Origin of the sequence: Streptomyces sp. NPDC058663 (assembly GCF_042716745.1) — a bacterium.
Classification (GTDB): Bacteria; Actinomycetota; Actinomycetes; order Streptomycetales; family Streptomycetaceae; genus Streptomyces.
This window is the reverse complement of record NZ_JBHXRV010000029.1, coordinates 1-57,367: the sequence shown is the minus strand read 5'-3', so window position 1 is coordinate 57,367 and position 57,367 is coordinate 1. Positions and strand designations below refer to the sequence as shown.

Genomic DNA, 57,367 nt, shown 5'->3' with positions numbered 1-57,367 from the left:
GACCGTTCGGAGACGGTTCACAAGACCCCCAGGAGTACGAAGGTCGCACAAGTTACCGACGTTTTCGTGCCCGTGGACAGACGACATCCGGCCGAAAACGGCCCCTTCCTTCGCGGGTCAGGAGCTGAGGGCGCAGGAAATAGTCAGGGGCTGAGGCGCAGGAAATCAGGAGCTGAGGGCGCAGGAGAGCTGGGTGCGCGAACGGATGCCCATCTTGCGGTAGATGCGGCTGAGCATGGTCTCCACCGTCTTCACCGAGACGAACAACTGCTGCGCCGCCTCCCGGTTGGTGGCTCCCCGGGCCACGAGCCCCGCCAGCCGGAATTCGTGCTCGGTGAGCGCGCGGACTCCCTCGGTCCCTCCCGCGGCAGCTCGCGCAGGGGCGGACCGGGACGACGGGGGAGAGGTCAGCCGGGCGAGGTGTTCCCCGGTGAGTGCCACCCAGGGCCGCGCCTGCGCTTGTTCGAAAACGCCCAACGCCGTCTCCCAGGACACCCGGGCCGAGGCCCGCCGGCGACGCCGACGTTCCACACGCCCGCGGGTGAGGTGCGTGCGGCCCTCCTCCACCCGCAGCCCGAGCCCGGCGAATCCGTGTGCCGCGTCGGCCAGCAGTTCAGCCGCCTCCTCGGGCCGCCCCTCGGCATCCACGCACACAGCCCGGGCACGGGTCAGCGCTGCCCGCAGCCCCGCGTGCCCGGGGTGGCTGCCGACGGTGTCCTGCATCGCGTCCAGCAGGGCACGGGCCCGTTCATGGCGGCCGGATGCCGCGAAGGCCTCCACCGTGTCGGCCTGCCAGCGCAGCATCCCGGGGTCCACGGACCCGGCCAGCGACTCCAGCTCCGCCACCTCCGCCAGAGCCGCTGCCGCTCCCTCCGTCTCTCCGATGTGCAGCCGTACCGCGCCGAGCATCCACAGACCGCGTGAGGTGTACAGGGCGTCGTGCTCCTCGCGGGAGGCTCGTACACCCTGCTCGGCATGGCGCAGGGCCCGGGCGAAGCTCCCGCCGCAGCTGTGGGCGAGCGCGGCCGTGTACCAGGCGGGGCCGGGGGACAAGCCGGCGGCCTCGGTGAGCTCGACCGCCCGTGCCGACCACTCCAGGGCCCGCTGGCAGGACCCCAGCCAGGCATCCACCTCCGCGAGGCTGCGCCACACCTCGACCAGGTCCTCGGCCTCACCGGCCGCCTGAGCGGCGGGCAGCAGGGCGAGCAGCGACTGCCGGGCCTCGGTCAGCCTTCCGTCGAACACGGCGTGCCGGGCGAAGAGGTACTCGGGACTGTTGCGGATTCCGAGCCGGAGCGGGGGCACGGCCAGGGCGAGTGCCCGGGCCAGGGTGACCGGGGCGCGGTCCAGGTGGCCCAGGACCCGTTCCATGCGCGCCCGCATGGTGAGCGAGGCGGCCTCCAGAGCAACGTCCCCGCCCTGCCGTGCCAGTTCGGTGGCGGCCTCGGCGTGGTGGAGGGCATGGATCGCCGCTCCACCCCGGATGTTCGCCTGCACCGCCTCCCGCAGTTCGACGGCGGCGAGCAGTGCCGGGTCCGTACCCGCCAGTCGGCGCGCCGAGGCGAACAGCGGCTCCGCCGCGGTCAGGTCCTGTCCGTGCGCGTCGGCCACGGCCATCAACGCGTGCAGCTGCTGGGCCGGGCTCCCGCGGCCGACGGCGATCCTGGCGGCCGCATCCCGGGCCAGCTCGGTGCAGCCCGCAGCGGCCGCGTCGGCCGCGGCCGCTGCCAGCCTGTCCAGACGCGGTCCGGAGAGGCCGGCCGGGGTCAACCGGGCGGACAGCAGCATCAGTTCGGCAGCCAGAGCACGCTCGCCGCTCTCCCTGGCGGCCGCTGCCGCCCGCGCGGTGTCCTCGGCGACAGCCTGATGGGTGCTCTCCTGCGCCAGTCCCCGGTGCCGGGCCCGCTGTACAGGGTCGGGCTCGGCCTCGGCCAGCGCCCGGTGGATCTTCAGCCGCTGCGCGGAGGTGCCGGTGGCGGCGGCCGCCTCGGCCAGTGCCTCGGCGGCGAAGCGGGCACGGGGCGGGACGACCGCACCCGGGCCGGCCACTTCGCCGGTCGTCAGCAGGCCGGCGCGTGCCGCCTCGGCGAGGTGTTCCTCGGCGGCCGTCCGGCCCGCCTGCCGCAGCAGGTCCGCGTCCGGGTGCCGGGCCAGGGCGGCCACCCTCAGGGTGTCCCGCACCTCGACCGGCACGCCGAGCAGCCAGGATGCGGCCAGTTCACGGACCTGCGGAGGCCAGAGGGGGCGGCTGTGACCGTCGTGGGTGCGCTCCGCGGCAGCCAGCGCGCGGCAGCAGACGTCCAGCAGACCCCGGTGCCCGCCGCAGTAGCGCCGCACGGGCGACGCCCAGCGGGCCGGCAGACCGACCGAGCCGAGGAGGGCTGCCGTCTCGGTGAGGTCGGCCGGGGGCACGGCGAGGACCGGGGGGTGGCCGCCGAGCAGGGCCGAGGCCGCCGTGGGATGCCCCGCCGTCCGCTCGGTGGCCACCACGGCGAGCACGTCTTCCGGGAGTGTCCGCAGGGCGTAACCGAGAACGTCCGCACTGGGTTCGTCCAGCCACTGGGCGCCGTCCACCAGGAGCAGCACCGGCCCACCGCCCCTCAACAGCGCGGTGACCGCCACCCGCAGCTTCAGCCGATCCATCCCGCTCTCCATCAGTACGGCAAGGGGCCGGCCGAGAACAGGCGTCATGCGCGGTGACGGCCGGGCGGCGCCGTGGCGTACGGGAACCGGCTCTCGCGGGGCGTACGGAGCGGGGGGTCCGGGTGCCGGTGCGACGGTGGGCCAGGAAGGCGGAAGCTGCCCGTGTTCCATGGGCTCCAGGAGTTGCGTCAGGGCCGCCCAGGGCAGGTCGCGGTCGGCCTCCTGGGTGCGGATGCGCACACAGCGCCGACCGGATGTCGGCAGGTCCGCGAGAGCCTTGAGCAGCACGCTCTTGCCTGCACCCCATGGCCCGCTCACGGCGAGCCGGCCATGCCGCCCCAGGAGCGCGGCGGCGTTCTGGAGCAGCCCGGCCCAGCCCTCGTCCACCCTGTCCCCGACCCCGTCCAACCCTGTGCGCCCTTTCACCCCCCGCACGCTAGGGACCCGTCTGCCACCGGGCAATGCCTTTGCCCCGGGCGGCCCTTGCGCAAGGGATTTCCCCCAGACCCCGGCAACTCCGCACACCTCGCAGGCCGCTCCGCCCGCCGTGGCAGTCCGGCGCCGCGACTGGTCCATACCGCTGCTCGTCCGTCCACCGGGTCCGAAGGGGGCACCGCCCGTCCACCGGGTCCGAAGGGGGGCCACCGTCCGTCCGACGGGCCGAGGGAGGGGCCGACGTCCGGCCACCCGGTCCGAGGGAGGGGCACCGCCCGTCCGCCGGGTCCGACGGAGGGGCAACGCCCGTCCGATAACCGGTGTGCGGGGAACGGGGGATGCTCCCGATACCGCCGGGGCCCTACGGCCCGTGACTCTGTGGACCGTCCCGGGCAGTGCCCCGGCAGACGCCTGGGGTCGCTCTCCCCACGCCACGTCCCGGGACGCCGCAGTGACATCCCGTCACCGTGCCCCCACCGGGAAGGACCATCCCCCACCATGCGAGTTCCCCTCCGCCGGTCCCTGGCGACCGGCATCGCCGCCGCCGCGGCCCTGGCCGGCCTTGCCGCGTTCCCCTCCCCAGCGGGAGCCGCTGCCGCGACGGGCGCCCCCGCGGTCACCGGCGACCTGCCGCCCGAGGTACGTGAAGCCCTCCAGCGCGACCTGGGCCTCTCCGGTCCCGCCGCCGACCGCAGGCTCGCCGAAGAGGCCGACGCCGCCCGCGCCGCCACCGCGGTCCGCGCCACGGTCGGCGACCGCGTCGCGGGCCTCTGGTTCGACTCCGCCGACGGACGCCTGCACGCGGCGGTCACCGGCACCGACACCGCCGCCGTCCGTGCCACCGGTGCGATACCGCACCAAGCCCGGTACACCGCACGGCAGTTGGCCGATACGGCCCTGTCCGTGGCCGGCTGGGCCGCCGGGGTGCCCGGCGTCCTCTCCTGGGGCCCCGACGTACGCGACAACCGGGTGGAGGTCGTCATCGACCCGGCCCGGGCGACCGCGGCGACCACCGCGCTGCGCACCCGGCTCGCCTCCCTGGGCGACCTGGTCGGTGTCACCGAATCCCAGGACTCGCCCCGCCAGCAGGGCGGCAACGTGGTCGGCGGTGAGAAGTGGGTTCCGGGCAGTGAGAGCCCCTGCTCGATCGGCTTCTCCGTCACCCGCACCAGTGGCGGCGGCAAGGCATTCCTGACCGCCGGGCACTGCACCAACGACGTCAACCAGGCTGCCTACGGCAAGGACGGCACCCGCGTCGGCACCTCCAACAAGAACGGCACCGGCAGCGTCAACGCCCGCGAGGGCGACATGGGCATCGTGGACGTCGACCAGACGGGCTGGAACCTGGCGCCCACCGTCCGGGGCAGCGGGACCGGCGCGGACGTGACGGTCACCGGGGCCGCCGAAGCCGTCGTGGGCACCGCGGTCTGCCGCTCGGGCCAGACCACCGGCTACCGCTGTGGGGAGGTCACCAAGGTCAACCAGTCCGTGGACTACGGCAACGTCGTGATCGACGGCCTCGCCTACTCCAACGCCTGCTCCGCCGGCGGGGACTCAGGAGGCGCCTACGTCACCGCGACAGGCAAGGGCGTCGGCCTGCACTCCGGCGGCGGCAGCGCCACCTGCAGCAGCGGCAGCGGCGAGAAATTCACCATCTTCCAGCCCGTCGGCGAAGCGCTCACCAGGTTCGGCGCCTCCCTGGTCACCTCGACCCCGCAGCCCGGCAACGTCACCGTGGCCGCAGTCTCCGCCCAGCACAGCGTCATCGGCACCGCCGTCGAACTGAAGAACACCGCCGAAGGAGGCACCGCCCCCTACACCTGGTCCGCCACAGGCCTGCCCGCCGGCCTGTCCCTCTCCGCCGCGACCGGCACGGTGTCCGGCAGCCCCACCACCGGCGGAAGTTCCTCCGTCACCCTCACCGCCACCGACGCCGCCGGCAAAAAGGGCACCGCCTCCTTCACCTGGACCGTCACCCCCGCCGGCACCGGCACACCGACTCTGACCCACCCCGGCAGCCAGACCCTCTACACAACCAGCCCCTACCGCCTCCAGCTCCAGGCGAGCGGCGGCACCAAGCCCTACACCTTCAGCGCGGCCAACCTCCCCGCCGGACTCGGCGTCAACGCCTCCACCGGCGTCATCTCCGGCACCGCCACCCAATGGGGCTTCCGCAACGTCACGCTGACCGTCACCGACGCCGCGGGCAAGAAGTCCACCGTCACCACCTCCTTCACCGTCTGGTCCTGAGACCGGACGCGGCACGGTCCTGATCCGGGCGACCTCGTCCTCACGGACACCTCGGTACGCGCGGGGCGACCGGGTACGCGGCACCGGTCCTGGGCGAGCCGCGCGCCCAGCGGCCCCCACCGCCCCCAGAGGGGCTGCTCCGCGGAGACCCTCCCCGGAGCAGCCCCTCACACGCGCTCTACTCCCCCACAGGAACTGAGCCGACGGCGCGGCTCACGTACGCGGCCACCGCATCCCGGTCCTGCCGCCCGTCCACCACCACCGTCACGATGCGCCTGCGCACCGTCCCCCCGGGCTCCAGCGGCAGCCGCCGTGACCAGGCCAACGACGAGCCGACCCCCGGGTACTCCGACGTCCGTACGAACCACGGGTCACGCCGGGTGGCTTCCGTCGCGCCGGCGAAGGCCAGTGTCCAGCCGTGGCCCGCGGCCTCGTCGCCGCCCACGACCGCCACCCAGTCGGCCGTGCTGCCGTGCACTGCCTCCTCGCCGCTTTCGCGAGCCGTGAACGCCTGCGGCGCCGCGGTCTCCTTCGGTGCCCGCCAGAAGAAGCCGCCGTAACCCGCACCGGGGCGGCCGTTGGTGGCCGGGCTGCCGATCGACAGGGCCCGGCCGGCGGCATTGGTCAATGCGTACGTGAAGTCCAGCGCCCAGGCCCGGGAGTCGAGTGCGAACGCGGCGACGGTGCGGAGTTCGTGGATCAGCTCCTCGGCGCCCGGCTCGCCCCCCGCCCGCCAGCTCAGTTCCTCCGTGAAGCCTCCCGGATCCCGGCGCTGCCAGTTCCGGTGCACCTGCACCCCGTGGTTGTCCAGGTAGCGGGGGCCCTGGTCGCGCACGTAGGTGCTGCCGCCCCAGAAGCTGATGCCGCTCACGTCGGGCACGGCCACGCCCACCCCGAGGTGGTGCGGGTGGTCCTCGGGCAGTTCCTCGGTCACCCGCCGGCCGCCGAACGTGCACACCGGGTGGAGATACGGGCGTGGTGAGAGGCCGGAAGCCACGTCCGGCCGGTGGACGTAGTGCGCCACCGTGCGGCCGGCACTGCGCAGTACCGGCGATGAGTCGGCGGTCGGCGCAGGGCTCCCGCCCCGGGCCCCGAGCTCGCTCTCTTCGTGTGCTGCCCCGGGGCGGGCCGACGGCTCGTAGGCACTTCCGTGCGGGGCCCACGGCGCGCCCAGCTCGGAGTACAGGGACAGCGTGTCCGCACTCGCCGCCACCAGGGCCTCCACCCCGTCGACGACGCGGCGCGAAGCCGTCCCGTCCTGGACCGTCCGCCATGCCGAGGGCGGCAGTGGCGAGGGGGCGGGGGCCGTGCGTACCGCCTCGACCACCCGCATGAACGCCCCCGTGCTCTCCGGCGGGACCAGCAGCGGGGTGTCACGGGTGAGGTGGCCGACCAGGTTCTCCAGCAGGTCGGTGCGGTCGAAGGTGGTCTCGTACCGGGGGTGGCCCTCGCGTTCCACCCGGATCCGGTCCTCCGTGTACCAAAAAATAATCCGGCCCCGGGAGCCGTGCACCACGACGTACGGGGCCGAGGGCGCTCCGGCGCAGAGCGTCGCGGCCACCGTGACGGGGATGCCGTGCGTGGTGGAGATCCTGACGCAGGAGGTGTCGTCGGACTCGATGTCGTGCGCGCGGAAGAGTTCCGTCTCGATGGCCGTGACGTCCTCGGCGCGCGAACTCCCCGCCAGCGCAAGGGAGGTGGCCACCGCGTGGGCGAGCGGGTTGGTGAGGGCGCCGTCCACGACGTCCACCCCGTCGAGCCTGCGGCGGCCCGACCACGGGGCGCGGGCGAAGTACGCGCTGTCGCGGGCCCAGGCACCCGCCGCGCCGACCCCGCGCAGCTCGCCCACCTCGCCGTCGGCGATCAACTGCCGCACGGCGGGCAACGCGAGCGAGCCGAGTGACTGGAAACCGATCTGGCAGACGACACCCGCCGCCCGCACCCCGTCCGCCATCCGCGTGAACTCCTCGTACGAGGGAGCAGGAGGCTTTTCCAGGAGTACGTGGACTCCGCGCGCGGCGGCGGTCAGCGCCAGGTCGGTGTGGGTGTGGAGCGGGGTGCACAGGACCGCGACCCGCGCACCGGTGGTGTCGAGGAGCCGGTCGAAGTCGGCGGACTGGGCCGGAGGCCGGGCGGGGTCGCAGAGACCGTCGAGCTCGGCCTCGTCGAGCGGCTTCAGTTCACAGATTCCGGCCAGGCGCACCAGTCCGAGCGCTTCGAGGCGGTGGATGTTCTCCAGGTGCCAGTGGCCGTGGCCACGGGCACCTGCGAGGACGACCGGCAGGGGGGCGGGGCGGGTCACGAGCCCTCCACGGGTAGGAAGTCGAAGGTGCAATCAGCGGTTTCGGGGTGGAGCTGGTGGTCCGGGCGGCCCGGTACCTCCACGCGGTCCCAGCCGGCGGCGTCGCACCCCGGGGCGGAGAACGACTCGTCGTACGCGGGGCCCGTCCGGCCCGGCCGGGAGTGCCAACTGCCGTTCAGCGAAAGGTGGGCGGCGTCCGAGGACGCGCACCAGGTGCGCGGGGGGAGCGTCCCGCGCGCGGGGCCGGGGCCTTCGACGGATGAGGGAGGCGGCTGGGCGGACATCGGTCTCCTAGATCATGGGCCGGGGAACAGGGTGTCCCTCGGGCGGAGACTTCGGCAAGGGTTTGGCTACGTTCCGTTCGAAGTGCGGTTGGCCGTCCGGTATTTCGGACAGTCGAGCCGGGTATCGGAGCTTCGCGGGGCCGGGGCCGCCCATTCCCTCCCCCTACCTCCGCCGCCCCCGGCTCGACCGTCCCCGTACCGCCGCCCCACGGCGCCCCGGGCCATTGTCAGTGCCTCCGTCTACGGTTCGATCATTGGAATTCGCCGTACGGACGGCGGATGCGCAGGGGAGGGGTCTGTCATGTCCCACGGTTCCGCCACGGTGTCGGCGACGTATCTGGAGCTGTCCCAGGAGGACGGCGCGGCGCACAAGTTCTACGAAGTGACGGTCGCCGGCCTGACCGTGAGCGTGCGGTACGGGCGGATCGGCGCCGAGGGGCAGATGCAGACGACGACGTTCGCCACGGCGGACAAGGCGCGCGCTGCCGCCGCGAAGAAGATCGGTGAGAAGGTCCGTAAGGGATATGCCCCGGCGGTCCCGGGGCAGCGCGCACCGCGCGCGGTCACCCGACGCCAGGTCTCCTCCGCCCCTTCCACCGCGCGTTCGGCTGCGCCCGTGCTGTGGCGGTTCCGCACCGGTTCGGCCGCGTTCGGGATCCATGTCGACGACGACCGCTGCTGGGTCGGAAATCAGCGTGGCGACGTGTACACCCTGGATCACGAGGGCGGCGTACTGGCCCGCTTCCGCCTGCCGGACGGGGTGAAGTGCCTGGTGGCCGACGACTTCTGGATCTACGCGGGCTGTGACGACGGCAAGGTGTACGACCTGTCGTCGAAGCTGCCGTTCGCGGCCTACGACATCGCGGCGGACGTCGACATCTTCTGGCTGGACATCCACGAGGGCGAGCTGAACGTCTCCGACCGCGACGGGCGGCTCACCGTCATCGACCACGAGGACGAGCACCAGTGGGCCCGCCGCAGCCAGGGCGAGCACGCCTGGATGGTCCGCGCCGACGACCGGGCCGTCTACCACGGCCACAGCAAGGGCGTCACTGCCTACGCCCCCGACGGCAGCGGGGAACTGTGGCACACGCGCACCAAGGGCGGGGTGCTGTTCGGCTGGCAGGACGGCGACGTGGTGTACGCGGGTACCGCGCACAAGGCCGTCCAGCGGCTGTCGAAGGCGACCGGCGCGATCGAGGCGACGTACACCTGCGACAGCGCCGTGTACTCGTGCGCGACCTCGCCCGGCGGGCGGTACGTGTTCGCCGGTGACGCGTCCTCGTCCGTCTACTGCTTCGACCAGGACGGCACCCGGCTGTGGAAGCTGGGCACGGGCGACGGCTCCGCGCTGTCCATGCAGTACCACGACGAACGGCTCTATCTGGTGACCACCGACGGCTCGCTGCTCTGCGTGGACGCGAGCGAGGCGGCGGTGGCGGCGGCCCAGCAGGGCACGGTGCCGGTGGCGCGGGACGTCAAGCTGGCGGCGGCCATGCCTGCCAGCGCGCCGGCCACGAACGCGGGCGCAGTGGCGACCGTGGCCCAGGCGCCCAGCGGGGCGATCGTCGTGGAGTGCGTCCAGGAGGCGGGCCGGGTGCGGGTGCACGTCGTGTCCGGGGGCTACGACCCTTCGCTGAACGTGCAGTTCCCGCGGGCGATCCGGGAGCCCGGAGCCCGCTATGTGGTGGACGCGCTGCACACGGCGGCCGGGGGTTTCTACCGGGTACGCGGAGACATCCAGCGACTGCTCTGACAGAGGCCGCCGCGAGGGCGGATGCGGGGGAGGGCCCCGGGTCCCGGCGCGGGCCGGCCCGAAGCAAGCAGGACGCCCGCAGAACTGAACTCCCTTTCCCCGCAGAAGAGTCGACGCGCATGGCCCCGCCCGGTGAGGGCATCCGGCCCTCACACGGAAAGGGGGCCTTGGATGAGCCCGGAGCTGGAGTTCTCACTGGCGCGCGGAGGGACGGACGACCCGTCCGACTGGGCGTGGATCGCCGCGATCTTCGTGCTCTATCTCCTGATCGGGTACGGGCTGGAGTACCGGTCGAAGAAGCGCAGGGGCGCCGCGCGCCCGGCGAAGGCGGCAGCGGAAGGCCTGTTCTCGGAACGCGAGGGCATGGACCCGGGGCAGCACTTCGTCAGCCGCATGGTGATGCTGTGCGGCGGGCTGGCGGCGGGACTCGCCGGGTTCCTCACCCGGAGCGCACCGACGGTGGTGCAGTTCCTGACCGTGGGCGTGGTGGCGGTACTCGGAATCTTCGCGTGGGCGTACTTCGACCACCGCACGGAGCCGCGCAAGGATCCCGGGGCCCAGCAGCCGGACCTGTACGCCTGAGCCGCTGCGGGGGTCTGCCGGATCCGGGGCAGGGGCGGGACGGCGTGCGACCTGGACACTCGGCGGCCTGTGGTGGGGCGCTTGTCCGGGTGCACCCGGCGTCCGCTCAAGTAGGTTGGGCTCTGCCCGACTTGGGCGCAGACCGGAGGACCGACATGACGCTTCCGCCAGGGCAACGTGCCCTCAAGGGATTTCCCAGGTTCGGCAAGGACCTGAAGAATCCGCCGCCGCCCGTCCCCGCCGACCCGGTGATCAAGCTGGTAGGTGCTCTGACGGAGGACGTCACGCTGTCGGTGGCGGACCTGGCGAAGCTGCCCCGGCGCGAGGTGCGGGCCGACTTCCACTGTGTGGCCGGGTGGTCGGCGACCGGACTGGTGTGGGAGGGAGTCGGGTTCCATGACTTCTACCGGGATGTGGTGCAACCGGCCCTGCGACCGGGGGCTGTGGTGAGCCACCTGGTGTTCGCGGGTGCTGACGGGGTACGGGCGATGGTGCTGCTGGAGGACGCGTTGGGTGAGGACGTGCTCCTCGCCGAGCGGCTCGGCGGGGAGCCGCTCACCGGTGAGCACGGCGCCCCGGTACGGCTCGTCAGTCCCTGGCAGTACGGGTACGTGAACATCAAGCACCTCTGCCGCATCGAGTTCCACGTCACCGCGCCTCCGCTCACCGACCGCTGGTCACCCCTGGCGGCGCACTCCCGGGCCCGGGTGTGGAAGGAGGAGCGGCACCGCCGGCTCCCCGGCCGGGTGGTGCGGCCGCTGTACCGGGTACTGGTCGCCGGGATCCGGGCAGCGAGTGCGCGGCAGGGGCGCAAACAGGGGTGAGGGCAATCGAAAGCATGCGTGCCAGGACGCACAGCCCTTGCCCAACAGGCCTCGAATCCCTGACCGGCGGTCACCACCCGCCCGCGTCCGGTCGCCGCTGACCCGATCATCGGCCTCCTGCGGTAACCGGTACCGGTAATCGCTAATCGGTAACAAGTAACAGGTCGGAACGTACCCCGCTGACCTGCGATTCTCCCGCGTTTGCGACGATGTGTGCTTCGCGCAATGTGCGCGAGGATCATGTGTGCATTGTGCATGCGGACGCAGGTGGGGGTTTTGTCCATGAGTCATCAGCAGCCGGACACCTACCGGGTGTACGACCAGCCCCCCGGTCCGCACGGGCTGCCACAGGACCAGGGTTCCCGCACACTCGGCCGACGCCGTGCACCGAGGAAGAGGCGGCGCCCGGTGTGGGTGGCGGCGGTCGCGGGGGCCGCTGTTGTGGCGGCGGGCTGCGGTGCGTGGCTGGTGCTGGGTGACGAGACGTACCGATTGGAGCGTCCGGCGCACGTGGACGGATTCAAGCGGGCGACCGGTGAGAAGTCCGCCTCCGCGCCCCTGGAGAACACCGAGAAGCTGATCGCGGCAGGTGTGAAGGGCGCGGTGAGCGGACCGCTGTCCACCTACTCCACGGCATCCGACCCCGACTCGGAAACCCCGGAGAAGGGCAGCGAGACGGTGACCATCAGCGGGTCCTGGGGAGAAGTGAAGGACCCCCGAGCCACTCTCGACGCGCTGATCGCGCAACACGAGACAGCGCAGCGCAACAGCGAGAAGGAGAGTGCCAAGAACTTCGAGGGCCCCTTCCGCATCGAGTTGACACCCGTGCGTGAGATGACGCCCGCCGGGCTCGAGGACGCTGTCATGAAGTGCCGGTTCGTCATCATGCACATCCCCCGGACTCCTGGGCTCCCCGAGGAGATGGGCGCCCCTCGCACCTACCGGATACCGCGCTGCGAGTGGGCCGACACAAGTACCGTGGGCAGTGCCGTCACGGGCAAGAACGACCGGGCGGCGGACGGCAACGCACACACCTTGGAGGAAACCGCGGCGCTCACCGCGAAGTTCCGCAAGGCGATGCGCACTCCGGTCAGCTAGCGGGAGTTACGTCGACGGGTGCGGACGTGCCCCCACTGCCGCCGCACCCACGGCACCTCCCGGCACAGCCCGCTGAACAAACCTGTGGGAGCGGGCAGCGGCCTTCTGCGATTCTGCTTGCCACATCCGCCGGAAACCGAAGCCTGCCCCGCCACCGTGAGTGGCCTCCGCTGCGTCCGGGGCCTCCGTGCGGCCGTTGGCCGTCGCGCATACGGGCGCACAGCGGGGTTGGGCCGTACGCCTTGCCGGGCTTCGACGACTTCTGGCGAAGCTCCACCGCTGAGCTGCCGGCGTCGGCCGGCCCGTTCCCCGGCGACTTCGGGGCACTGCGCTCGGACCCGCGGCTTTTCCCCCTGCCGGCACCGTCGGGCAGGATCGAGATCTTTTCCGGGGAGATCGACTCGTTCGGCTACGACGACTGCGCCGGGCATCCGAAGTGGTACGCGCCCGTCGAGTGGCTTCGTGCCGATCTGGCCGTCCGATTCCCGCTGCATCTGCTCTCGAATCAGCCCGCCTCACGCCTGCACAGCCAGTACGACAACGGCGGACACAGCCTGAGCTCAAAGATCCGCGGTCGCGAACCGGCAGCTGTCTCGCGGGTGCGGTCCTGGCGGACGACGTCATGCCAGGCGTCGTACAACTGTCCACGGGAGCGTGGTGGGATCCGGTCCAGCCGGGCCTGAGCGGAACAATGGACCGACACGGCAACCCGAACGTCCTCACGGCGGACCGGCCCTGCTCGCGCCTGTCCCAAGGACCGAGTGCTCTCAGCACACTGATCGACGTCGAGCGGTACGACGACCCCCTTCCTGACGTACTCGCCTTTACTCCGCCCCCTCTCGAACAGTGACACGCAGACCTCCCGCCCCGGCGAGCAGCTTTCTTGCACGCCATCGCCGAGCACGTCACAGGCCGACGCCGGAAGCCGAAAGGCTCCCCTCTCGCGATGTGCGCTTGCGTAATCACATGAATACTGTCCGCGTTCGTGACTGCACTTCAAGAACGCAAGTACGGCGTGGTTCCGGGGCGCCGACGTCGACGGCGACGGGTTCATCACCCAGGGGGACGTCCGGATGATGAGCGAGCGTTACATCGCAGCCCGTGGCGCGGCGCCGGACTCCGCGACAGCCCGCATGCTCGCCGAGGGGATGGACGGGTTCTGGACGAACGTGATCGCCCCGATGGATCAGGACGGTGACGGGAAGATCGATCTGGGCGAGATGACCGAAGGGTTCAGGCGGGCCGTGACCGACCGCGCCCAGTACCCGGAGCAGATCGAGCCGGTGACCAACTGCTTCTTCGACCTGGCCGATCTCAACGGAGACGGCAGGATCGACCAGGCGGAGTTCCAGCAGATGTACGACTCGGTCGCCGGGGTTCCCAGTGAGGACTGCGCCGCGGTCTTCGCCGCCCTGGACCGGGACGGCTCCGGTGCGCTGGACCGCGCCGAATTCCACCAGGCGGTTGCGGAGTTCTTCTACGGCGACGACCCGGACGCTCCTGCCAACCACCTGTTCGGCAAGTTCGCCGACTGACGCCCCCGGATACGGACACCGCATGCCCACGCCACCACTGGTGTGGGCATGCGCCGTGCGATCTCAACGGCCCTCAGGGCGCCGGGGTGAGGACGCTGCTTGCTCCGCCCCGGCCGGACGCGGGGGCGGAGCGGGGTCGTGGGGGGAACTCAGGCGGTGTGGGTGCGTCGGCGTCGCAGGAGCACGGCGGCGCCGCCCGTGACGGCGAGTGCCGCGCCGGAACCGCCGACGAGGAGCAGGGTGGAGGACGGGGCGTCGTCCGTGCTCATGGGCAGGGAGTAGCCGCTGGAGTAGCCCATGGTGTCGTACTCCGAGCCGGGCAGCTTGTCGGCATAACGGCTCTTGAGCAGTTTCTGGTAGTCGCTGAGCGACGCCGACGCCCGGCCGCCCAAGCCTTGCCGGGCCTGGTCGTTGAGCGGTGTGACGGTAGTGAGTTGGAGCTGGTACCAGCCGCGGATCTGCGGTTCGGCGAAGACCACGGTGCCGGGGGCGGCCTTGCCCGCGAACGCGGCGTCGCTGTCACCGTCGCGCACGGCCGCCAGGTGCCAGCCGCCGCCCTGGGTGGGGGCGAGCATGACGGTGGCGGTGCGGCCGTTGACGGTGGTGCTCAGCGAAGAGACCAGCTGCGTCAGCTTGACGGCGTGCGTGGGCAGCGGCGCCGCGGTGCCCGCGACGAAGGCGGGGGTGATCTCGTTCAGGGCCACGGGGTCCTTGATCGTGAAGGCCGGGAGGCCCTGGCACGGCTCGGCGGTATCGGGGATCGTCTGCGCCGCACCGCTTGGTCCGGTGGGCAGCGGAGTGCGCAGGAAGCGGCAGACGGTGTTGCGGACGTCGGCGGACTTCACCGCGTCGAGGGCGGCCCGGTAGTCCGGGATGTCCACGGGCAGAGGGTCCTTGACCGGGGCCGCGTGCCCCGGGCCGGCGGCGGACAGCAGTGCGGACGCGCTCAGGGCGATGACGGCGGAGAGGAGGGAGAAGCGGGACGTGGCCCGCTTGCCGAATGCGCGGGTACCGCGAGTGTCGGGCATGTCGCCTGCCTTAGCGGGAGATACCGATGCGGGAATGGGTCCACTTGGAGGAGCTGTTGCTCACGTAGTCGTTGTAGTTCCACCACGTGTACGTGGTGGTGTCCGGCCACGGGTCGGCCACGGCGATCGTGGTCTTCGCCGTGTCGAAGCCGTAGACCACGTTCATGTGGCCGCCGCCGGAGGCCCACCCGATGCGGGCGCCGATCGGACGGGCCGCCTTGACGTCGGAGTACACCTGGTTGAACGTGGCCGCGGCGTTCAGGCCGGAGCCGGTGTGGGCCATCCCGAGGCTGTGCCAGCCCTTGGCCATGTCGTCGAGGGTGGCGGGCTGGTTGTTGCAGCCGTAGTAGGGCTGCGCCCGGCTGCAGAAGTCCGTCTGGGTGGAGCCCAATCCGTGGAACTTGGCGATGGTCAGCCCGGAGGCGACCCAGCACCACTGGGTCTTCTCCTGCTTCAGCATGGTGATGTTGTCCTGGCCCGCTTCCGCGTGAGCGGTGCCGGTCGCAGCTGCGAGAGAACCCAAGGCGGCCAGCGCGAAAGCCGCTTTCGCTCTCCCGTACCTGAATCTGCCCATGTTCCTGCCTTCCCTGAAGGGTGCAACGCAACGAATGGGGTGATCAGGGAGGAATATGCCAGCATGTTACTCCTCGGCACACCCGACCTGCGGAGACGTACCCGTGCGGCCTAGTTGCGGGCATACCGGGCAGCAGTGGGTCCGCCCTGCCGGCCGTACCCGCTGACGCCCGCGGGGGTACGGCGGGCGGGGATGGTGGACGAGGAGGTGTTCCACGGGCCGTACCGGTCCGGCGTTCCCGGTGGGCTCCGGATCCGGCCCTCGCCCCACCGGTTCAGGCGTTGAACGACTACGACTTCGACTTCGACTTCGACTTCGACTACGACTACGACTACGACATCGGTCCGGACGCGGCGCGCTCCGTGGTGGTCGCCGAGCCGCCCCCGGCGGCGGGGAACCGGGCTGCGGTCTGCTGCAGGGCGAGCTCGCGCGCGACAGCCATGTCGCTGAACGGGATCAGTTCCTCCCGCACGGTCTGGTGCGGTTCGCTGCCCTTGCCCGCGAGGAGGACGATGTCGTCCGGCCCCGCAGCCGACAGCGCGAAAGCGATCGCCTCGCGCCGGTCCGCCAGCCGCTCGAACGGCGTGCCCGTCGAGGCGAGCCCGGGAGCGATCTCGTCCAGGATCGCCTCCGGGACCTCGTTACGAGGGTTGTCCGAGGTCAGGACGCACAGGTCCGAGTAGGTCCCGGCGATCCTTCCCATGTCGGCCCGCTTCGTGGTGTCCCGGTCGCCGCCGCAGCCGAACACGGTGATCACCCGGCCGCGCGAGTAGCCGCCGATGGTGGTCAGCACCTTCTCCAGGGAGTCGGGGGAGTGCGCGTAGTCCACGATCACCGAGGTGCCGTCCGGGGTCTCGAAGCGCTCGAACCGGCCGGGAACCGGCGGCATCTGGGCGAGCGCGGCGACCAGGGAGTCCAGGTCGTGGCCCAGGACATGGCAGGTGGCCAGGGCCGCGAGCGCGTTGGCGACGGAGTACCGGCCCGGGAACGGAATGGCGGCCGGGCGGGCGCGCCCGGCGTGGTGGAGGGTGAACCGCGTGCCGGATGCACTCACCACCAGGTCGGTGGCCCGGTAGTCCGCCGGATTGTCGAGGGCGTACGTGGTCACGGCGCCCGGCATCATCGCGGGGATCCCCGCCCCGACCGGATCGTCGGCGTTAACCACTGCGCGCCGGCACAGCCCCTGGAAGAGCCGGAGCTTGGCGTCCCGGTAGTTGGCCATCGTGCCGTGGTCGTCCAGGTGGTCCTGGGTCAGGTTGGTGAACACCCCGACGTCGATGAACGTACGGTCCACCCGGTGGGTCAGCAGTGCCATCGAGGTGGCTTCGAGCACCACGCTGGTGGCCGCGCGGTCGCGCATGTACCCCAGGAGGTACTGGAGATCGGGCGACTCGGGGGTGGTGAGCACCGAGGGCGGCATCGGGATCACCTCGTCGCCGATCCGGCTGCCCGACGTCCCGATGACTCCCACCTCGGCCGCTGCGGAGATCCGCAGCACGGACTCGACCATGTACGACACCGAGGTCTTGCCGTTGGTCCCGGTGATGGCCACCATGTCCATCTGCCGCCCCGGCTCGCCGTAGTACCGGGAGGCCACCACGGCGGCGGCCCGCCGGGCGTCCGGCACCCGCACGGTGCACCTGCTCGCGGGCCAGAGCGTCTCCGGGAGCGCGGGGTCGGCGCCCTCGACGAGGACGGCCGCCGCTCCGCGGGCGAACGCCGCCGGGATGGAGGCGGTCCCACCCTCCCGGTGACCGGGCACGGCGACGAAGACGGAACCGGGAGTGACCCGGTCGACGTCGAAGGTCGCACCCGCGGTGATCGACGTCGTACCCGGGTCGCCCTGGAGCACCTGGTGTTCCTGTCCGGCCAACAACTCGCTCAACTGCACAATGATCCCTTCGAAGTGGCACGGCCCGTTGAACGCGGTCGCAGCCGGGCGGCAGCACCGGCGGTGGCCGGACGCTGCTGTGGTGAGGCGGAGCCGGGCGCGGTGCTCGCCCGGGTCGGACCGGGCAGCTCACGACCCGGCAGAAAGGCCCGGCGACCGGGCGTGGTGGCGCGGCGCACCGCCACGGGCGCGCTCACGTGCTGATACAGGGCGAATCCGTCATCGGGCGCACGCAGTGGGACGTGCTGCCGGAGGGCCGTGGAAACCGGCCGGATCGTTCGCCGCTCCTTGAAGCTACAGCGAGTTCCGTGCAGTGGCCAACCGCCCTCGGTGCGGGGCGGCCATGAAACCCGCCAAGGAGGCCAGTTCGCTCGATGCCGGCGGGCGCGCCGCTACTGGGCTGACGCGGCCGGGCCCGACCGGGCCGTCTCCCAGCCTGCCGCGCACAGCGACTCGGCGACAGCGGCCGTGTAACAGGCGGAGGCGAGCCAATGCGTGGCAAAGCCGTCGCTGTCGACGGGCAGGAGGCGGCCGAAGTGGTCACGGTCGCGTGGGGCCGCCGCGCCGCACAGTGCGGTGAGGAGCCCCGCGGCCGTGGGAAGCCCCGAGCGGCGGATGCGACGGGATTCGGCGGTGACGTCGCCGAGCATGCCGAGGGCGGCGCGGCCCGCCAGAAGCGCCTGTTCCACGCGTCGCTCCAGCAGGTACAGCGGCGCATGCCCAGCGGCGTCCCCGGGCAGAGCCGGGGCCAGGTGCGCGGAGCCGGCCTGGTCCGGGAGGTCGGCCCGGCGCAGGCGGTCCAGGCCGAGGTCGACCGTGCCCTCGCCGGTGGGATGCGAGCAGGCGAGGAGCGCGAGCCGGGGGTGGGGCGCGGGCACCAGACGGCCAATGATCCTCAGCCGTGCTCCCGGTGCCGTGGCCAGCAGCATCAGGTTGTCGCGGTGGGCCAGCGCGGGTTCGTCGTCGGCGACGGTGAGCCGGACGGGAATGCCTCCCTCGCACCGCGCGAGCAGGGAGGTGCCGCCCGGCTCCCGTACGGCGCCCAGGAGTTCCACATCGAGGAACAGCAGGTCACTGCCGCCCGTGTCCAGGTGCGCGCGGCGGGAGGTGAACCGAAGGGCGCGGGCGGCCTGTTCGGACGGCGGCGTCTCCCACAGGGCGGCGAGCGGCGGCTCCGTCCACGCCGCGCCCCGGGCGGCGACGGCCTTGACACCCTTCCCCGCGCCCAGTCTGCCGTCCGGCGAGACCGTCGCCGCCGAGACCGCCAGACCCGCCCGGCCCAACTCCCGGTGGGTGAGCGCGGTGTCCCCCAGACGCACGGCCCGGTCGGCCACGCCCACGGCCCGTCCGACGCCGCCGGGGGCCACGTCGCCGACCGTGAACAGGCGGCCGTCGGTTCCGGCGACCCAGGTGCGGACGCCGCCGTGCCCCGAATCGGTGACCACAGGTTCGGTGAACAGGCCGTACAGGCGCAGCGAGCCGTCCGGACTGTACGGGCGGCGTGCGTGACCTCTGACGGCGGCCAGTTCCGCCCCGGACGCCGTCCTCACCCGGTGTGCGGTGCCCAGGAGTTCGGCCAGGGCGGTGACGAGGGCGGCGGTGCGGTAGGAGGCGTCCCCGGCGCGGGCCGCGCGCAGCAGCGTGACGACGGACAGCGCGGCGCCCGCGGCACGCGGCAGGTGCCGGAGCCGGGCGGTGTGCGCGGCACGCAGGAGCGCCGCCTGGGTGACGGCGCCCGCCCCGTCGACCCCGGACTCCAGGACGGCGGCGCCCGCCGCCCACAGGGCGTCGGCCGCGGCACACTCGGCGGGGCCCGCCGCCTCGGGGGAGGGGGCAGGGCCGGGGACCGAGGAGGAATCTTCCTCAGCGGCAGCACCGAGGGGCTCGTCGGCCGGCTGCGGAGCGGCCGCGGGGGCGGCGCAGGCGGCGGCCGCGCGGTGGACGCAGGCCGGGGCGAGGAGGCAGCCGCAGGTGAGGGCGTCCACCGTGGTCACCACGCCGCTCGGGGCGTGCAGGCGCAACTCGGTCTCCTCGTCGACCGCGATCGTCACCGTGTCCCCGTCGCGGTGCGTCGGGCGGCTGCCGAGCCTGGCGACCGCCGCGTCCAGCCGCTTGCGCAACCGGGGCGAGAGGTTCTCCACCAGCGCGGCCGTGACCTCCGGCGCAACGGCTGGCAACTGGGCGCTGCTCATGCGGTCTTCTCCCCTATCCAGCGGGCCAGTTCGAGTGGGCTGAGGGCCGCCACGGGCATCCCGGCGGCCACGAGCTGCCCGGCGACACCCGTCGAGTAGCGCGGCCGGCCGGCGTCGTCGAGACTCGCGCACCCGAGTACGTGGCACCCGGTGGACACCAGGGCGCGCACTTCGGCCAGCAGCCCGCCGAGCGGCGCGCCCTCCTCGAAGTCGCTGATGACGACGACGAGGGTGCGGCTGGGCACCGCGACCAGGCTGCGCGCGTGCCGCAGCCCGGCGGCGATGTGCGTACCCCCGCCGACGCTCACCTCCAGCAGGAGGGAGAGGGGATCGTGCACATGGCCGGTGAGGTCGACGACCTCCGTGGAGAAGGCCAGGAAGTGGGTGCTCAGGGTCGGCACCCCGACGAGCACGGACGCGGTCAGCGCGGACCAGATCGTGGATGCCTCCATGGACCCGGAGACGTCGGTGACCAGGATCAGACGCCAGTCGGCGGACCGACGGGCACGGCTGTGGAACACCGGCTTCTCGGGTATCACCCGGACCGTTCCCTCAGCGGTCCGGCGGGCGGTGGCGAGGTTGGCGCGCAGCGTGCGCGGCAGGTCGAGCCGGCCGCCGGGGCGGCGGGTGGGACGGGCCTGCATGGCGCCGGTGAGGGCGGGTCGCAGTCGGGTGGCGAGCTGCCGGGTCAGTTCGTCGACGAGGTGGCGGACCAGGGGTCTCAGCGCCGCGAGACGCGCTTCGGGGAGGCCGCCGGCGTACCGCAGGACCGTGCGGAGCAGTTCCACGGAAGGGGTGACGGCTACCGGATCGATGGCGGCGAGGACGTCCTGCCGGCCTGTCGCGGCTGCCGCGGCGAGGACCTCCTCGCGGATACCGGGGCCGAACAGCGCGGCCAGCTCCTCGGACCACTCGCGGACGCCGGGGAACGACGGTTCGCGGCCGCCGCGCCGACCGGAGCCGGGCAGGCCGGCACGGGATCCCTCGCCGTGCCCCGCACCGTAGAGCTCGTCCAGTGCGGTCGCCAGGCGGGCGGCACCGGCCGGCAGCCGGTCGGGACGGCGGCCCAGCACGAGCCGCCACCGGTCGGCGGGCGCGAGGGTCCGCCCGGGGGCGGCCCCTGTGTCGGGGCGGCTCGCGACCGCGTGGCCGGGCAGCGGTGGGAACCCGTCGTCGTACGCGGGGGACGGGACCGGCAGGCCGAGGGCGCCCAGGAGTGCGCGGGCCGCGAGGTCGGCGGCCGTGCGGCGGGCCAGGTCGGCGGGGTCGTCCGCGTCGTGGGTGTCCACCCGCTCGCCCAGCCGCTCCTCGACGGTGTCGAGGAGCCGGTCCCGGGCGGCCGGGCTCAGGGTGTCGAAGCCACCGCGCAGGGCGGGCAGCCGGGCCAGGAACGCGGTGTCGTCCAGCTCGACAACCCGGTGCAGCAACGGGTCCAGGGCATTGATGCCGACGGCGAGAAGTGGGCCCGCCACGGTCAGGACGCCGGTGAGGCGGGCGGTGAGCGCGGTCCGGGAGGCGCCGTCCACGGCTCCGTCCACCCAGGAGGCGACGCGCTCCCCGAAGGCCCCGGCGTCGACCTGGCCCGCGAGAACCCGGACCGCTCCGGCGGCCGCGGCGATCAACGGGGTGCCGTCGGCTGCCAGCCGGGTGAGCGCGCCGGTGAGCCGGATGCCGCCCAACCGGTCGGCGCGCTGTGCCAGTTCGAGCAGCGCGCGGGCGTCCTCCGGATCGTCGGAACCGGTCAGGCCGGCCACCTGACGGACCGCGGCCGAGGTCAGGAGTTCGGCCGCGTGCGCGGTGCGGGCGGCCCGGGCGGAAGCGGTGACGTCAGGGACCGAAGGGCTGTCGGGCGCGCTCAGGCCGGGCAGGTGGCCGGCGTCGATGCGGTCCAGCAGATCGAGCCCGGCCAGGAGTTCGGGAAGGGTGCCGCTCGCCGGGAGTACGGCCGCGAGTTCCGTCAGCCGTTCCTCGGCGAGGGAGGGGAGTCCGCACTCGGCGGCCTCCGTGAGGCCGTTGACGACCTGGGCGGCCGTCGGACCGCCGTCCGCGCGCTCGGCCGCGTGCCGCTGCCGCAGCACGCCCTCGGCCGCCTGGGCCGGGGTGACGCCGCGGGCCCCGGCAGCGGTGAGCATTGCCGCCGTCGCCGGGGTCCACCGCACCTGCCAGCGCGTCGTGAGGCCTTCGGTGCCGGCCGCGCCGGTCACCTCCTGCTCCTGCGCGTAGGGGATGCCGCACACCGTCAGCCTGCGCAGCAGCAGTTCGCGCCGCCGGTCCAGGGCGGAACGCGCCGGGTCGAGCCGCAGGTCGCGCGGCGTCTTCTCGTACGCGTCCTGCGGGCCGGGAAGGGAGAGCGCCGCGGTCTCCGCCTCGACGGCGGGGCCCAGTCCGCCGCGCGGCGCGGCAGGCGCGGGCCGTCCCGTACGCCCGCCGACGAGCACCTGTTCGAGGGCCCGGGCGACGGCGCGGCCCGTGCCGTACGTCTCGCCGCGTCCCAGCACCGTCTGTACGGCTTCCAGGAACTCGCCGCGGCCCGGGGCGGGCAGATCGCGCAGGCGGGCCAGGTCGCCCGCCACCCGGACGACCTCACGGGCGTCCGCCGGGCCGTAGGGGTGGCCCTGTGCGCGCAGGGCGGCGCAGACGCGGACCGCGCTGCGGATCAGCGCCTCGTGCAGTGCGGCGGGGTCTCCGGCGGCGTCCAGGACGGTGTGCTGCCACTCCGGGTCCCGGATGCCGGCCGGGTAACCGGACCGGGAGTCGAGCAGGGGGTACGTGTAGGGAACCAGGGACACGGTGCACGCGGTCGCCGACACAGCGGGGCCGTGCGCGTGGCCTTCTGCGTCCGGCACGTCCGGCGCGGCGGGTACTTCCGGCACACCCGGAACACCTGGTACGTCCGGCGCATCCGGAACACCTGGTACGTCCGGCGCATCCGGAACACCTGGTACGTCCGGCGCGGCGGGTACCTCCGGCGCATCCGCAGCGCCTGGTACGTCCGGCGCGACGGGAACACCCGGCACGTCCGACGTCTCGTGCAGTGCCTGTACGGAGTCCCTCCGGGCCCCCGCGGTGCAGGCCAGCAGCGCCGGTGTGTGGAAGGCTCCTACCACCACGGCGGGACGCCGCCCGTTCGTCAGGGCCTCGGTGACATGTCCGCGCATGCACGCCTCGCGCGCCAGGTCCGTGCCCCGCACCCCGCCCCGCGCCTCGGCCTCGTACCGCAGCGCCCAACCGGTGAGCAGGGCGGCGCGGCGGAGCGCCTCGGGAGTCGAACCGGGCGCACCGGCTTCCACCAGCCGGTCCCACAGATCGTCGCCGTCCCGGCCGGTGAGCCTCGACCGGAGCGCGTCGGACAGCCCGTACCCCGTCCCCGGCACGGGCGCGGAGTCGGCGCCCGGGGCCGGAGCGGGGCCAGGAGCGTCCGGGCCTCCCCGCGCCCACGCCCGGTCGGCCAGCGGCAGATCGCAGGCCACGGCGGGGATCCCGTTCCTCGCCGCCCAGCGCAGGGCGACCATTTCCGGCGAGAAATCCGCGAACGGGTAGAAGGCTGGCCCCCGTTCGCCTGCTGCGCCGGGCCCGTCGGCGGGCACGGCGGCCAGAGCCACCGGGGCCTCGGTCTCCTCGTGGGCGAGCCACCCCAGCCAGGGCTGGAACTCGGCGGGCAGTTCGACGAGGAGGATGTCGGGGGCCGCCGCGTCCAGCAGCGCCGGGAGGGCGGCCGCCAGCGAGGGCGCGTGGTGGCGCACTCCGATCAGGAACGGCGACCCGGGCCCGGCCGCCGCGAGTGCCGCCACCGCGGCCTCCGGGGTGTCGGGCGGCCCGGCCACCCGAGCCCGCGCCGGTGAAACGGCCTGCGCACCGGTGGTGGCCGGCGTACTGGTGGTGGCTGGCGTACGGGTGGTGGACGACGCACCAGCGCGGGACGACACCCCGGTCGCGGGTCGCTCCCCGGTCGCGGGTCGCTCCTCGGCCGTGGCCGGCTCCCCAGCCATGGGCAGCGCCTCGGCGACGGAACGCGGCGCGGGGGTGTTCGGCTCGCTCATCGTTCAGTTCTCCAGCACCGCGCGCAGGTCCCACAGAGCACGCCAGGTGGCCGACCCCTGTTCCGCGCGCCTGCGCACCGGCCCGTCCCAGTACCCCAGCAGCCGTACCGCGTCGGCGGGGTCGTCCTTGCGCACGACACCGAGCAGATGGCCGGGCAGGAGGGAGAGCACGTCCCGGTCACCGGGGAAGTAGGCGGCGGCCAGGCCCAGCGAGCCCGCGACGGAGACCGCCTCCGCCGTACTCATCACCGTGGAGGGACGCTCCACCTCCCAGCCCTCCACGGAGCGGCCCTCGCGCAGGTCCCGGAAGGCGGTGACGAGGGCTTCCAGGATCGCGTCGTCCACCTGGTAGGCGGCTCCGACGCGTTCCACGGCCGCCCGCGACTGCCGCCGTACGAGGGCGACCTCGGCGTCCACGTCCCCGATGGGGCCGACCGTCTCGAAGTTGAAGCGGCGCTTCAGTGCGGCGGACATCTCCGAGACGCCCTTGTCCCGCAGGTTGGCGGTGGCGATGAGGGTGAAGCCGGGGGCCGCGTGCACCTGTGCGCTCTCGTCGCCCGCGAGTTCGGGGACCGCGATCCGCCGCTCGGAGAGCAGCGACACGAGGGCGTCCTGGACCTCCGGGAGGCAGCGCGTGACCTCCTCGACGCGGGCAACGGCCCCCCGCGTCATGGCGGTGAGCACCGGGGAGGGCACCAGGGCCTGCTCGGTGGGGCCCTGGGCGAGCAGCAGCGCGTAGTTCCAGCCGTACTTGAGCTGGTCCTCGGTGGTCCCCGCGGTGCCCTGCACGGTGAGCGCGCTGGTCCCGCAGACGGCCGCCGCGAGCAGCTCGGAGAGCATGGACTTGGCGGTGCCGGGCTCCCCCACGAGCAGGAGTCCGCGCTCACCGGCGAGGGTGACCACGCACCGTTCCACCAGGGCGCGTTCACCGACGAACTTCTGCTCGATCACCAGGCGCCGCGGCACCCCGGCCCCGGCCTCGGCACCCTTCGGCAGGCTCACCGCCTCGCCCGCGCTGCCCATCACGAACGTGACGACGGCGCGCGGCGTGAGCAGCCAGCCGGACGGCCGGGGCCCGGAGTCGTGGGCGGCGAGAAAGGCCAGCTCGGTGGCGTACCGGTCCTCGGGCAGGGTGACCTGACGGTGCTCCGGGCCGGGCTTTGCCGCCGGGTCCGGGGCACCACTCGTGGCGGTGTCCGGAATGATCGTGGTGTCGTTCGTCATCGGCGGCGGCCCTTCCGGGGTGTGCGGGTGTCCAGTTCTTCGAAGGCGGGGGCGTCGCCGCCGCGCACCCGTGCCCAGGCCGCTGCGTACAGCGCGGGCACGGGGAGGTGGGGCAGGGTCCGGCCGGATCCTGCCACGGGGTACAGGCGTTCCTTCCAGGTCTCCAGCGGCAGTGCGGGAGCACTGCGTTCCAGCCAGCCGCACGGGAGGAACAGGCTGCGGCCCGCGCGGGAGCGCTTCGCTTCCACGACGAGGCCGGTGGCGGCGAGTTCCGCCCGCGCCTTCTTGACGCGGGCCGGCTTCCACTCGGTCCAGCGGACGCAGTTGCGGTCCGTCGGGTCGGGCAGGGCGAGCAGCATCAAGTAGAGAGCGGCGGCGTCCGCGCTCAGGCCGAGGGCTTCGGCGGCCTCGGCCACCAGGTCGGGAACCGCACGGGTCGGGTCCTGGGCCGGGTGGTACGGGGAGCCGTCGGGGACGCCGTCCGAGGCCAGCGCCCCGGCCTCCTCGCCCAGCAGTGCGCGCAGGGCGAGCAGATCACCGGTGCCGTGCGGGCCCACTGTGCCCTCGATGAGGCCGAACGCCGGGTCGTCGGGGCCTGCCAGGCCCGCGGGGCGGATCAGCAGCCTCTCGTGGTTCCCGTGGCCGGGGGCCAGGAGCAGCGCCGTGCCTGCCCGGACCAGTCCGTCGGAGTCCGTGCCGCCGGACTCGGGGACCCCGTACGCGGCGCGGATGGCGGGGCCGATCGCCTCTCCCGACTCGGTCCGCTCCAGGCCGAGTTCCAGCACCAGGCGCGGATCCGCGAGACGGTCGCGCAGGGCCGTGAGCCCGACGGGCAGGTGCGCCCTCAGCGGGTGCCCGTACGGCAGCGTGTAGGCGAGGGTGCGCAGGGCGGTCAGGGCCGAGGAGAGCGTGCCACGCGCGCCCACCCGGCGCAGCACCGGGCGACCCGTGCCGTCGGGAACATCGGTGCCGTGGGCGAGCCAGGGCCGGGTGCCCGCGTTGAGGAGCAGGTCGACGGCGGACGAATCGGTGCCCGACAGGTCGAGGTCCAGTTCCTCGGGAACGCGGACGAGCGAGGCCAGGCGGTCCTGCCAGATCTCGGCGGCGGCCGGGACGTCGGGACCCGTGGACCACAGCTCGGCCGGATCCGCGGGCAGCAGTGCCTGCTGCAGGGCGTGCCGGTCGTCCCGGGGCAGGGCGCCCAACCTCGCTTGCGCGGCCTCGAAGACACGGGTCTTCACCCCGAGCAGGGCGAGCGCCTCGGCGCCGGGCTCCGCCACCGCTGCCGACAGCAGGGCGGCGGACTGGAGAGGCCCGATCCCGGTGGCCGTGTGGAACGCCTCGACGGCTTCTGGGCGCCACGGCGCCGGGCCCTGTTCCCGTACCAGTGCGACGAGCCGGGTGAGCCTGTCGCGGGCCATGCCCTGCCCGAGCAGGCGCTCGCGGTCCAGGGTGAAGCCGGGTACGGGGCCGAAGGCGCCGGTCGGGTCGTGGTCCAGGGCGAGCCAGCGTGCCGCGTCGTTGCGGTCGTTCCAGCCGCGGTGGGCGATGACCACGACCGTACGGGCGCCCCTGCGCAGTACCTGGCCGAGGCGCTGCACGGTGTCGTGGTGTCTCGAACCGGTGGTTCCGGCGCCGAGCGGCTCGACGAGTTCCACCTGCCGGACTGTGCCGGCCGGGTCGGCCAGCGGGCCCGCGGCGAGGGTTTCCAACAGCACGAGGAGCCCGGCGCGGTACTCGGGGGAGGTGATCTCCGAGGCGGCCCGGTAGGCCAGTTGGGGCAGCTTGTCGAGAAGCGACGTCCAGGTCAGGGAGTCGCCGGGCACGGTGCACTCGTCCCGCTGCCAGCCGTCGACGGAGGTGAACGGAACCTTGGACGGGAGGGGCGGGCCGAACGCCGGCTCGCCGCCGAAGACGTGGTTGACGGCGAGGATCTGCCGGATCGTGGTCCAGCGGCTTTCCCCTCCCCACCAGCCGCCGTGGATCCGCTCGGAGTTCCAGGCGGTGGCGTCGCGCAGGGTCGAGTCGTCGGCGTGCTCGGGCTCGTGGTCGAAGAACATGCCCTGGGTACGCGCGGCGTTCCGGGGAGTGGCCGGCTGCGCGGGCTTCGGCGGTTCCAGATACCGGGCGGCTGCGGCGGCCCGCTCCACCGCGTTCCTGACGAGCCCGGCGACGCCCGCGACGAGCCGTACGTCGGTCACCTCGGGCAGCACCAGGGACACGGCCTCCTCGCTCATCTCCCGAGCCGAGGGCCCGGTGTACTCCTCGGCGGCCCTGAAGGCCTCAAGGTGGCGGGCGACCGCGGCGGCGACCTCCTCGAACAGCTTCCCCGCCCGGGAGTCCGTCAGGTTCCGCAGCGCGGCGGAGCCCCGCTCGTCCCTCGGGCGCAGGGCGTGCCAGTAGGCGAGCGGAGGCACGTACGGAGTGCCCGCCGTGTCGTTGCCGCCGCGGGAGTCGGTGGAGACGGACCACAGGCTGCCACCGGTGCCGTCGGTGTCCGCCGGGTGCGCTTCGACGGCCCGGTGGTTCAGGGCCAGGAGCGGCCGTGCTCCGCCGGGCAGGGCGAGGGCGCCGAGCGGCACCCGCGCGCCGCCGTCGGGCAGCGGGTGCGGCAGGGCGACCGTGCGGCCGTCGGGGGTGCCGGCGACGATCCGGTGCCCGTCGGCGGGGCCGGCCGCACCGGGGTCGGTGACCGTACGGCGGACCCAGCGGCCCAGGACCGTGCCGTCCGTGCCGAACGGTGTGCTCTCCAGGCCGGCCTGGAGGGGCAGCACCTGGCAGTGCTCGGCGAGCAGCCGGGTGCCGTCGCGCACCGCGGAGCGGAGGAAGGAGGGAAGGGAGGCCCGGCCGTGCGTACCGGTGGCCGGGTCGTACTCCAGCCACACCCGCTGGGTGCCCTGGTGGCCCTCCCGCCAGAAACCGGTGCCGTCGGAGATGACGGCGCGCTCGGGCGGAAGGGAGGTGTCGCCCGCGTGGAGGGCCTTGCCTCCGGTGGCGCGGCCGCCCCCGGGCAGCGGCAGGCAGACCTCGTCCAGGGCACCGGAGCCGCCCCAGTGGAGGTTCTGCTCGCCGCCGACGGTGAACACCTCGGCGGGGCGGTGCGACCAGTAGCCGCGCTGCTTGCCGTCCTCCCACCAGCTGACCAGCAGTTCTCCGTCGACGTAGCGGAAGGCGAAGGTCCGCCAGGGGTCGACGGTGGTGGGCTGCCGCAGGGTGTGCCGCAGCAGCACGCCCTGGGGGCCGACGACGACGGCCCGTTCGAGGGTGTTCAGGATCAGCGCGGGCCAGGCGCCGGTGACACCGACACTCTCCGACCGCCTGTGCCGCTGACGCGTGGCGGAGGACCGGGCGACCTCGGCGGCAAGTTCGGCGTAGGTCTCGTCGAGCGCGGGCCACCCCACTTCGTCGAGGACGCCGGTACGCAGAGTGGACGCGAGCAGGGGCACGACGTCGTGGCCGTTGAGGAGTCGCACGGCCTGCGGGGCGACGTCGGCGACCACGGAGCGGAACGCCGAGAGCCGGTTCAGCGCGGTGCGGAGCCCGGGAAGCCCGCGCGCGGCCCTGTACTCCTCGGCGCGTGCCGTGAGCCACTCCCTGAGGATCTCCGAGAGCACGGGGTGTGCCGCGAGTTTCGCCAGGACTCCCTCGCCCGGCCGCTGACCGCGCTGCTCACCGAGGCCGCCGACGTTCCGGCTCAGAAGCGCGCGGAAGACGGGCCGTTCGGCGACGGCGGTGAGGTCCCGTGCGCCGGGCGCGGTGTCGGTGAGCCACGAACCGACCGGAAGGGCGGGCGGCTGTGCGGTGTCGCTGTCGTGCTCCTCCGGCTCGGCGACGGGGATGCCCGAGGCCAGGCAGAGGTCGAGGAGGTCCAGGTCGGCGTTGCGCTGCCAGCGGCCGTGGAACAGCTCGACGGGAATGCCGTCGGCACGCAGCCGCTCCGCCATCCTGGCGGCCAGGTCCAGGGTCTGCCGGCTGCGGTCCGGGGTGGCCCGGTTGCGTCGGCGGTGCGCCTCCCAGCGGGCGAGCCAATCCGCCGGGGAGACCGAGGGGACCGAGGGGGCAGGATGGGCCCCCGGGGCCGGGTGAGCAGGGCGCGAGGCGTCCGGGAGGGCCGTCAGCAGGTCTTCCGCACCGCACTCGGCCAGGAGTGCCAGCCATGCGGAATCGCCGTCCGTGTCCCGGCCGCCCTCGCCGAAGCTCTCCGGGAAGAAGCCGAGGAGCCGGGCCCGTACGGCCGCGTCCCGCTGGGCGAGGGTGACGAGCGCGGAGCGGTAGGCCGCCCAGAACGAGGCGGGGGCGCGGACGACTCCCGGAGACCCGATCAGATCGGCCACCAGCTCGCGTTCGGCACTCTCGCGGTCCAGCCCGGCAGCCTTGACCAGCGCGCGCACGTCCTGCGGCAGTGCCGCGTACGGCGGCATGCCGGCCGCGCAGCGCTCGACCAGCAGACGGCGGAACTGCACCCATGCGTCCGCCGGTTCGAGCCGGACCGCCAGGTCGCGTACGTACTGCCGCAGCGCCTTGACGGTCAGCGCGCCGGCGAAGGCGAACTCCAGGAAGACGGCCCGCTGCCGGTCCTCGTCCACGGTCAGGCCGTGCACCCGCTCGGCCTCGCGGGCCCTGCCGAAGAAGGAGGCGGCGTAGGTGGTGTTCTCGGCCTGGAGGAAAAGGCGGGCCACCTGCTCGAAGTAGGTGGGGAGGAAGTGGGGCACGGCCCGGCCGAGGCGGGTGCCCAGAGCGTCGAAGCCCTCCTTGGCCGCTCCGGCGCGGGTCCTGGCCTGCCGGCCCAGCCGTTCGATGTCCTTGACCAGGGCCAGGGCGTGGTGCCCGTTGGCCGGGTCGTTGACCAGGGCCCAGGCCGGGAAGCCCAGCGTCTCGCGGCGCACCTGGCCCACGACGGGGGCCTCGGCGGTCCGGGCAAGACCCAGGAACTCCAGGGCCAGGTCCTCGGCCTCGCCGAGCGTGCCGGGCACGAGCCGGACCACACGCCGGTCGCCGAGGGCGGTGTGCGTGGAGGCGCGGGCGGTCAGCGCGTCGGCGTCGTCCCGGTCGGTGGTCCCGGCCGGGAGGATCGCGCCCGCGTCCAGCAGGGCCGCCGCGCGGACCCCGGCAGCGGGGGCCGCGGCGTTCTCGCCCGGGGCCTGCGCGGCAAGCTCCGTGGCCTGCGCGGGGAGGAACGTCGCACCCGTTCCTGCCGTGTTCGTGGGGATGTTCGTCGTCGTGGTGCTCATGCCGCCCGCTCCTCGTCCTCAACGTCGCGGCCCGCGTAGAGCGCCGCCGCCATGCGCATGCCCTCGGACCACGCGACGGGGCCCACCTCGGCGGCCGTCAGCGCGCGCCCCGCGGGGTCGGTCCAGCCCAGCGGGCCCGTCTCGGTGTCGTACTCGCCGTACCCGTCGTTCTCGCCGATCCAGATGCGCGCCTCGACGCTCACGCCGTCCTCGACGACCGGGCAGACCGCGTACCCGCCGCGCGACCGGTACCCGAGTTGGGTGACGCGGCCGTGCAGGAAGCGCAGTTGCTTGAACACGCCGCCGGCGTAGGTGTCCACGGAGGTGGTGTCAGGGGCGAGGTCCGGCGGGCGGCGCCACACCTCACGGAACAGCTGCTCGACGTTCTGGCCCACGCCCAGCTCGACGGCGAAGTCCCGCAGCTCGTCCAGGTCGTCGAGGAGAACCGGGTGGGGCACGCTGACGACGTCCGGGGTGATGCGGACCGTGTCGCCGTCCAGGTCGACGAGACCGAGTCCGCGGCCGGGGTCGACATCGCGCAGAAACCCGGCGACCCCGCCGTCCGCGCCGGTGACCACGACATCCCGCAGGGCCGCCTGCCACGCCGGGTCCGGCCAGACCCTGGCGAGCACGGCCGTCGGGACGGGCAGCGAACGCACCATCCACTGCTCGACGTCGGTCAGGCACTGGCGTTCGTGCCGCTCCAGCCACTCGGTCAGCTGCCGGAGTCCGACGACCGCGGGGTCGTCCTTCAACTTGGCCGGGACGGTCTTCAGCCGTCGGCCCTTTCCGTTGCGGCAGACCACCTTGCCCGCCTCCAGGGCGACTTCGTAGTCGCCCGCAGGAACCCACCCCATGCGCTGTTCTCCCCGATGTCGCGTACGGCCGCCGAACCGGCGGCACGCTGATGAAACCCGACGACGGCAACGCACCGTGACGAGTGGAAGAGACTCTAGGGGGCACCTCTGACAATGCGTATGGACACCCTCCGCTTCGGCGGTCGGGCACCCTCGCAGACCGGACGAGGCGGCCCCGGCCACCACGTCCGACGGAGCGAGTGCGCTCGGCGCCGCCTCCGGCCGCCGCGCGCACAGCGACCGGCTGGGGCGTGACAGGGCGAGCCGCAGGACAGGCCCAGGCCGCTCCCGCAGGGGCCTCCTACTGCTTCCACCCCGACGGCTGAGCGGGGTCGAGCAACCGCAACCGGGCCAGCACCGCGGGATCCTGCGCGTCGAGCCAGTCGGTCAGTTCGCGGAAGGAGACACAGCGCACTCCCTCGCGGGGGCAGACGTCCTTCATCACGTCCTCGACGGCATCCATGTAGATCCCGCCGTTCCAGTCCTCGAAGTGGTTCCCGACGAACATCGGCGCCCTGCTGCCGTGGAACACCCGCTGGAAGCCCGCGAGATAGGCGTCCCTGGCCTGCTTCCGCCACTCCTGGTACCTCGCCGGGTCCCCCTCGGTGCTCCCCTTCGACTGGTTGTAAAGGAAGTTGAAGTCCATGGAGAGCACCTGGAACTGCTTCTGGGGGAAGGGCAGCAGTTGCAGCGGAAGGTCCCAGACGCCGTCCTTCTTGGCAGGCCAGATCTGGAAGTCACCCGCGGAGCTGGCGTCGTAGCGCCAGCCGAACGGCTTGGTCGCCGGTATGAGCGTCTTCTGCCCCTCCAGGCAGGGCGCCCTTCCGCCCACGACCTCACGGGTGGGGTCGAAGGGCAGCGGATCGAGATCCTTCATGCCCGTGTTCGTCTTCCAGTTCTGTACGAAGGAGTAGAACTGGTCGATCTCCGACGTCCACTCCGCCGCACTCCAGTCACCGCCGCCCTTCTTGCCGCAGAAGTGCCCGTTGAAGTGCGACCCGATCTCGTTCCCCTCCTTCCAGGCCCCGCCGAGCTGCTCCAGCGTCATACGGATGTGTTCGTCCGTCGGGTACGAGATCGCCGCCGCTCCGGTCTTGTGCTGCGGCGGCAGATACAGGTCCTTCTTCTCCTTCGGCAGCAGATAGATACCGGTGAGGAAGAACGTCATGTGCGCCTTGCTCTCCTTCGCCACGCGCCGGAAGCGGGAGAACAGCCGGTCGTCGCTCTCGAGCGCGCCGTCCCAGGAGAACACCACGAACTGGGGCGGTTTCTCTCCCGGCTTGAGCCGCTCCGCCTTCAACTGGCCCGGCTGCGGACCGGTGTAGGAGGTGGAACCGTCTCCCAGCACCCGCACCTGCCCGTCCCACTTCTCCTCCTTGCGCTTCCCGGCGCCCGGCGGCTTCTTCGCGGTGGGCTTCGGCGCGGCGGCGGTCGCCCTCGGTCCGGCCGCGGTGTTGCCGGCGTCGTTCGACGGGTCGTCCGAGGCCGAGACGGCGAGCGCGGTGGAGAGCGAGGCGACGAGCACCGTGGCGACACCGATACCGATGGCGGGCCTGGTACGGATCCGAGCGCGCAGCGTGGCCGACTTCTTCCAGATCATCGCGACTGCTCCAGACAAGGGGGGGAGGGCGGGGGTGAAGGCTTCACGGTGCGCGTCACCGTCGCAGGGCGGCCGTGTACCGGTCCCAGATCTCGGCCGGCATCTTCCCGGCTGCCGCCGGATTCCGGCCCAGCGCCTTCAGAGGCAGGGGAGCGAGGCTCTTGGCGAGGTCCATGCGGTAGACGACGACCGCCGTGGAAGCCTCCTTGGTGGAGCCGACGTACCAGCGCGCGGTGTCGTCGGAGGTGGTGCCCGACTTGCCGGCGAAGTCGTCGCCGGTACGGGTGAGCGCCTCGGTCACCTGACCCGCCACGTCTTTGCTCAGGGCCCGGGCCGCACGCGGGCGTGGCAGCGGCACCGGCTCGCCGTTGCGCGTGATCTTCCCTACCGAATACGGGTCCGTGTGCATGCCACCGCCCGCGAACACGCCGTAGGCACCGGCCATGCGGATGGCGCTGGGGGTGGAGTTGCCCAGCGAGAAGGCGGGCACGGGCGGGCCGAAGTTGGAGGCGAGCATCCCGGACTTCTCGGCGGTCTCCCGCACCACGTCGAGCCCGGTGTCCATGCCGAGCTGGAGGAAGGGGGTGTTCACGCCTCGTGCCACGGCCTCCCGAAGGGACAGGTGCCCGTAGGAAAGGCCGCCGTCGTTCTGGCCCTTGACCATCTTGCCGCCCCGGTCCCAGTAGGGACCCTCCGGGGTCATCAGCGGCACATCGTTGTTTGCGTCGTACACGGTCGAGGGGGAGACGGGAGTGCGAGGGCCGGTGCGCTCGCGCTGGACGCCGTGTTCCAGTGCGGCCGCGTAGACGAAGGGAGTAAAGGCCGAACCCGCGGGGACCGTGGCCGTGTTGGACTCGTTGAAGGCCTGCCGCTGGAAATCGGGGCCGCCGTACACGGCGAGTATGCGCCCGTCGGAGGCGACCGTGGCGGCCCCGAACTTCGCGTGCCGGTCGGCGGCCCGGGTCTTGGGGTCCAGGGCGTCGCGCGACTTCTTGACCGCCGCGGTGAGGGCTGCCGTCCTCGGCTTCTCGAAGGTCGTGTAGATCTGGTAGCCGCCGAGGTCGAAGGCGGCGTCGGGGATCTTCCCCGCGCGCTTCGCGTACGACTCCGCGAGAGCCAGCAGATAGCCGTCCTGACCACTGGCGCTGGTCGCCCTGGGGGCTGCCCGGGGCTCGGGGAACGCCGTGTACCGCGCCCGTTCGCTCCGGCTCAGCCTGCCGACGTCCACCATGCGGTCCAGCGTCCACTTCCAGCGGTCGACGGCACGCTTGCGGTTGGCGGGGCCGAGGGTGGGATCGTAGAGGGCCGCGCCCTTGAGCATGGCGGCCAGGAACGCGCCCTCGCTGGCGTTGAGCTGGGTGACCTCTTTGCCGTAGTACGCCTGGGCGGCACGCTGGAGGCCGTACGAACCACGCCCGAACCAACTGGTGTTGAGGTAGTCCTCCAGGATCTGGTCCTTGCTCCGGTGCCGGTCGAGCTTGATCGCCATGAGCATCTCGGTGAACTTGCGCGAGAAGGAGCGGTCCTGGGAGAGGTAGACGTTCTTCACGTACTGCTGCGTGATGGTGGAGCCGCCCTGGGTGTCCCCGCCGCTGACCGTCTGCCAGAACGCACGGGTGACTCCCTGGAGCGAGACGCCGGGATCCGAGTAGAAGCCGTGGTTCTCGGCAGCCAGCACCGCCCCGCGCACGTGCTGGGGAACCTTCTCCAGGGGCATCTCCTGGCGGCTCACCCAACCGGTTCGCGCCATGCGTGTGCCGTCCGCCCAGTAGTAGACGTTGTCCTGCTGGGTGGCGAAGGCGTTGAGGTCGTCGGGTATGTCCGTGCGGGCGTACGCGATGAGGACGGTCGCCGTCAGCAGACCGACGAACGCTGCGGCCGAGCCCAGTACTTGGCGCCACGAGGGCACCCAGCGCCGCCAGCCGTGCCGACCGGGCCGGGGATAGTCCGGTCTCCTGGGGAGCCGCAGCCCCATGGACCGCTTCCTGGTCCGCTTCCTCCTGCCCCGCCCGGTGGTCAGTACCGCACGCGCGGCCTGCGTTGCCCTGTTGAACCTGTCGTGCTTGGTCATTCCCGTCCTGCTGCTAGCGATTCCAGGCCGAAGCGTCACGGAGGGTCATTTCGTGAAGTCACGTAAAGATAACAGGCACGTGCCGCGGCCCCCCCTCACGCACCAGATCGTGAACGACCGCCAGGAGACCGGGATTTCCACGCACCCGGGCCACGCCGCCCGAGGCCGGAGACCTTCACCGACGAAACCCGCGACCTTCTGCGTACTGTCGACGCCGCCCCGGGGCCGGTGCTCGGCCGCTGCGCGGATCCCCTGGGTTGAGGTGCAGTCGCGCACCGGGGAGGGTACGAGTGTGGCGGACAACGAGCACCGGCATCAGCCACACCCCGTGGAAGGGCGGCCGTCAACTGTGCGAAAGCCAACGTCTTCGTTTCCCCCACCCATACGATTCCCAGGGCGGGGCACGACCGCGATGCTGGCGGGCGCCGCCTTGTTCGTGGCGGGTGGATGTGACAGCGCGGGAAGCGGGTCCGCCAACCGCCCGGTGACCTCCCCGGCGGTCACGCGGACTCCTCAGTCACCAGGTGTGGAAACGCAGGGCAACGACAACGAATCCGTGTCAAAGGCTCCCGGGGCGGCCGCCGGCGGAAAGGTGCTCCTTGCCACCCATTCACGCAAAGGCAACGCCACCTTGCCGCTGAAGGGCGGGGCAAGGACGGACCTTCTGAGCGTGCAGTTCAACTGCCAGGGCAAGGGCGGCGGCACCGTCTCGGTCGAACCGATCGGCATGGAATTCCCCGTCACATGCGTCGAGCACCAAGTCAACAGCACCTACCACGAGATCCGCTTGAAACGCCCCCGAGCGGAAGCGGAGATCCGGGTCACCGCACCTTCCACCGTCCGTTGGGCACTGACCGCTGAACAGTAGGGTCCGCACGAATCCCGCGCGGATCCCGCGCGGCAGGGCCGGTATGCGCTCACGAGTGGGTGGTCCGGAGGCGCTCGGCGGAGGGGGGGCGAGTGGCTGCGCATCGAGGGCCACAAGCCGCGTCGCCCCGGCTCCCCCGCCCCGTACCCGGCCAGCTGGCGAGTGAGACGGGCCGGCGCCGGTAGCCCTACGGCGGGGTTCCCCGGTCGGCCGTCGGCGGCCAGCGGTCGGAGGCCAGCGGTCGGCGGTATGCGGCGAGGAAGGCGCGGATGCCGCTGGTGGCGTATCGGTCGAGGTCGGCCTCGGTGTGCTGGGCGCTGCCGTGGAACATGGCCTGGTTCACCGGGATCCACAGCAGCAGACCGGAGAAGTGGTGAGCTGCCAGTACCGGATCGTCTGTCTTGAGCAGACCGTGTGCGGTGAGGCGCTCGAAGGTGGCTGCCAGAGTGGCCAGTACACGCTCGAAGCCCTGTTCGTACCAGGCGGCACCCAGTTCGGGGAACGCGTCGGCGTTGGCGATGATCAGGCGTCGAAGCTGGATCACCTGGGGCTGGGTGAGGGCTGTCAGGAACTGGCGGGCGAGCCGGGTCAGATTCTCTTCCAGGTGGCCGGCGTCGGTGGGGACGTCGGCCATCAAGTCGATCATGCCGTCGATGCGGTCGGTCGTGGCCAGGACGATCTCGGCGAACAGTTTCTCCTTGTCCGCGAAGTGCTTGTAGACGGTCTGCTTGGACACCGCGGCCAGCTTCGCGATGTCGTCCATGCTCGTCCCCGCGTACCCCTTGTCCAGGAACACCGCGGTCGCGGCCTCCAGGATCGCCTGGTGCTTGCGCTGTGAACGGCTGTCCATCGTCAGTTGCCTCTCTCTGCCTGCATCCCGGCCCCCACCCGAACAGTACTGGACTGACCAGTACTCGTGTGGGTACTGTACCGTCCAGTTCCGAAGCGCCGGGGAATCTCACCCTGTGCGCTCCCCAGACGCGAGCGGGAGTGGGTTTTTCGATGGACAAGGTGTTTTCCGCCGACGGCACGGCCCTCGCGTACGAGCAGCAGGGCGCGGGCCCCGCGGTGGTGCTCGTGGGCGGTGCCTTCATGACGCGGGGCGATTCCGCCGGTCTCGCGGGCCTGCTGGCCGAGCACTTCACCGTGATCACGTACGACCGCCGTGGACGCGGCGACAGTGGCGACAGCCCGACGTACGACGTCCAGCGGGAGGTTGAGGACCTGGACGCGCTCATCGAGCAGGCGGGCGGCGCGGCGATGGTCTTCGGCATGTCGTCCGGTGCCGTGCTGGCACTGGAGGCCACGGCCCGCGGCAGCGCCGTCACCCGGCTCGCCCTGTACGAGCCGCCGTTCGTCACCGACTCCAGCCGCCCTCCTCTGCCCACCGATTACGTCGACCACCTCAAGGAGCTGGTGGCCCGGGAGGCGTTCGGTGATGCGGCGGCCTACTTCATGACCGCCGCCGTGGGCATGCCCGCCGAGGTCGTCGCGGGAATGCGGCAGGCTCCCTTCTGGTCCGGCATGGAGGCCACCGCGCGCACCCTCCCGTACGACGGCCAGGTCATGGGCGACACCATGTCCGGCCGCCCGCTGCCCGCCGAGCGCTGGCAGTCCGTGAAGGTGCCGGTGTTCGTCGGCAGCGGGGACGCGGGTGCACCGCACATGCTCACCGGAGCGAGGGAGCTCGCCGCGCTGGCCGACAACTTCACCCTGCACGTCTTTCCCGGCCAGGAGCACAACATCGCCCCCGAAGCCCTCGCCCCTGTCCTGACCGGCTTCTTCACCACGGGGGCGCACGCATGAGCAAGGCCTTCACCAGCCTGGACATGTCCCAGGACGGCGACATCGCCGCCCCGCGGCGCCGCGGGGCAGCAGCACACGTCCTTCAGGAGGTCTCCCGCCACGACCTCTCCGGCAGGGTTCGGCACCACCGTCGAAGCCGGCTCCGCATCACGATGATCAGGCACCGGATGTTCTGACGCGGCACGCTCCCCCTGACCACTGCCCGTACGGGATATGGGGCAGGATCCGTCAGAAGTCCGCGTGCGCGGATCTAGGGTGGGGCGTCGTGGACACCGACATCGCCGCCGCAGGGCGCTCTCACACCGTCGCCGCCCTGGTCCATGACGGGATGGCTCCCTTCGAGCTGGGAATCGTGGTGGAGATCTTCGGGCTGCGACGTGCCGAGTTGGAGCTTCCCTGGTACGACCTGAGGGTCTGTGCTGCTCTGCGCGGCCCTCTCCGGATCGCCGGTGGGATGACGCTGGAGGTCGAACACGGCCTGGAAGCAATTGACTTGGCGGACACCGTGATCGTGCCCGGTGCGGACGTCCTGGGTGCGACGCCGGAGCCTGTCAGTGAGGCGCTGCGGCGAGCTCACCGGCGCGGTGCGCGCATGGTGTCCATTTGTTCGGGTGCGTTCACCCTGGCCGATGCCGGACTTCTGGACGGGCTGACGGCGACGACGCACTGGAAGTTCGCGCCGCTCCTCGCCTCGCGTCGTCCGGCGGTCCGGGTGGACCCGAGCGTGCTCTACGTGGATTGCGGCCAAGTGCTGACCAGCGCAGGTTCGACGGCGGGAATCGATGTGTGCCTGCACATCGTACGGACCGACTTCGGTGCGGTAGCAGCGAACACCGTCGCACGGCACATGGTGGCTCCGCCGCACCGCGAGGGCGGGCAGGCCCAGTACATCGCCGCCGCGGTACCGGCACAGGAGCAGCACGACGCGGTGGGGCGGGCGATGGGCTGGGCGCTGGAGCACTTGACGCAAACCGTCACGCTGGACGACCTGGCCGGGCAGGCGAACATGAGCCAGCGCAGTTTCGTACGGCACTTCCAGAAGCGTGCGGGCACCAGCCCTATCCGTTGGCTCGTGGATCAGCGGGTCCGTGCCGGTCTGCCGCTGCTGGAGGGTACGGACATCCCGGTGGAGAAGGTGGGGGCGGCGGTGGGCTTCGACAGCCCTGCCACTTTCCGGCATCACTTCCGCCGGGTGATGGGCACGTCGCCGGCTGCGTACCGCAGGGCCTTCGCGCACGGAGGAGCGCTGCGTACCGCAGGGCCCACGCGCACCAAGGAGCGACGGACTCCCGCTGTCCCCACCGTCCCTGACGTGGCGGGAATTGCCCGGTAGCCAGCAATTTCGCCACTGTCGGCGCCAGGGGCGGAGGCTGGAGGATCACGAGCGGCGCTCTTTCGACGCCCCTCATACTTCCGAAGGTTCCTGATATGTCCCTGGTCAAACGTGCTCTGCCTCAGCGCGGCGATGCCGACGCGGTGGCTGCCCACTTCGCCGCGCACCTGGCCGTCCACACCGACATCCACGATGTCGCCGCCGATCTCGAGGCCGGTGTGGAAGGCCTCGTCATCATCGACACCCGGCCGTACGAGAACTGGCGGCAGGGGCATCTGCCCGGCGCCGTCCCGATGCGGGCAGCCTCCGTCGCGACGGACGCGGCCGGCCGTGTGCCCGGGACTGCCGTCGTCATCACCTACGGGTGGGGGCCGGCCTGCGACTCCGGAACCCGTGCCGCTGAACAGTTCGCCCTGCTCGGATACCCGGTCAAGGAGATGCTGGGCGGCTACGAGTACTGGGTACGCCGCGGACTCCCCCTGGAGACCCCCCACGGTCGCGTCACCAGCGGGCCGGACCCGCTGACCGGACCCGCGCCCGGCCCGGCCGGGGGAGAAGGCCGATGAATCAGGCCCACCGGGACCAGGACGCGCTCCAGACCCGCGCCGTCCACCCACCACGGGGCCACGCCCACTCGCTGAGCCGGCCCACTGCCACTCCCGTGCACCGCACCGCCACCTTCACGTTCTCCTCCTCGGACTCGTTCGCCCAGGTCATGGCGGACCACTCCCAGGGATACGCGTACAGCCGGATCGACAACCCCACCAGCGACGAGTTCGCCGGCGCCGTCGCCGCGCTGGAAGGAGGGCAGGCGGCCCAGCCCTTCGCTTCGGGTATGGCCGCCATCACCACCACACTGCTCGCCTTCCTCTCGACAGGCAGCCACATCGTGGCGCAGCGGCAGCTGTACGGCGGCACACACCACGTACTGACCCGCGTGCTTCCCCGCTGGGGGATCGGGGTGTCGTTCGTCGACTCACCGCAGGAGGCGGCGTCGGCGATGACGGAGAACACCCGACTTGTGTGGTGCGAAACGATCTCCAACCCGACGTTGCGCGTGGCGGACGTTCCCGCCCTCGCCAAGGTGGCGCACGACGGAGGGGCGCTGATCGTCGTCGATTCGACGTTCGCCACTCCAGTGGTCTGCCGTCCGCTGTCCCTGGGGGCGGACTTGGTGGTGCACTCTGCCACCAAGTACATCGGCGGGCACAGCGATGCCACGGGCGGGGTCGTCACCGGTGACCGCCAACTCGTGGAAACCGTGCGCGCCATGCGCACGGACCTGGGCGGATCGCTGGCACCGGACGAGGCGTTCCTCCTGCTGCGAGGACTGCAGACTCTTCCGCTGCGTGTCGAACGGCAGAACCGGACGGCAGCCCGCCTCGCGGAAGGTCTCCACTCCCATCCTGCCGTCGAGGCGGTCGAGTACCCGGGCCTTCCCGGGCACCCGGACCATGCCCTCGCGGCTGCTGTGCTGGCGCCAGGCCGGTTCGGCGGCGTCGTCACCCTCACTCCCCGCGGCGGGAGAGAAGCGGCCGGGCGGCTCTGCGACAGCCTCCGGCTGTGCCACATGGTCACTTCGCTGGGTGGGACGGCCACCGGTGTCTCCCACGTCGCCTCCACCAGCCACCGTCAACTCGACGACGCGGCACTGGCGGACGCGGGCATCCGGCCGGGCGCCGTCCGCATCGCCGTGGGGCTGGAGGAGCCGGACGATCTGCTGGCGGACCTCACCACCGCCCTGGACAGACTGTGACTGGTCAACGGGTGGGCGGGCCAGACGCCGTGCTTCTTCAGTGCCCAAGCTGTCACGGCGCCCCCTGCAACCCGGGCAATGACCTGGGCCCGGCCAATGACCTTCGGAGGCAGTGATCGTGAGGCGGAGAATGATGCACACCAAGCGGATCCTTGCCGGGCTGGTCGGCACAGTGGCAGCCCTGGGCTTGTCGCCGCTCTCCCCTGCCCACGCGGCTGACGGGTACGACCGATGCCCTGTCGGGTACTACTGCATGTTCGCGGGTCCCGACGGCACCGGAGACATGATCAAACTGAGGTCGAACGCGCCGGACCTGGCTGCACTCGGCATGAATAACCGGGCCAAGTCCGACTGGAACCGGACCTCCTCGACCATCTACCTGTGGTCCGACGCGCACTACGCCGGGTGCACGTCCGTCACGTCGTCCGGCCCGACCGGCAAGGGCAACTTCTTCCCGGCCTATCAGGACTACTTCAGCGCGGTGCAGTTCGACGGACCGGGCGGCCCGAGCTGTGGCACACCGTCCGGCGAAGACGGCTAGGGGCTGTCGGTCCGGTCACGCCACTGCCTAGGGTGTACGAGCGGGTAGACGTGCACGAAGGAGAGCGGGAGCAGCGTGCGGTCCTGGAGGTTGCGGCGTGGAGTCGTCATGGCTCTCGCGGGTCTGGTTGCAGTGGGGGGTTGCTGCGCCATGCTGAGCGAGCGGCCCGAGAGAATCGCACGTGGCCGCATCGCAGGCATCTGGATCGGTGAAAACGGCGCACGGGTCGTGATGCGCGTGGACGGCCGGTTCGAGATGTCCGGCATCCCTCGCAGCGCCCTCACTCCCCGCTTCTCCGAGCCACCCCTGCGCGGGGAGAACGTTTCTGGAAGCGGGACCTGGACGCCGGTGGGGGACAGCGGCAGCGTGACGACCATCTCGCTGTCCATCGCTGCCGGCGGGTCTTTCGCCGAGGGCACGGATGCTGAGGAGCTGGGCGTGGCACGAAGTGGCGAGGGGCCGGTTCTCTACTTCAGCACCGATCCCGACAAGTGGTACGGGTTCGAGCTCCGCAAGACCGGCAGCTGAACCGATGGCCGAGTTCTGGCTGTGTCCATCGGGGCCCCAGCTCTCCGGGCACAGACGGCCGTACCGGCACACCCCGCCGCGCGCCTTCACGCGGTGGACGCGAAGTGCGGTGCTGTCGGACCGGCGTGCTTGACTGAAAGTGCTCCCCGGGTGGGGCAAAGGGCGTCGCCGGCGGACTTGCCGGGAATGCACCGGGGAGAGCGAAGGGGGGCCTGGGGGATGGGCAGGGAACCGGCGCAGGGCTCGTCTGCCGCGCTCTGTCAGTGGCCGGAACTAGGGTTCGCACCATGCCTCACGACCGACGACCACTATGCCTGCCCCGCATGGACGCCGCACCCGTTCTCCGGACCGATTTCGCTGACGGCGCCGGCTGGACTCGCCTGGCGCAGGCCCTGGGAACGCCCGTCGCCGTGGAGGAGGGCTCACAGGACGTCTGCGACTACGACAGGGCCATCGACTACGTCATCCCGCTCGACGAGGAGGAGTACCGGGGATTGCTGCCCGAGATGGTGCTCGCCGCGGCCCCCGGCACTGGCCACGACCTGCCGTACGACCACCTCTACCTGGCAGACGCGGAAACCTTTGCCTCCGATGATCTGCCTTTGCTCGGCATCGACATCCATGTGAGCGAGGCTCCTGGGTCGCGTGAAGAGCCGTTCCGTGTTCCGGCCCTTCATGTGGTCGGCGTCGAAATCAACGACAGCATCGGCAACTTGTTCTTCCGCGAATTCCATGGATCTGACTGGTCGGACTTTGACGCGCATGCAGCGGGGCCGGGGACTGCTGTGTACGAGGAGTTCCGAGCGGTGGATCAACAGGGCGATTGACAGGCAGGAACTCCCTTGAACACCTTCTTCTGAACTGGAGATTCCATGTAGCGCTGAGGAGGCCCGAGTGGGTCTCCGACACGGGATTGAGCACCCCCACGTGGGGAGTCCAGGTGGAAGGCGTAGAAGCCGCGCACTGCCAACGGGTGGTGCGCGATCGTGGCCACGGTGTACACGGCCGCCTCCGCCACGGTGGCTTGTTCGCAAGCCCGGCCGCCGCGCGGCTCCCGGCCCCCCTGGGCGTCTACAAAGCCTGCGTGGTGTGGGTGATGACGTGCGGGAGTTCCTCCGTGGCGTTGTTCCACTGGTCCTTCCCCGGCTGCTGGGAGGTGGAGGCGTCGCCTTCGTGGGTTCCCGCGATCTTCTCGATCAGGGAGTGCGTGGTGTCGAGTTCGGGCGGCAGCTGGGTGGTGCTGCCGGGTGTCTCGTCCGCGGGTGCGGTGGTGCCGCCGGTGGGGGCGGCCGCGCAGGCGGCCGGGGCCAGGGCGATGCCGCCGAGGACGGTGGCGAGCAAGGCGGCAGGCAGTACACGTGTGTGGATCATGCTGAGGTAACGCGGCGGGCGGGGGACGGGTAACGGGAGCAGGCGAGGCACGGCGCCCGTGGGGGCCTGCGTGCGGCCGGCGTTGACGGGGAGCTTGTCCCGCGGAGGGGTGAGTTGAGCGAGCGGGACGAGGTCCGCAGTCGGTTGGCCGCCGGCGATGCCGTCTTTTTTAGTTTGCCCGGCCGGATTCCCGTCGTCGAGACTGCCTTCCCGGGACCAGTCGGAGCGGGCTTCCCGTGCCCGGGGCGAGCGGTCGCACTTACTGCCTTTTGCACGTCCGTCGAGTGAGCTGACCAAGGTGGTGCGCGCTCCGCGTACGAGGCCGGGCGACAGGACCGGTGCCGGGTCCTTCACAGCCGACGGTGCGCGGGGTGCTTTCGTCAACCGGCCCTGCTGAGCCGCGCACGCGGAAGCGGCCCGGCACCGGTCCTGCCGGCCGGCCCGTCTTTCGTGCGGAGTGATCGTTAGTGGCGCGTTAGTGGTGCGTGCCTATGCTCGCGGCGGCATACGGCCGTGGGGGCGGCCCGAACGTGCGCGGACCCGGCTGACTTCTTCGGGGAAGGCTCCATCGCCTGATGCGACGGCCGGTGTGCCGCTGTTCATGTTTTCGATGAGGGGATGCCCCATGCCAGCCACAGGAACTGCTGCCGTATGCCGCGGACGGTCCGCGCGCGTGCGAAGACCGGGGGAGGGACGTTTCCGGCGGACCGCACCGGTGTCCGGGGCAGGCGGCCCGTTCTGGCGGACCACCTGGGTCTGTGTCCTGGCTCTGCTGAGCAGCATGGTCGCGGTGATGACGGGGGCGACCGACGCGGCGGCCCTGCCCGAGCCGCGGAACACCTGGGTGGCCACCCAGAACATGCAGCAGAAGACCGAGGTCTGGGGCCGTGTGGAGGCCCTGGCAGGCAACCACCACGTGGTGGGCCTGCAGGAAGTCCCGCGCAGGAACGACGCCAACGGCTGGTGGGTCCCCGCGCCCCCGGACCGTGGGCAGGGCGTCGTCACACAGTTGACCGACCGGGGCGGCACCGGCCAGCTCCCCGCACTGCCGCCCAACGTGACCGAGTACCGGTGGAACATGGGCAGCAGCCGGTTCCCGGAAGAGCGTTACCTCTACCTGCTGCAGACCTCGAACACGACACACCCGCAGAACATCCCGCTGGGGATGGTCACCGATTCCCGGGCGAACCAGGCCCTGGACGTGGCAGCCGCCGGCAGCAGGCGAAATGCCCTTGTCCTGCTGGACGGTCAGCAGGGGCACACCCAGAACTTCATGGCGTACGCGTCGTATCACGCTGACGCGTTTGCCGGAAATGCGGCACAGGACATGGTCGCGGAGATAGCGGCGCAGGTCGAACCGCTCGGCCCGAACTGGGACTGGGCCGTGCTGGGGGACTTCAACCGGGGGCCGAACACCCTGATCAACGACCCGACCATCACCGGCCTCGATGCCACCGTCATCGCACCGGTCGACGAGCGGGGCACCCTCCTCCCCACCCACAATTCCGGTAACACCCTGGACTACATGATCACCTCCGCCCCCCAGGCCGCGTGGCAGCGTGCCACCGGCACCTGGGGCAACTCGGGCGCGGACCACCACTCAGTGATGTTCGGCAATCCGCGGGGAGGAGCGGAGCCGTCCCGGCACGTCGCCCTCGTGAACAGCAGCACCGACCTCGCCGTCACCGGAGTGGCAGCGCTGAGCACCCCGCGCGGCGAGCAGTTCAGGAACGCCACGTCCCAGATCTATTCGCTGAACTTCGCCACGCGCTCCGGCGAGCACGACTACTTCCACCTCGTGAATCAGGCCAGCGGGCTCTCCCTTATCTCAGGGGACTCCCGAGTGGTCGGGAACCTGGACAGGGCGAGCTCCACTCATCCACCGGAGCAGTTCCTGTGGCGTATCGACGGTGATCTCATTCGCAACATCCGGGGCGAGCGCCTGATCATGTGGGGGACCAACCACTCGCTGTCGATGGGCGCTCCCGTTCCCACGGAGCCCGAACCCTCCGCTTCCTGGTCGGTGAGTGAGGTGGACCTGGAGCACCTGGACACCGGCGGGTTCCCGGTGCAGGTGGACCAGCCGGTGTACCTCGCCAGCGAGCACAGCCTCCGGTACCTGCGGGACGACATCGCGGTGGACCGGGTCGTCGAAGGCCGCCTGAGCGACCACGCGGGCGTCCCCTACGAGAAATGGCTCCTGCGCGCGTCCGCGGCTGTGGCGGGCACGATGTACCTGGTGAGCGTGGCGTCGGGCAAGTGCCTGAGTTCGAGCCTCATTCCGATACTGGGGCACGCCATGGCCAAGACCGAGGCCTGCCCGACCGCCGGCAGCCGCCCCGACGCCGAGGAGCGCATGTCGTGGCAGTTCCTGGACGGCCAGATCTGGAATCCCTCCTACGGCTGGGCCGTGGGCAGCAACGCGACGGGGCCCGTCCCCGAAGGAACCCCGCTCACGGTCGGCAACGACAACTCGACCCGCTACGACCTGATGCCCACCGGGGACCCCACGGTTCCCGCAGTGCCCAACCCGCCGCCCCACGACGAGCTCAAGAAGCTGGCCGTCATGCCCCTGGGTGACTCCATCACCCTGGGAGTGGGCAGCGGCGGACGGACCGGGTACCGGCCCGCGCTGGCCCAGATGCTGGTGCAGGACGCCCCCGACGTGCAGTTCGTCGGCTCCATGCGGGATGCCGACGGCACCCGCCACGAGGGCCACTCCGGCTGGCGCATCGACCAGATCTCCGCGAACATCGAACGCTGGATGGAGCAGGCCAAGCCCAACCTGGTCCTCCTGCACATCGGCACCAACGACATGGACCGCGACTACCAGGTGGGCACCGCCCCGCAGCGTCTGGCCGGGCTGATCGACCAGATCCACGCGTCCTCCCCGAACACCGCGATCGTGGTCGCCTCCCTCGTCCCGGCGACCGACCGCACGGTGCAGGCCCGCGTGAACGCCTACAACCGGGCCATCCCCGGCATCGTCGCCGACCGGGCCCAGCGCGGCTACCGCGTCACCCAGGTCAGCATGAGCACGCTGACCGTGGCGGACCTCGACGACAACCTCCACCCCAACGACCGCGGCTACCGCAAGATGGCGGCCTCCTTCCACGGCGGCGTCATCACCGCGGCCCGCCACAAGTGGATCGACGAGAACGTCACCGTCAAGCCCGCCCCGCCAGGAACCGGCACCCCCACCGCGGCCGGTGACTACCGGGTCGACATCAACGGCGACGGCCGCTCGGACTATCTCGTCGTCGAGGACAACGGCGCCGTCCGCGCCTGGACCAGCTCCACCACGGCCGACGGCACGGTCAAGTGGGCGGACCAGGGCGTGATCGCCTCCGGTTCCGCGCAGTGGACCGGCGAGCGGGTCCGCTTCGCCGACGTCGCCGGCGACGCACGCGCCGACTACCTCGTCCTCGCCCCCAACGGCGCCGTACGCGCCCTCGTGAACGAGGGCGGCAACGGTCGCGGCGGCTGGCGGGACATCGGGACCATCGCTTCGGGGTCCGCCGCCTGGAACGACACCCAGGTCCGCTTCGCCGACATCGCAGGAGACGCCAAGGCCGACTACCTCATCGTCTCCCACCAGGGCGCCGTCCGTGCCTTCGTCAACACCACCGCCGCAGACGGCACGGTCAAATGGAGCGACCGGGGCACCGTAGCCACCGGCTCCGCCGGCTGGACCGCCGAGGACATCCGCTTCGCCGATGTCATGGGCGATGCCAAGGCCGACTACCTCGTCGTCTCCGACAACGGGGCCACCCAGGGCTACACCAACACCACCACCGCAGGCGGCGCCCTCAAGTGGGTCTACCAGGGTTACGTCGCCACTGGTTCCGCCGACTGGACCGGGGACCAGATCCGCTTCGCCGACGTCACGGGCGACGCACGGGCCGAGTACCTCGTCCTCGCTCCCAGCGGGGCCCTGAGCGGTTACGAGAACACCACCGGGACCGGGCCTTCCGTGAAGTGGACCAACCGGGGCGTCATCGCCACGGGCACGGGCAGTCCCTCGATCCGCGTCCGCATCTGACGCAGGCACACCGACGGGTCCCGGTCTCCGGGGTCCGTCGGTGTGCGCGCCGGGGGTGGCGGGTGCGCGCCTTTCGGGGCCGGCGCCCCCGAGCCTCCTCGGGCCCGCACCGCTCAGGAGCCCGGCACCGCCGCCCTCGCCGTGACCGCGTCCGCGGGGTCCCAGCCCGCCCGTGGTACCGAAGCCAGCAACAGCCGGGTGTACGGGTGTTGCGGAGCGGCCAGCACCGCCGATGTGGCCCCCTGCTCCACCACGGTGCCGCGGCGCATCACCAGCACCTCGTCCGTGACGTGCTGGACGACCGCCAGATCGTGGCTGACGAAGACCAGGGCGACCCCGGTGTCCCGGCGGATCTCGCCGAGCAGCGCGAGGATCTGAGCCTGGATCGAGACGTCCAGCGCGGCCACGGCCTCGTCGAGGACCAGCACCTCGGGATCCACCGCCAGCGCCCGCGCGATGGCGAGGCGCTGGCGCTGTCCGCCGGAGAGGCCGTGCGGCAGCGCCTGTGCCTCGCGGGCGCCGAGCCCCACCCGGTCGAGCAGCCCGTCCGCCAGGCTCTCCGGCCGGCCGTGCAGCCGCAGGGCCGTCGTCAGGCAGCGGCGGGCGGTGAGACGCGGGTCGAGTGAGACGTACGGGTCCTGGAAGACCATCTGGATCTCCCGGGCCCTGGCGAGCCTGGCAGTCCTGCCGCGCGGGGTGCGTGGGGCCCGGGTACGGCCGCCGACGCGGACGGTGCCCGCGTCGGGGCGTACGAGACCCACGAGCATGCGGGCCACCGTCGTCTTGCCGGAACCCGACTCGCCGACGATTCCCAGCGAACCGCCGCCCCGCACCGCGAAGGAGACGGCGTCGGCCGCGGTGAGGGCACCGCCGCCGGGGAGCCGGTAGGTCTTCCGCAGCCCCTCCGCGGTCAGCAGCGGTGCGGGCCGGGGCGTCGTGGTGGTCATCGGGGGTTTCCCTTCTCCGTGTTGCCCGCTCCCGCACCGGTCCCCGTAGGCGCGGTGGTGAGGACGGGCAGGCGACGGCAGCTCGCGGTGCCGCCGCCGGGCAGCGCGACCGGTTCCGGCTTCCAGGTGGTGCACTGCGGTTCGGCGTCCGGGCAGCGGCCGGCGAACTCGCAGCCACCGAAGGCATCGGCCAGCGACGGCGGGCGCCCCGGGATCGGGCGGATCTCCCGGCCGCCCTCGCCGAGCGTCGGCGAGCAGGCGAGCAGTCCGCGTGTGTAGGGGTGCCGGGGCCGCTCGAAGAGGGTCGCGGCGGTCTGCTCCTCGACGACGCGCCCGGCGTACATGACGTACACCCGGTCGCAGTAGGCGGCTGCCAGATGCAGGTCGTGCGTGATGAACAGCATGCCGAGGTTGCGCTCGGCCCGCAGGGTGCGCAGCAGGGCGAGAATTTCGGCCTGCGTGGTGACGTCCAGGGCGCTGGTCGCCTCGTCGGCGAGCAGCAGCCTCGGTTCGGCGGCCAGCGCGCCCGCGATGACCACGCGCTGGAGCATGCCGCCGGACAGTTCGTGCGGGCGCTGGCGGACGCGGCGCTCGGGGTCGGGCAGGCCGACCGCGGCGAGGAGTTCGACGGCCCGGGTGCGGGCGGCCTTCTTGTCGAGTCCCGTGCCCGCGAGCCGTTCCAGCAGGAAGTCGCCGATGCGGCGGACCGGGTTGAGGGCGGCGCGCGGGTCCTGGTGGACCATGGCGACCGTACGGGCCCGGTGGGCGCGCAGGGCCTCGCCCCCCAGGGCGAGGACGTCGGTGCCCTCCACCCGCACCGACCCGCAGACGGCGGTGCCCGCGGGCAGCGTGCGCAACGCCGCCCTGGCCGTCGTCGACTTGCCGGAACCGGATTCGCCGACCAGGCCGACCACCTCACCGGCCGCCACCCGCAGGGAGACGCCGGTGAGTACCGGGCGGGCAGTGCCGGGCAGTTCGAGGGTGAGGTTCTCGATGTCGAGGAGCATGCGGTTACCTCCCGCTGTCGAGTCGGTCGGCGGCCCGGACCCCGACGACGTTGAAGGACACCACGACGAGGGCGATGGCGACACCGGGCACCAGGGCGGGCAGCAGCGCGCCCTGCACGACGGCCGCCTGGCCCTCCTGGACCATCAGTCCCCAGTCCGAGCTGGGCGGCTGGGTGCCGAAGCCCAGGTAGGAGAGCGTGGCCAGCGACATCAGGGCCTCGCCGAACAGCACGACCAGGTAGCCGAGGACCGAACGGCCCAGGTTGGGCACGAGGTGGCGGGCGCAGATCCGGATGCCGCCCATGCCCTGGACGCGGTAGGCGTCGACGTAGGGCTTGCGGCGTTCGGCGAGTGCCAGGGAACGGGTGTACTTGGCGACCGTCGGGGTGTACGCGAGACCGAGCGCGAGCACCGAGGTGGTGATCCCGGCGCCGAAGACGGCGATGATCAGGACGGTGAACAGCAGGCCGGGGAAGGCGTACATCACGTCGGTGAGCCGGGAGACGAGGGTGTCCGTCCAGCCGCCCCGCCAGGCGGCGAGGGTGCCGAGCGTGACGCCGAGGAGTGCGGCGATGGCGAGCAGCAGGATCGGCGCGATCAGGCTGGTGCGCGCGCCGTGCAGCACCCGGGAGAGCAGGTCCTGGCCCGAGGCGTCGGTGCCCAGGAGGTGGTCGGCGCCGGTGCCGACGAGGGACGCCGAGAGGTCGATGGCGTCGGGTGCGTACGGGGAGACGAACGGTGCGAGGACGGCGGCGAGGACCACGAGGGCGAGGACCGCCCCGGCGACGATGACGCTCGGGGGCCTGCGCGAGGCGGACTTGAGCCCGGCCGGGGCGAGGGTCGACGCGCTCATCCGGCAACCTCCTTCACACGCGGGTCGAGCAGGGGATGGACCAGGTCGACGAGCGTCGTGACGACGATGTAGCCGGTGACCATCAGCAGGAGCACGGCCTGCGCGACAGGGAAGTCGTGCGTGTTGATCGCGCCGACGAGCAGCGAGCCGATGCCGCTGATCCCGAAGGCCGTCTCCACGACGACGGTGCCGGCGAGCATGCCCGCCATGACCAGGCCGCACATCGTGATGATCGGCCCCAGTGCGTTGCGCAGGACGTGCCGGCGGACGATGTCACGTTCGGGGATGCCGGAGGCACGGGCGGCCTCCACGTGGTCGGCGGCACCCGCGTCCGCCATGGACTGGCGGGTGACCCGGCTGATCAGCGCGAGCGCGCCGAGTGCCAGCGAAACGGCGGGCAGCGTCAGATGGTGCACGGTGCCCGCGAACCCCTCGCCGCTGCCGGTCACCGGGAACCAGCCGAGCTGGACGCCGAACAGTGCGACCAGCGCGATGGCGGAGACGAACGAGGGCACGGACGCCGCCAGCGTGGTCCCGCCGACGACTGCCGAGTCCACCCAGGTGCCTTTGCGGACCGAGGCGAGAATCCCGGCGCCGACGCCCAGGACGACGAAGAGCACCGTCGCGTACGCCACGAGGGCGAACGTCGTCGGGAAGCGCGCGAGCAACAGCCCGGCGACCTCGTCGCTGTACTTGAAGGACCGGCCGAGGTCGAACTGGAGACAGTCGCCGAGCCAGCGGCCGTACTGCACGACCAGGGGTTCGTCGAGGTGGTACTGGGCCCTGACGAGTTCCAGCTTCTCGGGGGTGAGTTTGTCGCGGCCCCCGGCCAGGAAGACAGCAGGGTCGCCTGGCGCCGCGTACACGGCGGCGAAGATGACGAAGGAGGCGGCGAGGAGGGTGGCCAGCAGGCCGGCCAGCCGCCGGGAGATCCGGGCGAGCATCGGTGGTCAGCCCTTCTTCGCGCCGAGTCCGGCGGCCCACGGGTAGTAGAGGTAGGCCATGGAGGCGGGCGGTCCGGTCAGCTTCTCGTTGAGGACCAGGACGGACGGCACCTGGGCGACGGAGATCCACACGGCCGCGTCGGTGAACGTCTTCTGGACGTCGACGGCGAGCTTCGCCCGCTTGGCGTCGTCGAGGGTGGCGAGCGCCTGCTTGACCTTGGCGTCGTACGCCGGGTCCTTGAAGCCGACCCAGTTGTTGGAGGAGCCGGAGAGCGCGTTGTCGTAGAAGCCCATCGGGTCGGCCTTGGAGATGTACCAGTCGGCGACGAGCACGTCGATCTCACCGCGGACGCCCGGGTCGCTGTAGTACTGCTCGAACTGCGACGTCGGCACCGTCTTGATCTGCCCCTTGAGGCCGATGCGCTGGAGCGCGGCGCGGACCGCGCCTGCGACGACGCTGCGGCCCTGGCTGGCGTCCGTGCCGATCACGATCGGCTCGGTGGGAGCCGCGCCCGCCTCCTTGACCAGCTTCTTCGCGGCGGCGATGTCGTCCGCCGTGGGGCTTGCGGGGGCGTGGGCGATGTCCTTCTGGGCCGCCGCGAAGACGTCCTTCTCGTAACCCCAGGCGCCGGAGCCGACCGGTGTGCTCCAGGGCTGCACCATCGAGCCGTAACCGGAGGCGGCGATGCCCTTGCGGTCGAGCGCCAGGGAGAGGGCCCGGCGGATCTTGGGGTCCTTCAGGCCGCCGCGCTCGGTCGGTATGAGGACGAGCGAGGCGGTGGAAGGGCCGTAGTGCTGCTCGATGCCCTTCTTGCCGTGGAGTGCGGAGGCGGTGTTGGGGGACTCGGCGTACGCACCGTCGGCGGCCCCGGTGGTCAAGGCGTTGACGAGCGCGCTGTCGCCCGCCCAGCGGAAGGTGACCTGCTTGGTCAGCGGCTTCGTCCCCCAGTAGCCGTCGTGGCGGCGCAGGGTGATCGAGTCGCCGGACTTCCACTCGCCCAGCGTGTACGGGCCTGTGCAGGCGTCGGGCTGTCCCGGCGTGCCGAAGTCCTTGCCCGCCTTCTCGACCTGCTCCTTGTTCCAGACGATGCCCGCGTCACCGGCGAGCGCCTTGAAGAACATGGCGTCGGGCGCCTTGAAGTCAATGGTGATCTGCCGGTCGCCGGTCTTCTTCATCGCGGCGACGTTGCCGAACTCGTCGCCCTGTTCCATGTCCGGGTCGGCGTGCCGCTTCAGGCTCCACAGCACGTCGTCGGCGGTCATCGGGGTGCCGTCGTGGAAGGTGACGCCGGAGCGCAGGGTCAGGACGAGGGTGGTGTCGTCCGGCGTCTCGGCCTTCTCGGCGAGGAAGGGCTTCGTCGACATGTCCGGCTGGAGCTGGTAGAGCCGCTCGCAGACGTTGGTGAGGACGACGCGGCCCGCGCTGGAGCCCTGGGTGTCCAGGTCGAGGGAGTCCGGCTCGTCCTCCAGGAGCCAGTTCGCGTGCGCGAGTTCCCCCTTGGCCGCTGGGGTCGTGGGGGAGAGGGTCAGGGCGGCCGCCTCGGCCCGGCCCGTGGTGCCCGCGGCGTTCTGGGTCGCTCCGCTGCAACCGGCGGCCAGCGCGACCGACGTCACGACGAGGCCCGCGGTCAGGGCCGTTCTTCTCGGGGAGATGCGGTTCATCACTGAATTCCCGTCAGTTCTGGCCGTACGGGCCGTCGTAGAGGTTCCAGGGGAGGTGCTGGTACTCGCGGTCGCAGGGAGTGCCGGCGGTCACGTGGTAGTCGCCGGTGGTCAGGTCGGCCAGGGAGGAGACGAGCGTGGTCCAGCGCTCGACGAGGGGCTTGCGCGGGTCGGGGTGGGTGCACAGGGATTCCGGGTGGCCGAGGTGGTCCGACATCGCGCGGCGGACGATTCTGCGCGACTCGTCGGGCCCCGCGGAGTCGCGCAGCGCCCGGAGCCCCTGCTCGGCGCGCGGTACGCGTACGAGCGAGTCGGAGGACATCGGGCGGTATCCGGTGGCGGCCAGCGGGCCGGGGATTCCCGCCTGGTAGTGGTTGCCGTGCACCAGAAGGCCGTCTGTCGGGTACATCCAGCCGTGCCCGGCCGGGGTGGTCTCCAGGTCGATGGCGAAGCCCTCGCGGCAGGTCAGCAGGGCGTTGCTGGCGATGTGCGCCCGGGTGCGGCACAGGACGTCGAGGGCGTCGGTGAGGGTGGACTGGTCCAGGACGCTGCGGCGCACGACTGTCTGGGGCAGGCCGACCGTGTCGTCGAAGCGTCCGCCGAGGCCGTTGGCGTTGAGGGCGATCCCGGCCGAGTTGGCGCCCTGGCGGCCGACCTGTCCGGCCTCGACCTGCATGACCAGGGTGGGCTTGGGGGGCTGGACGATGCGGATCATGACGACGGTGTCGGCGACGCCCGCGCGCCAGTCCCAGTTCTGCCCGGCGTAGACGTGTCCGTCGCCGCTGGCCTCGCCGTAGGCGGCGAAGGAGGTGCAGCCCTCGGCGGGTTCCTCGTCGGCGGGCGAGAAGGGGGCCCCGGGACGGCCGGCCGCGGGGCCGGCGCCCGAGGGGCCGGCGCCGGAAGAGGTGTCCGCGGGGCCGGTGTCCGCGGGGCCGGTGTCCGCGGGGCCGGTGTCCGCGGGGCCGGTGTCCGCGGGGGCGGCGTCCGCTTCCATTCGCGCGAAGGACTTGTCGTAGATGACCTCACCGCGTGCGTTCAGGGCGAGGACGTCGAGCAGGCGTACCCCCGCGCCGTCCGCGATGCCCTGCATCTCCTCGACGAGGTGGGGTGCGTAGGCGCGTACGGGCTCCAGCCAGCGGGCGGCACGGGCGGTCACCTGCTCCCAGGTCAGACCGGCGGAGCAGCCGAAGGCCTCCTCGTAGTAGCGGAGCGCGGCGTGCAGCTGGGGGCGTACGGCCTCGCCGTACTGACGACCGCGGGCGAGCGGGCTGCCGGAGACCTCGACGACCGGGAGGACCCGGGCGGGGGCGGGTGCCGTGGGACGGGATGCCATTCTTCTCCTCGCGACGGAACGGTCCCGCGAGCGGCGGTCACAGGATCACCATGATCATGTAACGTCGATTCCAGGATCCGTTCCTCTTGGAACGTTCTGCCCAGGACAGTAACGCCCGTCACACGGAAGTCAATGGTTGTAATGGAGATTCCAGAAAGCGACACCGGAGTGACGCGGCTGCGCGCCACGATTCGCGACCAATGGGAGGAACTGTCCGCCTCGGAGCGTGCCGTGGCGCAGTACCTGGTCAGCGCCCCCGTCGAGCAGCTCCTCTTCGCGAGCGCCCAGGAGCTGGGAGCCGCGAGCTCCACCAGCAACGCCACCGTCGTACGCGCGCTCCAGCGCCTCGGCTACGCCGGCCTGCCCGCCCTCAAGCGTGATCTGGCCAACGACTTCACCTCGGCCGTCGCGCCCGAGGTACGCCTCAAGCAGCGCATCGCCCACGTGGGCCAGGACCTCGACTCCATCTGGGGCGACGTCTTCGACGAGGCGCAGGAGCGCATCGGCCACTGCCGCCGGCTCACCGAGCCTGAGGCGCTGAGGCGTGCGGTGACGGTGCTCGCCGAGGCGCACGAGGTGTTCTGCTACGCGATCGCCGCGTCGGAGCCGGGGGCCCGCCACCTCGCACTCGCCCTCGGCAGGATCGGCCGCCGCGCCCGCTTCGTCTCCGAGACCGGCTTCGCCCTCGCGGACCAGCTGCTCGCCCTCGGCCAGGGCGACGCCGTGGTGATCTTCCAGCCCGGGCGGAGGCTGGTCGAGCTGACCGTGATGATGGAACGGGCCAGGGCCGTCGGAGCCAGGGTGATCCTCGTGACGGACGAACTGGGCGAGGAGTACGCCGACCGCGTCGAGGCCGTCCTGACCGCGCCGCACACCCCGACCGGGATCACCGCCGAGTCACTGACCGCACTGCTGGTCGCGGACGCGCTGATCCTGGCGCTGGCCACGCTGGACGAGACCCGCGCGGTGGAGTCCTCGCACCAGCTGACGGCTCTGCGGGAACAGCTCCTCGACCCCAGGCGGCGCGGCTGAACCGGTCGGGAAGCCGGTCTCAGCCGATTTCCGCACCTCTGGACTTTTGTGCACCTGGGGGTTCATGAATGCGCGGGAAGCGGGCACCGGCATCGCAGAGGAGGGGAGGAAGACCCTCCGGATCCGGTCCGGCGCCACGCCCGGGCCGACGACGACGAAGAAGGTGGAGAGATCGTGACGAAGGTCGAGGAGTCCGTCGAGGTCGGCGTTCCGGTGCGCACCGTCTACGACCAGTGGACCCAGTTCGAGTCGTTCCCCCAGTTCATGGACGGTGTGGAGCGCATCGAGCAGCGCACCGACAAACTGACCCACTGGGTCACCAAGATCGGCGGCGTGAGCCGGGAGTTCGACGCCGAGATCACCGAGCAGATCCCCGACGAGCGCGTCGCGTGGAAGGCGCTCGGCGGTGAGGTCAAGCAGGCCGGTGTGGTCACCTTCCACCGGCTGGACGAGAAGCGGACCAAGGTGATGCTGCAGCTCGACTACGAGCCCGAGGGCCTGGCGGAGAACGTCGGTGACAAGCTCGGCGTCGTCAAGCGGCAGATCACGGGCGACCTGAAGCGGTTCAAGACGTTCATCGAGGAACGCGGCCACGAGACGGGCGCCTGGCGCGGCCAGGTCTGACCTCCCGCCGCATCGGCACCCCGATGAAATCCGGCCACGCCCGCACCCGCAGAAGACCCGGCGCAGCCCCCGCACGAACGGTGCGGGGGCTGCGTCCTGCTCCGGGTCACCGGCTGCGGCCGGACCCGCTGCAACCGGCCGTGCCGGATGGGCAGGCGGGCGTCAGGAGGCCGGATAGCGGGCCCGGTGCAGCTGCTGGGCCAAGTGGTAGGTGTTCACGGCCAGGGTGTGGGTGGTGGAGGCCACGGCTTCGGGTGTCCCGTCGAGATCCTGATAGTCGGTGCCCTGCTGGGCCTCGCCCACCCAGTACGTCACCGCGCCGGGGGCCAGGGAGAAACCGACGTCGTTGAGGCCCTGGAAGAGGTCGGCGCTGACCTTGTGTGCGCCGTCCTCGTTGCCCACGACCGCCACAGCGGCGACCTTGCCGTACGTGCGCAGACGACCCTCGCTGTCCGTTTCGGAGAGCTCGGCGTCCAGGCGCTCCAGCACGCGCTGGCAGATGCTGGAGGGGTGACCGAGCCAGATGGGCGTGGCGAGCAGCAGGATGTCGGCGGCCATCACCTTCTCCCGCAGGGCGGGCCAGGCGTCGCCCTCACCCATGTCGAGCTCGACACCTGGCCGTACGTCGTGGTCGGCCACGCGTACGGTCTCCACCGCGGCCCCCAGCTTCTCGAACTCCGCGCCCACCTGTTCCGCCAGGAGCTGGCTGCTGGACGGCTCGGGGGAGGGGTTCAACGTACAGACGAGGGACAGCACACGCATGTCGTACTCCTTCTGGCCTCTGAGGGGCTCGGGTGGCGGCGCCGGAGCCGGTTGCCGGACGCGTCTCCTGGTACCCGTGCAGGCGAGTTTGCCCTGTCCGGAGGCCCGCCGCTCCCGGGGCGCGGCCCTTCCTCAGCTCCTGGTGAGGTGTGGCTGACGGGGTACGGGGGGAACGCGGGGCAATCGGCGGGCCACTCATTTTTGTGCGCAGAACCTCGCAATATGCATCTTTTCGTGCGAATCGGTTACGTGAGGAGGGTGGGCAGCACTGCGTATGCCCGTCATTCACTGCTGAACAGGATCGTGCAGCCCGGAGCCGGACGTCTGCGTCCGGTGAGACCGGACACCTCGGTCCGGTGAGAACCGACAAGGAGTTCCTATGCGTGTCGCATTCCTCGTGGCCCCCGAAGGCATCGAGCAGGTCGAGCTGACCGAACCCTGGGCGGCCGTGGGCGCTGCCGGTGGTACCCCTGTTCTCGTTTCCACCGAGTCAGGCCAGGTGCAGGCCTTCCACCACCTCGACAAGGCCGACACCTTTCCGGTGGACCAGGTCGTGGGCGAGGCGTCGGTGGAGGACTTCGACGGCCTCGTACTGCCGGGCGGTGTCGCCAACCCGGACGCGCTGCGGATGGACGAGAAGGCCGTCGCCCTCGTGAAGGCCTTCTTCGACGCGGGCAAGCCGGTCGCCGCGATCTGCCACGCACCGTGGTCCCTGATCGAGGCCGACGTCCTGCGCGGCCGCACGCTCACCTCGTGGCCCAGCCTGCGCACGGACATCCGCAACGCCGGGGGCACCTGGGTGGACGAGCAGGTCAAGATCTGCACCGGCGGCCCCAACACCCTGATCACCAGCCGCAAGCCGGACGACCTCAAGGCGTTCTGCGAGGCGCTGGTCGGCGAATTCGGCAAGAAGGACGAGGGGGAGCGCGACGCATGAGCGACACGGGAAGGGCGGACGACGTCTACCAGCCGGACGGCGGCAACGAGGAACAGGCGGACGCGGCTCCGCTGGACCTGCAGGACGCCGTCGACGAGCGGAGTTACGACGACATGCTCGACGAGGGGTACTCACCCCCGGAGAAGCCCCTCGGCGTGACCCAATCAGGCACCACGGCGGCGGAGCAGCAGGAGGGCGAGTCCCTCGACGAGCGGCTGAGCCAGGAGCTCCCCGACGTGGGGGAGCGCCCCGCTGACGAGGACCCCGACGGTATCGGCGACCTGCCCGGCGGTACGGGCGAACCTCTCGACCCGGAGGCGGGGGCCGACCGGGCGGGGCGGCTGGTGGCCCCGGACGAAGGGGCCCGCCAGGACGTGACCAAGGATCTCGTCGCGTCCGACGCGGGCATCGACGGAGGGGCAGCGGCGGCCGAGGAGGCGGCGGTCCACGTGGTCGAGGACGCGGACCTGCCGCCGGCGGACGCCCCTGCCGAAGACGGCCAGGAGCGCTGACCATCCCCACGGAGTCCCGGAATCCTGAAGCCCCGGGATCCCGGGGCTCCCGCCGAGACGGTTCCGGGGCCCGGCCCTGGACAGGGCCGGGC

At 71.9% G+C, this 57,367-nt stretch carries 44 protein-coding genes and 2 pseudogenes (1 of these 46 cut by a window edge); 22 read left to right on the top strand and 24 right to left on the bottom strand.

Annotated features, from left to right (window positions below):
• Positions 1-21, bottom strand: partial view of a hypothetical protein gene (locus ACFWVV_RS21760; protein ID WP_384354063.1) — the start only. The gene continues 1,047 nt to the left of window position 1, outside the view; 21 of the gene's 1,068 nt are visible here — the first part of the coding sequence; it begins with the start codon at positions 19-21; its stop codon lies off the left edge, out of view.
• Between the two features lie 144 nt (positions 22-165).
• The gene (locus ACFWVV_RS21755) at positions 166-3,069 is read right to left on the bottom strand and encodes a LuxR C-terminal-related transcriptional regulator (protein WP_384354061.1); all 2,904 of its coding nucleotides are present in this window, start codon (positions 3,067-3,069) and stop codon (positions 166-168) included.
• Between the two features lie 507 nt (positions 3,070-3,576).
• Between ACFWVV_RS21755 and ACFWVV_RS21750 the strand changes: the two genes are divergently transcribed.
• Positions 3,577-5,328 (top strand): putative Ig domain-containing protein, encoded by a 1,752-nt coding sequence (locus ACFWVV_RS21750; protein ID WP_384354059.1) that lies wholly within the window; start codon positions 3,577-3,579, stop codon positions 5,326-5,328.
• A 178-nt stretch (positions 5,329-5,506) separates the two neighbouring features.
• Here ACFWVV_RS21750 and ACFWVV_RS21745 read toward each other — a convergent pair.
• The 3 genes and pseudogenes from ACFWVV_RS21745 to ACFWVV_RS21735 all read right to left on the bottom strand — a co-directional run.
• A pseudogene (locus tag ACFWVV_RS21745) lies at positions 5,507-6,361 on the bottom strand (PmoA family protein); the annotation flags it as partial.
• A 120-nt stretch (positions 6,362-6,481) separates the two neighbouring features.
• A pseudogene (locus tag ACFWVV_RS21740) lies at positions 6,482-7,630 on the bottom strand (Gfo/Idh/MocA family protein); the annotation flags it as partial.
• Positions 7,627-7,914 (bottom strand): hypothetical protein, encoded by a 288-nt coding sequence (locus ACFWVV_RS21735; protein WP_384354057.1) that lies wholly within the window; start codon positions 7,912-7,914, stop codon positions 7,627-7,629. The pseudogene ACFWVV_RS21740 and the gene ACFWVV_RS21735, both read right to left, overlap by 4 nt.
• Before the next feature lie 301 nt (positions 7,915-8,215).
• Between ACFWVV_RS21735 and ACFWVV_RS21730 the strand changes: the two genes are divergently transcribed.
• The 7 genes from ACFWVV_RS21730 to ACFWVV_RS21700 all read left to right on the top strand — a co-directional run bounded on the left by ACFWVV_RS21730 (position 8,216) and on the right by ACFWVV_RS21700 (position 13,709).
• On the top strand, positions 8,216-9,670 hold the full coding sequence (locus ACFWVV_RS21730) for a WGR domain-containing protein (RefSeq protein ID WP_384354055.1): 1,455 nt from the start codon (positions 8,216-8,218) through the stop codon (positions 9,668-9,670).
• Between the two features lie 171 nt (positions 9,671-9,841).
• The gene (locus tag ACFWVV_RS21725) at positions 9,842-10,252 is read left to right on the top strand and encodes a hypothetical protein (RefSeq protein ID WP_384354053.1); all 411 of its coding nucleotides are present in this window, start codon (positions 9,842-9,844) and stop codon (positions 10,250-10,252) included.
• 155 nt (positions 10,253-10,407) lie between these two features.
• On the top strand, positions 10,408-11,076 hold the full coding sequence (locus ACFWVV_RS21720) for a molybdopterin-dependent oxidoreductase (protein WP_384354051.1): 669 nt from the start codon (positions 10,408-10,410) through the stop codon (positions 11,074-11,076).
• Between the two features lie 282 nt (positions 11,077-11,358).
• Positions 11,359-12,174, top strand: coding sequence for a hypothetical protein (locus tag ACFWVV_RS21715; RefSeq protein ID WP_384354049.1), 816 nt, complete (start codon positions 11,359-11,361; stop codon positions 12,172-12,174).
• Positions 12,175-12,416: 242 nt separating this feature from the next.
• Positions 12,417-12,857: a hypothetical protein gene (locus tag ACFWVV_RS21710; RefSeq protein ID WP_384354133.1), complete on the top strand. Its 441-nt coding sequence runs from the start codon at positions 12,417-12,419 to the stop codon at positions 12,855-12,857.
• Entirely contained in the window at positions 12,797-13,024 is a 228-nt protein-coding gene (locus ACFWVV_RS21705; RefSeq protein WP_384354047.1) for a hypothetical protein, read from the top strand. Before ACFWVV_RS21710 ends, ACFWVV_RS21705 begins: the two co-directional genes overlap by 61 nt.
• 226 nt (positions 13,025-13,250) lie before the next feature.
• Complete coding sequence (locus ACFWVV_RS21700) at positions 13,251-13,709, top strand: EF-hand domain-containing protein (RefSeq protein WP_384354045.1); 459 nt, start codon at positions 13,251-13,253, stop codon at positions 13,707-13,709.
• Positions 13,710-13,858: 149 nt separating this feature from the next.
• On the opposite strand, the gene ACFWVV_RS21695 is transcribed toward ACFWVV_RS21700, so the two are convergent.
• From ACFWVV_RS21695 to ACFWVV_RS21650, 10 genes are all read right to left on the bottom strand, one after another.
• Positions 13,859-14,737 (bottom strand): hypothetical protein, encoded by an 879-nt coding sequence (locus ACFWVV_RS21695; protein ID WP_384354043.1) that lies wholly within the window; start codon positions 14,735-14,737, stop codon positions 13,859-13,861.
• A 10-nt stretch (positions 14,738-14,747) separates the two neighbouring features.
• A complete protein-coding gene (locus tag ACFWVV_RS21690; protein WP_384354041.1) occupies positions 14,748-15,260 on the bottom strand; it encodes a papain-like cysteine protease family protein in 513 nt (170 codons plus the stop codon).
• Between the two features lie 382 nt (positions 15,261-15,642).
• A complete protein-coding gene (locus tag ACFWVV_RS21685) occupies positions 15,643-17,202 on the bottom strand; it encodes a UDP-N-acetylmuramoyl-L-alanyl-D-glutamate--2,6-diaminopimelate ligase (RefSeq protein ID WP_384354039.1) in 1,560 nt (519 codons plus the stop codon).
• 392 nt (positions 17,203-17,594) lie between these two features.
• Positions 17,595-19,394 (bottom strand): hypothetical protein, encoded by a 1,800-nt coding sequence (locus ACFWVV_RS21680; protein WP_384354037.1) that lies wholly within the window; start codon positions 19,392-19,394, stop codon positions 17,595-17,597.
• Positions 19,391-23,434: a DUF5682 family protein gene (locus ACFWVV_RS21675; protein ID WP_384354035.1), complete on the bottom strand. Its 4,044-nt coding sequence runs from the start codon at positions 23,432-23,434 to the stop codon at positions 19,391-19,393. The genes ACFWVV_RS21680 and ACFWVV_RS21675 overlap by 4 nt, the downstream gene beginning before the upstream one ends.
• Before the next feature lie 3 nt (positions 23,435-23,437).
• On the bottom strand, positions 23,438-24,658 hold the full coding sequence (locus ACFWVV_RS21670; RefSeq protein ID WP_384354033.1) for an AAA family ATPase: 1,221 nt from the start codon (positions 24,656-24,658) through the stop codon (positions 23,438-23,440).
• The gene (locus ACFWVV_RS21665; RefSeq protein WP_384354031.1) at positions 24,655-29,889 is read right to left on the bottom strand and encodes a hypothetical protein; all 5,235 of its coding nucleotides are present in this window, start codon (positions 29,887-29,889) and stop codon (positions 24,655-24,657) included. Before ACFWVV_RS21665 ends, ACFWVV_RS21670 begins: the two co-directional genes overlap by 4 nt.
• Entirely contained in the window at positions 29,886-30,746 is an 861-nt protein-coding gene (locus ACFWVV_RS21660) for a DUF4132 domain-containing protein (RefSeq protein ID WP_384354029.1), read from the bottom strand. The genes ACFWVV_RS21665 and ACFWVV_RS21660 overlap by 4 nt, the downstream gene beginning before the upstream one ends.
• Before the next feature lie 301 nt (positions 30,747-31,047).
• Positions 31,048-32,346, bottom strand: a complete 1,299-nt coding sequence (locus tag ACFWVV_RS21655) for a hypothetical protein (protein WP_384354027.1) — start codon at positions 32,344-32,346, stop codon at positions 31,048-31,050.
• A 55-nt stretch (positions 32,347-32,401) separates the two neighbouring features.
• Positions 32,402-34,417: a transglycosylase domain-containing protein gene (locus tag ACFWVV_RS21650; protein WP_384354025.1), complete on the bottom strand. Its 2,016-nt coding sequence runs from the start codon at positions 34,415-34,417 to the stop codon at positions 32,402-32,404.
• 526 nt (positions 34,418-34,943) lie between these two features.
• On the opposite strand from ACFWVV_RS21650, the gene ACFWVV_RS21645 reads away from it, so the two are divergent.
• Positions 34,944-35,285, top strand: coding sequence for a hypothetical protein (locus tag ACFWVV_RS21645; RefSeq protein WP_384354023.1), 342 nt, complete (start codon positions 34,944-34,946; stop codon positions 35,283-35,285).
• Positions 35,286-35,472: 187 nt separating this feature from the next.
• On the opposite strand, the gene ACFWVV_RS21640 is transcribed toward ACFWVV_RS21645, so the two are convergent.
• The gene (locus ACFWVV_RS21640) at positions 35,473-36,135 is read right to left on the bottom strand and encodes a TetR/AcrR family transcriptional regulator (protein ID WP_384354021.1); all 663 of its coding nucleotides are present in this window, start codon (positions 36,133-36,135) and stop codon (positions 35,473-35,475) included.
• A 152-nt stretch (positions 36,136-36,287) separates the two neighbouring features.
• Here ACFWVV_RS21640 and ACFWVV_RS21635 point away from each other — a divergent pair, with 152 nt between their 5' ends.
• The 8 genes from ACFWVV_RS21635 (at position 36,288) to ACFWVV_RS21600 (ending at position 42,076) form a co-directional block, all read left to right on the top strand.
• Positions 36,288-37,091: an alpha/beta fold hydrolase gene (locus tag ACFWVV_RS21635; RefSeq protein ID WP_384354019.1), complete on the top strand. Its 804-nt coding sequence runs from the start codon at positions 36,288-36,290 to the stop codon at positions 37,089-37,091.
• Positions 37,088-37,267, top strand: coding sequence for a hypothetical protein (locus ACFWVV_RS21630; protein ID WP_384354017.1), 180 nt, complete (start codon positions 37,088-37,090; stop codon positions 37,265-37,267). The genes ACFWVV_RS21635 and ACFWVV_RS21630 overlap by 4 nt, the downstream gene beginning before the upstream one ends.
• An 89-nt stretch (positions 37,268-37,356) precedes the next feature.
• Positions 37,357-38,424, top strand: a complete 1,068-nt coding sequence (locus tag ACFWVV_RS21625) for a helix-turn-helix domain-containing protein (RefSeq protein WP_384354015.1) — start codon at positions 37,357-37,359, stop codon at positions 38,422-38,424.
• A gap of 95 nt (positions 38,425-38,519) precedes the next feature.
• Positions 38,520-38,990 (top strand): rhodanese-like domain-containing protein, encoded by a 471-nt coding sequence (locus ACFWVV_RS21620; protein WP_384354013.1) that lies wholly within the window; start codon positions 38,520-38,522, stop codon positions 38,988-38,990.
• Positions 38,987-40,180, top strand: coding sequence for a trans-sulfuration enzyme family protein (locus ACFWVV_RS21615; protein WP_384354011.1), 1,194 nt, complete (start codon positions 38,987-38,989; stop codon positions 40,178-40,180). Before ACFWVV_RS21620 ends, ACFWVV_RS21615 begins: the two co-directional genes overlap by 4 nt.
• Positions 40,181-40,310: 130 nt before the next feature.
• Positions 40,311-40,721, top strand: a complete 411-nt coding sequence (locus ACFWVV_RS21610; RefSeq protein WP_384354009.1) for a peptidase inhibitor family I36 protein — start codon at positions 40,311-40,313, stop codon at positions 40,719-40,721.
• A 108-nt stretch (positions 40,722-40,829) separates the two neighbouring features.
• Entirely contained in the window at positions 40,830-41,249 is a 420-nt protein-coding gene (locus ACFWVV_RS21605) for a hypothetical protein (RefSeq protein WP_384354007.1), read from the top strand.
• Between the two features lie 323 nt (positions 41,250-41,572).
• Positions 41,573-42,076, top strand: a complete 504-nt coding sequence (locus tag ACFWVV_RS21600) for a DUF6924 domain-containing protein (RefSeq protein WP_384354005.1) — start codon at positions 41,573-41,575, stop codon at positions 42,074-42,076.
• Between the two features lie 244 nt (positions 42,077-42,320).
• Here the strand turns inward: ACFWVV_RS21600 and ACFWVV_RS21595 are convergent, their stop codons facing one another.
• Entirely contained in the window at positions 42,321-42,620 is a 300-nt protein-coding gene (locus ACFWVV_RS21595) for a hypothetical protein (protein WP_384354003.1), read from the bottom strand.
• A gap of 715 nt (positions 42,621-43,335) precedes the next feature.
• Here ACFWVV_RS21595 and ACFWVV_RS21590 point away from each other — a divergent pair.
• Positions 43,336-46,662: a GDSL-type esterase/lipase family protein gene (locus tag ACFWVV_RS21590; protein WP_384354001.1), complete on the top strand. Its 3,327-nt coding sequence runs from the start codon at positions 43,336-43,338 to the stop codon at positions 46,660-46,662.
• Positions 46,663-46,775: 113 nt separating this feature from the next.
• Here ACFWVV_RS21590 and ACFWVV_RS21585 read toward each other — a convergent pair whose 3' ends face one another.
• The 6 genes from ACFWVV_RS21585 to ACFWVV_RS21560 are packed head-to-tail and all read right to left on the bottom strand — an operon-like array spanning position 46,776 to position 53,408.
• The gene (locus ACFWVV_RS21585; RefSeq protein WP_384353999.1) at positions 46,776-47,609 is read right to left on the bottom strand and encodes an ABC transporter ATP-binding protein; all 834 of its coding nucleotides are present in this window, start codon (positions 47,607-47,609) and stop codon (positions 46,776-46,778) included.
• Entirely contained in the window at positions 47,606-48,616 is a 1,011-nt protein-coding gene (locus ACFWVV_RS21580; protein ID WP_384353997.1) for an ABC transporter ATP-binding protein, read from the bottom strand. Before ACFWVV_RS21580 ends, ACFWVV_RS21585 begins: the two co-directional genes overlap by 4 nt.
• Positions 48,617-48,620: 4 nt before the next feature.
• On the bottom strand, positions 48,621-49,469 hold the full coding sequence (locus tag ACFWVV_RS21575; RefSeq protein ID WP_384353995.1) for an ABC transporter permease: 849 nt from the start codon (positions 49,467-49,469) through the stop codon (positions 48,621-48,623).
• The gene (locus tag ACFWVV_RS21570) at positions 49,466-50,413 is read right to left on the bottom strand and encodes an ABC transporter permease (RefSeq protein WP_384353993.1); all 948 of its coding nucleotides are present in this window, start codon (positions 50,411-50,413) and stop codon (positions 49,466-49,468) included. The genes ACFWVV_RS21575 and ACFWVV_RS21570 overlap by 4 nt, the downstream gene beginning before the upstream one ends.
• A 6-nt stretch (positions 50,414-50,419) precedes the next feature.
• On the bottom strand, positions 50,420-52,075 hold the full coding sequence (locus ACFWVV_RS21565) for an ABC transporter substrate-binding protein (protein ID WP_384353991.1): 1,656 nt from the start codon (positions 52,073-52,075) through the stop codon (positions 50,420-50,422).
• Between the two features lie 13 nt (positions 52,076-52,088).
• Positions 52,089-53,408 carry a C45 family autoproteolytic acyltransferase/hydolase gene (locus tag ACFWVV_RS21560; RefSeq protein WP_384353989.1) on the bottom strand — a complete coding sequence of 440 codons (1,320 nt, stop codon included), beginning with the start codon at positions 53,406-53,408 and terminating at the stop codon, positions 52,089-52,091.
• Between the two features lie 141 nt (positions 53,409-53,549).
• Here ACFWVV_RS21560 and ACFWVV_RS21555 point away from each other — a divergent pair, with 141 nt between their 5' ends.
• Together ACFWVV_RS21555 and ACFWVV_RS21550 are read left to right on the top strand one after the other, a co-directional pair.
• The gene (locus ACFWVV_RS21555) at positions 53,550-54,440 is read left to right on the top strand and encodes a MurR/RpiR family transcriptional regulator (RefSeq protein ID WP_384353987.1); all 891 of its coding nucleotides are present in this window, start codon (positions 53,550-53,552) and stop codon (positions 54,438-54,440) included.
• 174 nt (positions 54,441-54,614) lie between these two features.
• Positions 54,615-55,064 (top strand): SRPBCC family protein, encoded by a 450-nt coding sequence (locus ACFWVV_RS21550; protein WP_384353985.1) that lies wholly within the window; start codon positions 54,615-54,617, stop codon positions 55,062-55,064.
• Between the two features lie 162 nt (positions 55,065-55,226).
• Here the strand turns inward: ACFWVV_RS21550 and ACFWVV_RS21545 are convergent, their stop codons facing one another.
• Positions 55,227-55,826: a flavodoxin family protein gene (locus ACFWVV_RS21545; protein ID WP_384353983.1), complete on the bottom strand. Its 600-nt coding sequence runs from the start codon at positions 55,824-55,826 to the stop codon at positions 55,227-55,229.
• A gap of 379 nt (positions 55,827-56,205) precedes the next feature.
• Between ACFWVV_RS21545 and ACFWVV_RS21540 the strand changes: the two genes are divergently transcribed.
• Both ACFWVV_RS21540 and ACFWVV_RS21535 read left to right on the top strand, forming a co-directional pair.
• Complete coding sequence (locus ACFWVV_RS21540) at positions 56,206-56,763, top strand: type 1 glutamine amidotransferase domain-containing protein (RefSeq protein ID WP_384353981.1); 558 nt, start codon at positions 56,206-56,208, stop codon at positions 56,761-56,763.
• Positions 56,760-57,275: a DUF5709 domain-containing protein gene (locus tag ACFWVV_RS21535; RefSeq protein ID WP_384353979.1), complete on the top strand. Its 516-nt coding sequence runs from the start codon at positions 56,760-56,762 to the stop codon at positions 57,273-57,275. The genes ACFWVV_RS21540 and ACFWVV_RS21535 overlap by 4 nt, the downstream gene beginning before the upstream one ends.
• Positions 57,276-57,367 lie beyond the last annotated feature (92 nt).

What these genes read in the sequence shown, in the direction of transcription:
- ACFWVV_RS21735 (WP_384354057.1), bottom strand. Translation starts at nt 7,914, where the DNA reads ATGTCCGCCCAGCCGCCTCCCTCATCCGTCGAAGGCCCCGGCCCCGCG.
- ACFWVV_RS21575 (WP_384353995.1), bottom strand. Translation starts at nt 49,469, where the DNA reads ATGAGCGCGTCGACCCTCGCCCCGGCCGGGCTCAAGTCCGCCTCGCGC.
- ACFWVV_RS21570 (WP_384353993.1), bottom strand. Translation starts at nt 50,413, where the DNA reads ATGCTCGCCCGGATCTCCCGGCGGCTGGCCGGCCTGCTGGCCACCCTC.
- ACFWVV_RS21555 (WP_384353987.1), top strand. Translation starts at nt 53,550, where the DNA reads ATGGAGATTCCAGAAAGCGACACCGGAGTGACGCGGCTGCGCGCCACG.
- ACFWVV_RS21545 (WP_384353983.1), bottom strand. Translation starts at nt 55,826, where the DNA reads ATGCGTGTGCTGTCCCTCGTCTGTACGTTGAACCCCTCCCCCGAGCCG.
- ACFWVV_RS21720 (WP_384354051.1), top strand. Translation starts at nt 10,408, where the DNA reads ATGACGCTTCCGCCAGGGCAACGTGCCCTCAAGGGATTTCCCAGGTTC.
- ACFWVV_RS21615 (WP_384354011.1), top strand. Translation starts at nt 38,987, where the DNA reads ATGAATCAGGCCCACCGGGACCAGGACGCGCTCCAGACCCGCGCCGTC.
- ACFWVV_RS21610 (WP_384354009.1), top strand. Translation starts at nt 40,311, where the DNA reads ATGATGCACACCAAGCGGATCCTTGCCGGGCTGGTCGGCACAGTGGCA.
- ACFWVV_RS21705 (WP_384354047.1), top strand. Translation starts at nt 12,797, where the DNA reads ATGCCAGGCGTCGTACAACTGTCCACGGGAGCGTGGTGGGATCCGGTC.
- ACFWVV_RS21675 (WP_384354035.1), bottom strand. Translation starts at nt 23,434, where the DNA reads ATGAGCGAGCCGAACACCCCCGCGCCGCGTTCCGTCGCCGAGGCGCTG.
- ACFWVV_RS21680 (WP_384354037.1), bottom strand. Translation starts at nt 19,394, where the DNA reads ATGAGCAGCGCCCAGTTGCCAGCCGTTGCGCCGGAGGTCACGGCCGCG.
- ACFWVV_RS21725 (WP_384354053.1), top strand. Translation starts at nt 9,842, where the DNA reads ATGAGCCCGGAGCTGGAGTTCTCACTGGCGCGCGGAGGGACGGACGAC.
- ACFWVV_RS21580 (WP_384353997.1), bottom strand. Translation starts at nt 48,616, where the DNA reads ATGCTCCTCGACATCGAGAACCTCACCCTCGAACTGCCCGGCACTGCC.
- ACFWVV_RS21540 (WP_384353981.1), top strand. Translation starts at nt 56,206, where the DNA reads ATGCGTGTCGCATTCCTCGTGGCCCCCGAAGGCATCGAGCAGGTCGAG.
- ACFWVV_RS21660 (WP_384354029.1), bottom strand. Translation starts at nt 30,746, where the DNA reads ATGGGGTGGGTTCCTGCGGGCGACTACGAAGTCGCCCTGGAGGCGGGC.
- ACFWVV_RS21565 (WP_384353991.1), bottom strand. Translation starts at nt 52,075, where the DNA reads ATGAACCGCATCTCCCCGAGAAGAACGGCCCTGACCGCGGGCCTCGTC.
- ACFWVV_RS21635 (WP_384354019.1), top strand. Translation starts at nt 36,288, where the DNA reads ATGGACAAGGTGTTTTCCGCCGACGGCACGGCCCTCGCGTACGAGCAG.
- ACFWVV_RS21620 (WP_384354013.1), top strand. Translation starts at nt 38,520, where the DNA reads ATGTCCCTGGTCAAACGTGCTCTGCCTCAGCGCGGCGATGCCGACGCG.
- ACFWVV_RS21605 (WP_384354007.1), top strand. Translation starts at nt 40,830, where the DNA reads ATGGCTCTCGCGGGTCTGGTTGCAGTGGGGGGTTGCTGCGCCATGCTG.
- ACFWVV_RS21640 (WP_384354021.1), bottom strand. Translation starts at nt 36,135, where the DNA reads ATGGACAGCCGTTCACAGCGCAAGCACCAGGCGATCCTGGAGGCCGCG.
- ACFWVV_RS21585 (WP_384353999.1), bottom strand. Translation starts at nt 47,609, where the DNA reads ATGACCACCACGACGCCCCGGCCCGCACCGCTGCTGACCGCGGAGGGG.
- ACFWVV_RS21715 (WP_384354049.1), top strand. Translation starts at nt 11,359, where the DNA reads ATGAGTCATCAGCAGCCGGACACCTACCGGGTGTACGACCAGCCCCCC.
- ACFWVV_RS21560 (WP_384353989.1), bottom strand. Translation starts at nt 53,408, where the DNA reads ATGGCATCCCGTCCCACGGCACCCGCCCCCGCCCGGGTCCTCCCGGTC.
- ACFWVV_RS21670 (WP_384354033.1), bottom strand. Translation starts at nt 24,658, where the DNA reads ATGACGAACGACACCACGATCATTCCGGACACCGCCACGAGTGGTGCC.
- ACFWVV_RS21535 (WP_384353979.1), top strand. Translation starts at nt 56,760, where the DNA reads ATGAGCGACACGGGAAGGGCGGACGACGTCTACCAGCCGGACGGCGGC.
- ACFWVV_RS21600 (WP_384354005.1), top strand. Translation starts at nt 41,573, where the DNA reads ATGGACGCCGCACCCGTTCTCCGGACCGATTTCGCTGACGGCGCCGGC.
- ACFWVV_RS21650 (WP_384354025.1), bottom strand. Translation starts at nt 34,417, where the DNA reads ATGACCAAGCACGACAGGTTCAACAGGGCAACGCAGGCCGCGCGTGCG.
- ACFWVV_RS21595 (WP_384354003.1), bottom strand. Translation starts at nt 42,620, where the DNA reads ATGATCCACACACGTGTACTGCCTGCCGCCTTGCTCGCCACCGTCCTC.
- ACFWVV_RS21730 (WP_384354055.1), top strand. Translation starts at nt 8,216, where the DNA reads ATGTCCCACGGTTCCGCCACGGTGTCGGCGACGTATCTGGAGCTGTCC.
- ACFWVV_RS21665 (WP_384354031.1), bottom strand. Translation starts at nt 29,889, where the DNA reads ATGAGCACCACGACGACGAACATCCCCACGAACACGGCAGGAACGGGT.
- ACFWVV_RS21750 (WP_384354059.1), top strand. Translation starts at nt 3,577, where the DNA reads ATGCGAGTTCCCCTCCGCCGGTCCCTGGCGACCGGCATCGCCGCCGCC.
- ACFWVV_RS21695 (WP_384354043.1), bottom strand. Translation starts at nt 14,737, where the DNA reads ATGCCCGACACTCGCGGTACCCGCGCATTCGGCAAGCGGGCCACGTCC.
- ACFWVV_RS21700 (WP_384354045.1), top strand. Translation starts at nt 13,251, where the DNA reads ATGAGCGAGCGTTACATCGCAGCCCGTGGCGCGGCGCCGGACTCCGCG.
- ACFWVV_RS21630 (WP_384354017.1), top strand. Translation starts at nt 37,088, where the DNA reads ATGAGCAAGGCCTTCACCAGCCTGGACATGTCCCAGGACGGCGACATC.
- ACFWVV_RS21655 (WP_384354027.1), bottom strand. Translation starts at nt 32,346, where the DNA reads ATGATCTGGAAGAAGTCGGCCACGCTGCGCGCTCGGATCCGTACCAGG.